The organism is Thermostichus vulcanus str. 'Rupite', assembly GCF_022848905.1.
GTDB classification, from domain to species: domain Bacteria; phylum Cyanobacteriota; class Cyanobacteriia; order Thermostichales; family Thermostichaceae; genus Thermostichus; species Thermostichus vulcanus_A.
This window is the reverse complement of sequence record NZ_JAFIRA010000025.1, coordinates 1-50,100: the sequence shown is the minus strand read 5'-3', so window position 1 is coordinate 50,100 and position 50,100 is coordinate 1. Positions and strand designations below refer to the sequence as shown.

At 55.4% G+C, this 50,100-nt stretch carries 45 protein-coding genes, 1 tRNA gene and 1 pseudogene; 27 read left to right on the top strand and 20 right to left on the bottom strand.

Features of this window, described 5'->3' with window-relative positions; all coding sequences use genetic code 11:
• Window positions 1–134: 134 nt before the first annotated feature.
• The 8 genes from cas1e to JX360_RS10425 form a co-directional block, all read right to left on the bottom strand.
• Window positions 135–1,064, bottom strand: a complete 930-nt coding sequence (gene cas1e, locus JX360_RS10460; protein WP_244350607.1) for a type I-E CRISPR-associated endonuclease Cas1e — start codon at window positions 1,062–1,064, stop codon at window positions 135–137.
• 33 nt (window positions 1,065–1,097) lie between these two features.
• Complete coding sequence (gene cas6e / locus JX360_RS10455; RefSeq protein WP_244350606.1) at window positions 1,098–1,715, bottom strand: type I-E CRISPR-associated protein Cas6/Cse3/CasE; 618 nt, start codon at window positions 1,713–1,715, stop codon at window positions 1,098–1,100.
• Window positions 1,697–2,344: a type I-E CRISPR-associated protein Cas5/CasD gene (gene cas5e, locus JX360_RS10450; protein WP_244350605.1), complete on the bottom strand. Its 648-nt coding sequence runs from the start codon at window positions 2,342–2,344 to the stop codon at window positions 1,697–1,699. The genes cas6e and cas5e overlap by 19 nt, the downstream gene beginning before the upstream one ends.
• A gap of 1 nt (window position 2,345) precedes the next feature.
• Entirely contained in the window at window positions 2,346–3,479 is a 1,134-nt protein-coding gene (gene cas7e / locus JX360_RS10445; RefSeq protein WP_244350604.1) for a type I-E CRISPR-associated protein Cas7/Cse4/CasC, read from the bottom strand.
• Between the two features lie 103 nt (window positions 3,480–3,582).
• On the bottom strand, window positions 3,583–4,119 hold the full coding sequence (casB, locus tag JX360_RS10440) for a type I-E CRISPR-associated protein Cse2/CasB (RefSeq protein ID WP_244350603.1): 537 nt from the start codon (window positions 4,117–4,119) through the stop codon (window positions 3,583–3,585).
• Between the two features lie 11 nt (window positions 4,120–4,130).
• Window positions 4,131–5,693, bottom strand: coding sequence for a type I-E CRISPR-associated protein Cse1/CasA (gene casA / locus JX360_RS10435; protein WP_244350602.1), 1,563 nt, complete (start codon window positions 5,691–5,693; stop codon window positions 4,131–4,133).
• A gap of 16 nt (window positions 5,694–5,709) precedes the next feature.
• Complete coding sequence (cas3, locus tag JX360_RS10430) at window positions 5,710–8,433, bottom strand: CRISPR-associated helicase Cas3' (protein ID WP_244350601.1); 2,724 nt, start codon at window positions 8,431–8,433, stop codon at window positions 5,710–5,712.
• Complete coding sequence (locus JX360_RS10425) at window positions 8,430–9,404, bottom strand: helix-turn-helix transcriptional regulator (protein WP_425244388.1); 975 nt, start codon at window positions 9,402–9,404, stop codon at window positions 8,430–8,432. The genes cas3 and JX360_RS10425 overlap by 4 nt, the downstream gene beginning before the upstream one ends.
• Window positions 9,405–9,732: 328 nt before the next feature.
• Between JX360_RS10425 and JX360_RS10420 the strand changes: the two genes are divergently transcribed.
• Genes JX360_RS10420 through JX360_RS10410 form a run of 3 tightly spaced genes read left to right on the top strand, consistent with a single transcriptional unit; the run spans window position 9,733 to window position 11,921 of the window.
• On the top strand, window positions 9,733–10,857 hold the full coding sequence (locus JX360_RS10420) for a ring-opening amidohydrolase (protein WP_244350599.1): 1,125 nt from the start codon (window positions 9,733–9,735) through the stop codon (window positions 10,855–10,857).
• Window positions 10,858–10,911: 54 nt separating this feature from the next.
• The gene (locus JX360_RS10415) at window positions 10,912–11,340 is read left to right on the top strand and encodes a GlcG/HbpS family heme-binding protein (RefSeq protein WP_244350598.1); all 429 of its coding nucleotides are present in this window, start codon (window positions 10,912–10,914) and stop codon (window positions 11,338–11,340) included.
• A 5-nt stretch (window positions 11,341–11,345) separates the two neighbouring features.
• The gene (locus tag JX360_RS10410) at window positions 11,346–11,921 is read left to right on the top strand and encodes an orotate phosphoribosyltransferase (RefSeq protein ID WP_244350597.1); all 576 of its coding nucleotides are present in this window, start codon (window positions 11,346–11,348) and stop codon (window positions 11,919–11,921) included.
• Window positions 11,922–12,002: 81 nt separating this feature from the next.
• Here JX360_RS10410 and JX360_RS10405 read toward each other — a convergent pair whose 3' ends face one another.
• The 3 genes from JX360_RS10405 to JX360_RS10395 form a co-directional block, all read right to left on the bottom strand.
• The gene (locus JX360_RS10405; protein ID WP_244350596.1) at window positions 12,003–13,064 is read right to left on the bottom strand and encodes an isopenicillin N synthase family dioxygenase; all 1,062 of its coding nucleotides are present in this window, start codon (window positions 13,062–13,064) and stop codon (window positions 12,003–12,005) included.
• 141 nt (window positions 13,065–13,205) lie between these two features.
• Entirely contained in the window at window positions 13,206–13,976 is a 771-nt protein-coding gene (locus JX360_RS10400; protein WP_244350595.1) for an SDR family NAD(P)-dependent oxidoreductase, read from the bottom strand.
• Between the two features lie 90 nt (window positions 13,977–14,066).
• Window positions 14,067–15,113 carry a 2,5-dihydroxypyridine 5,6-dioxygenase NicX family protein gene (locus tag JX360_RS10395; RefSeq protein WP_244350594.1) on the bottom strand — a complete coding sequence of 349 codons (1,047 nt, stop codon included), beginning with the start codon at window positions 15,111–15,113 and terminating at the stop codon, window positions 14,067–14,069.
• Window positions 15,114–15,252: 139 nt separating this feature from the next.
• Here JX360_RS10395 and JX360_RS10390 point away from each other — a divergent pair, with 139 nt between their 5' ends.
• The 6 genes from JX360_RS10390 (at window position 15,253) to JX360_RS10365 (ending at window position 21,363) form a co-directional block, all read left to right on the top strand.
• Complete coding sequence (locus JX360_RS10390) at window positions 15,253–16,290, top strand: ABC transporter substrate-binding protein (RefSeq protein WP_244350593.1); 1,038 nt, start codon at window positions 15,253–15,255, stop codon at window positions 16,288–16,290.
• On the top strand, window positions 16,287–17,813 hold the full coding sequence (locus JX360_RS10385) for an amidohydrolase family protein (RefSeq protein WP_244350592.1): 1,527 nt from the start codon (window positions 16,287–16,289) through the stop codon (window positions 17,811–17,813). Before JX360_RS10390 ends, JX360_RS10385 begins: the two co-directional genes overlap by 4 nt.
• Window positions 17,810–18,631, top strand: coding sequence for an ABC transporter ATP-binding protein (locus JX360_RS10380; RefSeq protein ID WP_244350591.1), 822 nt, complete (start codon window positions 17,810–17,812; stop codon window positions 18,629–18,631). Before JX360_RS10385 ends, JX360_RS10380 begins: the two co-directional genes overlap by 4 nt.
• Before the next feature lie 99 nt (window positions 18,632–18,730).
• Window positions 18,731–19,543 carry an ABC transporter permease gene (locus tag JX360_RS10375; RefSeq protein ID WP_244350590.1) on the top strand — a complete coding sequence of 271 codons (813 nt, stop codon included), beginning with the start codon at window positions 18,731–18,733 and terminating at the stop codon, window positions 19,541–19,543.
• Entirely contained in the window at window positions 19,540–20,352 is an 813-nt protein-coding gene (locus JX360_RS10370) for an ABC transporter permease (RefSeq protein WP_244350589.1), read from the top strand. Before JX360_RS10375 ends, JX360_RS10370 begins: the two co-directional genes overlap by 4 nt.
• 324 nt (window positions 20,353–20,676) lie before the next feature.
• A complete protein-coding gene (locus JX360_RS10365; RefSeq protein ID WP_244350588.1) occupies window positions 20,677–21,363 on the top strand; it encodes a GntR family transcriptional regulator in 687 nt (228 codons plus the stop codon).
• 101 nt (window positions 21,364–21,464) lie between these two features.
• On the opposite strand, the gene JX360_RS10360 is transcribed toward JX360_RS10365, so the two are convergent.
• Window positions 21,465–22,577 (bottom strand): aromatic ring-hydroxylating oxygenase subunit alpha, encoded by a 1,113-nt coding sequence (locus JX360_RS10360; RefSeq protein WP_244350587.1) that lies wholly within the window; start codon window positions 22,575–22,577, stop codon window positions 21,465–21,467.
• Between the two features lie 240 nt (window positions 22,578–22,817).
• On the opposite strand from JX360_RS10360, the gene JX360_RS10355 reads away from it, so the two are divergent.
• Complete coding sequence (locus JX360_RS10355) at window positions 22,818–23,354, top strand: hypothetical protein (RefSeq protein ID WP_244350586.1); 537 nt, start codon at window positions 22,818–22,820, stop codon at window positions 23,352–23,354.
• On the opposite strand, the gene JX360_RS10350 is transcribed toward JX360_RS10355, so the two are convergent.
• Window positions 23,351–24,337, bottom strand: a complete 987-nt coding sequence (locus JX360_RS10350) for an ABC transporter permease (RefSeq protein ID WP_244350585.1) — start codon at window positions 24,335–24,337, stop codon at window positions 23,351–23,353. The two genes, JX360_RS10355 and JX360_RS10350, sit on opposite strands and share 4 nt — an antisense overlap.
• Window positions 24,338–24,508: 171 nt before the next feature.
• On the opposite strand from JX360_RS10350, the gene JX360_RS10345 reads away from it, so the two are divergent.
• From JX360_RS10345 to JX360_RS10335, 3 genes are all read left to right on the top strand, one after another.
• Window positions 24,509–24,580 (top strand) — tRNA-Cys (locus JX360_RS10345).
• A gap of 59 nt (window positions 24,581–24,639) precedes the next feature.
• Window positions 24,640–25,800 carry a pyridoxal-phosphate-dependent aminotransferase family protein gene (locus JX360_RS10340; RefSeq protein WP_244350584.1) on the top strand — a complete coding sequence of 387 codons (1,161 nt, stop codon included), beginning with the start codon at window positions 24,640–24,642 and terminating at the stop codon, window positions 25,798–25,800.
• A 139-nt stretch (window positions 25,801–25,939) separates the two neighbouring features.
• Window positions 25,940–26,608, top strand: coding sequence for a PHP domain-containing protein (locus JX360_RS10335; protein WP_244350583.1), 669 nt, complete (start codon window positions 25,940–25,942; stop codon window positions 26,606–26,608).
• Between the two features lie 24 nt (window positions 26,609–26,632).
• On the opposite strand, the gene JX360_RS10330 is transcribed toward JX360_RS10335, so the two are convergent.
• The 5 genes from JX360_RS10330 to cphA all read right to left on the bottom strand — a co-directional run bounded on the left by JX360_RS10330 (window position 26,633) and on the right by cphA (window position 32,644).
• Window positions 26,633–27,955 (bottom strand): dihydroorotase, encoded by a 1,323-nt coding sequence (locus JX360_RS10330; protein ID WP_244350582.1) that lies wholly within the window; start codon window positions 27,953–27,955, stop codon window positions 26,633–26,635.
• Between the two features lie 58 nt (window positions 27,956–28,013).
• Window positions 28,014–28,406 carry a cupin domain-containing protein gene (locus JX360_RS10325; protein ID WP_244350581.1) on the bottom strand — a complete coding sequence of 131 codons (393 nt, stop codon included), beginning with the start codon at window positions 28,404–28,406 and terminating at the stop codon, window positions 28,014–28,016.
• A 68-nt stretch (window positions 28,407–28,474) separates the two neighbouring features.
• The gene (locus tag JX360_RS10320; RefSeq protein ID WP_244350580.1) at window positions 28,475–29,317 is read right to left on the bottom strand and encodes a prepilin peptidase; all 843 of its coding nucleotides are present in this window, start codon (window positions 29,315–29,317) and stop codon (window positions 28,475–28,477) included.
• Window positions 29,318–29,400: 83 nt separating this feature from the next.
• Complete coding sequence (locus JX360_RS10315; RefSeq protein WP_244350579.1) at window positions 29,401–29,601, bottom strand: hypothetical protein; 201 nt, start codon at window positions 29,599–29,601, stop codon at window positions 29,401–29,403.
• Between the two features lie 310 nt (window positions 29,602–29,911).
• Window positions 29,912–32,644 carry a cyanophycin synthetase gene (cphA, locus tag JX360_RS10310; RefSeq protein ID WP_244350578.1) on the bottom strand — a complete coding sequence of 911 codons (2,733 nt, stop codon included), beginning with the start codon at window positions 32,642–32,644 and terminating at the stop codon, window positions 29,912–29,914.
• 258 nt (window positions 32,645–32,902) lie between these two features.
• On the opposite strand from cphA, the gene JX360_RS10305 reads away from it, so the two are divergent.
• The 4 genes from JX360_RS10305 to cbiE all read left to right on the top strand — a co-directional run bounded on the left by JX360_RS10305 (window position 32,903) and on the right by cbiE (window position 37,700).
• Window positions 32,903–35,155 (top strand): ComEC/Rec2 family competence protein, encoded by a 2,253-nt coding sequence (locus JX360_RS10305; RefSeq protein WP_244350577.1) that lies wholly within the window; start codon window positions 32,903–32,905, stop codon window positions 35,153–35,155.
• Between the two features lie 148 nt (window positions 35,156–35,303).
• Window positions 35,304–35,927 carry a precorrin-8X methylmutase gene (locus tag JX360_RS10300; RefSeq protein WP_244350576.1) on the top strand — a complete coding sequence of 208 codons (624 nt, stop codon included), beginning with the start codon at window positions 35,304–35,306 and terminating at the stop codon, window positions 35,925–35,927.
• 39 nt (window positions 35,928–35,966) lie between these two features.
• On the top strand, window positions 35,967–36,431 hold the full coding sequence (locus JX360_RS10295; protein WP_244350575.1) for a hypothetical protein: 465 nt from the start codon (window positions 35,967–35,969) through the stop codon (window positions 36,429–36,431).
• Window positions 36,432–37,700: a precorrin-6y C5,15-methyltransferase (decarboxylating) subunit CbiE gene (gene cbiE, locus JX360_RS10290; protein ID WP_244350574.1), complete on the top strand. Its 1,269-nt coding sequence runs from the start codon at window positions 36,432–36,434 to the stop codon at window positions 37,698–37,700.
• Between the two features lie 36 nt (window positions 37,701–37,736).
• Here the strand turns inward: cbiE and JX360_RS10285 are convergent, their stop codons facing one another.
• On the bottom strand, window positions 37,737–38,333 hold the full coding sequence (locus JX360_RS10285; protein WP_235279420.1) for a LabA-like NYN domain-containing protein: 597 nt from the start codon (window positions 38,331–38,333) through the stop codon (window positions 37,737–37,739).
• Window positions 38,334–38,520: 187 nt separating this feature from the next.
• Here JX360_RS10285 and sfsA point away from each other — a divergent pair, with 187 nt between their 5' ends.
• The 8 genes from sfsA to JX360_RS10245 all read left to right on the top strand — a co-directional run bounded on the left by sfsA (window position 38,521) and on the right by JX360_RS10245 (window position 46,847).
• The gene (gene sfsA / locus JX360_RS10280; protein WP_244350608.1) at window positions 38,521–39,252 is read left to right on the top strand and encodes a DNA/RNA nuclease SfsA; all 732 of its coding nucleotides are present in this window, start codon (window positions 38,521–38,523) and stop codon (window positions 39,250–39,252) included.
• Window positions 39,253–39,341: 89 nt separating this feature from the next.
• Entirely contained in the window at window positions 39,342–40,601 is a 1,260-nt protein-coding gene (locus JX360_RS10275) for a GTP cyclohydrolase II (RefSeq protein ID WP_244350573.1), read from the top strand.
• A 9-nt stretch (window positions 40,602–40,610) separates the two neighbouring features.
• Window positions 40,611–41,390 carry an exodeoxyribonuclease III gene (gene xth, locus JX360_RS10270; RefSeq protein WP_244350572.1) on the top strand — a complete coding sequence of 260 codons (780 nt, stop codon included), beginning with the start codon at window positions 40,611–40,613 and terminating at the stop codon, window positions 41,388–41,390.
• A gap of 256 nt (window positions 41,391–41,646) precedes the next feature.
• On the top strand, window positions 41,647–44,280 hold the full coding sequence (gene acnB / locus JX360_RS10265) for a bifunctional aconitate hydratase 2/2-methylisocitrate dehydratase (RefSeq protein ID WP_244350571.1): 2,634 nt from the start codon (window positions 41,647–41,649) through the stop codon (window positions 44,278–44,280).
• Window positions 44,281–44,468: 188 nt separating this feature from the next.
• On the top strand, window positions 44,469–45,161 hold the full coding sequence (locus tag JX360_RS10260) for a hypothetical protein (protein WP_244350570.1): 693 nt from the start codon (window positions 44,469–44,471) through the stop codon (window positions 45,159–45,161).
• Window positions 45,162–45,253: 92 nt separating this feature from the next.
• Window positions 45,254–45,709 carry an FKBP-type peptidyl-prolyl cis-trans isomerase gene (locus tag JX360_RS10255; protein WP_244350569.1) on the top strand — a complete coding sequence of 152 codons (456 nt, stop codon included), beginning with the start codon at window positions 45,254–45,256 and terminating at the stop codon, window positions 45,707–45,709.
• 65 nt (window positions 45,710–45,774) lie between these two features.
• A complete protein-coding gene (locus JX360_RS10250; RefSeq protein WP_244350568.1) occupies window positions 45,775–46,374 on the top strand; it encodes a 5-formyltetrahydrofolate cyclo-ligase in 600 nt (199 codons plus the stop codon).
• 38 nt (window positions 46,375–46,412) lie between these two features.
• On the top strand, window positions 46,413–46,847 hold the full coding sequence (locus tag JX360_RS10245; RefSeq protein WP_244350567.1) for an FxLYD domain-containing protein: 435 nt from the start codon (window positions 46,413–46,415) through the stop codon (window positions 46,845–46,847).
• Window positions 46,848–46,865: 18 nt separating this feature from the next.
• On the opposite strand, the gene JX360_RS10240 is transcribed toward JX360_RS10245, so the two are convergent.
• Window positions 46,866–48,140: an amidohydrolase family protein gene (locus JX360_RS10240; protein WP_244350566.1), complete on the bottom strand. Its 1,275-nt coding sequence runs from the start codon at window positions 48,138–48,140 to the stop codon at window positions 46,866–46,868.
• 154 nt (window positions 48,141–48,294) lie between these two features.
• On the opposite strand from JX360_RS10240, the pseudogene JX360_RS10235 reads away from it, so the two are divergent.
• Window positions 48,295–49,133 (top strand): annotated as a pseudogene (locus tag JX360_RS10235) (IS630 family transposase).
• A 169-nt stretch (window positions 49,134–49,302) separates the two neighbouring features.
• Window positions 49,303–50,100, top strand: a 798-nt coding sequence (locus tag JX360_RS10230; protein ID WP_244350565.1) for an RNA-guided endonuclease InsQ/TnpB family protein, incomplete at its 3' end; no start/stop codon positions are given.

Here is a 50,100-nt window from a genome sequence, read left to right as displayed (position 1 = left end):
GTTCTAACTCTACAAACTCTTGGATTTTGACTCCAGCAAGACCCAATAACTTATCAAGAGGAACCAATGTTCGTCATGGAACTCAGTATCTCATTATACTATCGACACCAAAATGTCAGGAGAGCCGACCACCATCAACCGGATCCCCCTTCCTGCATATCCTCGCCATAGCTTTGGCCCCCATCAACAGAGCCTCGTTTGTCATCCCACAAGCGACCTACTGGATCTGCCTCTTCTTTGATATTCTTTAGGCCCAAGATAGTATCCACATCCTCCACAATCCTTTGCATCAATTGCTGTTCGATAAATTTTTCTCGGCACAACTGCCGAGTTCTCGACTCAACATTCATTGGCGATTCAGATGCTGCCTCAAAAGCTGCTGGAATTGTTGTCTCTGTCTTGTAGAGATCTGCAACATCGTAGACAAAGGATAACGGTTTGCCTGTATGAATAAATCCTAAAGCCGTTGAATAGCCCACCGCATGCAACGCAGCCTGACAGACTGAATACAGACACGCATTAGCCGCAGACAAAGCCCGATTGATGGGATCAGAATCCTCCCATTTACTTAGCTTATAATCTCGCCCTTTCCACTCCACACCGGTCTCTTTGCGTAGACGGCTATAGGTCGTGCGTACCCGCACCCCCTCCAGCCCCCGGATCTGTTGAAGCGTCAAGCCCTCCTCCAGAGGCTCGGCAAACCGAAACAGATACATCCGCCGCACCACAGCCAAATGTTGAACCGGATCCGCCCACAATTTCGCCTGGTGATAAAGTCGTTCCACACTGCTGGAGGGATGGGATCCCTTGGCATAAAACCGTAGTCCATCTTCACCAACCCACTGTACCGAACAAGAACTATCCGCCAGATTCTTGATCGCGGCATGGGTGATCACACTGCCAGGGCCAAGCATTAATGTCGTCAAACTGGCACAAGGAATCACATAGCGCCCCTGCTCCTGCAAAACCGCAATTGCTTTGGCATCCTGTTCAATGCGGCATCGCTCCACATAGACATAGCTAATACTGTCCCGAATCTTCGGGATACTGCGTAATGAAGACATGGTCAATCTCCAGACTAAGGTTGGCCGAGTTCTCTACATCCGTGCTAGGGACAATAACCCACAGCCATACGACCGTCCCCGCCCAATTCCCTGTTGCACCGCCTTAACAAGAGCCGTTGGTTCCACCACTTGCAAGACCCCTTCAAACAAAACAGTATGGATCCGAATGGGAGCTTGATCATTTTTTTTCTTTGCAAACACATTGGCCGATGGGATCGCATCCACTGACATCAAAGAAAAGCCATAGTTCTTCCCCTTGCGAGCTAGCCAAGCCAATTGATCCTCGCGCCGATAGAAACCCACTATTTTATGGGTTTGCTTATCTCTTTTGCTGGGATTTGCCCTCAGCCGAAACTGAAATAACTGTCCTTCTCTCCATCTAGCAGGGTTCAAGTCAAACCGCTTAACCTTTACATTGCACTCAAGATATCTGTCGGGCAGACAAGACCAATCTGGCTCAATGGCAGATTGCACCAAAACTTTGTAGCTATCAGGCTCCTGACGATAGAGAATATGCCAGTCTGAGCGAGGAGTTTCTGTGGGCTGATCTGGAAACCCATTCATAATTCGTTGGTGGAAAGCATGAGCATTACTTAAATCTCGATAAACCTGCGGCAGTCGCTCATTGAGAATTAGCTGGGAAAGGTACATATCACCTCCGGCACATTAAAGTATTGAGTTGTCACCGCACGACGACCAAAGCGGCGATTCTGCCAATCCAACGGCACATCCTGACGAATATCGGTGCCATCCTGCACTTCCATCACAAAACGGAGCTGAGAGGGAGGATCTTTACGTCCGCGATGCTCATAGGCTCGGTGGCACAAGGCATCTAGTAAAGGTAAATCAACCACTCCCACCCGAATGGGATGACTGGGAATGAAACTTTTTCGGCCTAAGAATAGCTGCCAGCGGGGTTGTTCTAGAGCTTGATCCAACTGCTGTAACAAGCCTAGCTCACCCTCTAGGCCCACCAGATAATCTGCATCCGCTACGTAATAGCGTTCGCTTAAGGTAGTACTGGCTTTATTCTTGTCCCGGATGTTGTCTTGGATGGTGTGGTAGTCCCGTTGCAGGATCCCTTCTTTGTTGACCCGCACCCCCATCTTGAGGGCAGCCAAGTCAGCCACAGGATCCCAGCGGGGCCGACCGAGAGCAGCACAGAGGATCCCTATCACCGCAGATTTAGTGGGTTCGCGGCGGCTATCCCGGTGCCCAAACTGACTGTGGTCACCCCAGCTCATCATCGGTGCCCGCAGCCGCATCAAGAGAGTTGGCATTTTATTTCCCTCCATTGATGAGAGCTGCTTCCAGAGCTTCTTTTAGCAGCGCATCTACCGATTCCTTTAGCACAGGGGCAAGGCTTTCAAGCTGTTTTGCCAGCGTTGTACGGGTGACGATGCCCTTATATTTCACACCCATTTCACCATACATTTTGGTCAGGTCAGTCCAGTGAACATCAAGCGCCTTAACTGCATTTTCAAGCAAGCTTTTGCCTCCCTTAGGTGCAACCGGCTCTTCAAAAGCATCCACTAAAGAGATGGGCTGTCCTTGCCGCACCACCGCCATGACTGCTGCCGGTCGTGTGTGAGCCGCAAAGCCATTTTGATGCCCAGATGGAATGGCATGAATAAACGCCTCGGCAAAGGCTTTCACAATGGATCCCAGATGCTCGGTTCCGCCCAAATTGCGAGCCAATTGCTCAGTATCGAGGGTAGCGAAGCGGTAATAGGTGGAGCTGTTGTAGCCAGTTTCTCCCATATGGTCAGCTCCGGTATCTTCACTGCTGCCCAGATCATCCACAGCCGTAAAGAAATCGAACTCCTGTTGCAAGGTGTTGACGCTAATGGCATGGGCCATTTGCACAGCAGCATCCACATTCACCGTGGGCAATGAAGCCATCATGCGGCCAAAGAGGGCGACATCACCGGGTTTACCCGTTTCGATTAAAGCCTTTTGGATAGTCTTTGCAATCTCCGTGGGAAACTCTGGCTTATCCCCGGATAGGCCAGGTTCGATAGCGGTCCAGTTTTTGGTCAAGATGTTGGCCATTGCATCAAGTTCTGTTCTTCCCAAAAACACAATCGTTTTGGCTTCTTGTTTATCGTTGAACTCGAGCTTGAGTCCTTCCTGCAAAGCGAGTCGAGCAGCGATCTCAGCCTGTTCAGCAGGGATCCCTGCCTTAACTAGGTTAGATTTCAACTGTGGGATCCAGTTGCGAGACCGATCGGCAAATTGGGCAGGGTCGAGGTCAGCATAGTCTTGATAAAACTTTCTCACCGCCCGCTTTTGACACTGGCTAGAGATGCGGGCACGCGGACGACCACCAAAAACGGTGGATTTAGGCATACCATTTTCATCCCGGTTCAAATTGGCGGGGGGGAAGCTTTGGATCAAATGGAGTTCGAGTTGCATGGTAATTTCCTCAAATTGGGTTAGGTGAATAAAGCCAGACTCATCTTCATTGCTCTTGCCCTGTTCATATCCTTTCAGGCATGGCTGGTAAATCTCAACAGTTTCATGGTTTAACCTCGTTAAGCGGTGTTGCCCCCCAAAATGTCTTAGCCCACTGGTCTTGGATAAATTGATCGGGATGATCCCAGAAACAGAGATCGGCAATGAGTTGGGGATAGTAGACGGGGATTTTCTTGTCCTTTTTACTTTTGATCAACCGTACCAACGCTGTGATTGGCGATTGAATATCGACCAAATCTGTATCCAGCAGGGATCGAAATCGTCGCTCTACTCCCTTGGATGCACTGCTGTTGTGTAAATCCAAGCAACTTTGGGCAAAACTGCGGGGGGTAGGCTCTTTTTCTTGAGCGTGGTAGGTAGATAAACACGCCACAAAGATCCAAATATCCTGTTGCCACTCGTGGATGCCTGCCAAATAGGGCAGTGTAAAGGGATAAACTTTACGAAGATGGTGGTGTTCACCGGAGAGTGCCCGTTTGAAGGTTGCTCTGGCACCAGTATCATTTTTGATGCGATCGCGAATCGCCTGTAGGAATTTTGTTTCTCGCTCTAGTCGAGGTGGGGTCTGGGTTGTGGTCATGAACCAAGCTCCTATTGGGCAACGGCTTGTTTTTTCTTGGTGTTTTTCTTGGCGGCAGCTTTTGCTTTTTTGGCCTCCTTCTCCTCTGGGCTGGCTCGCAAATCTGCAAGTTTCCACTCCAGGGTGCGGAGAGCAACGGCTCTAGCCTTGTAGTTGCGAATGGACTCAATCGACTCGGTAAAGGCTCCCCGAGCGGCGGTTTGGACGGTTTGAGTCCAGGCGGGAAGTTCCTTAAACCCATAACGGATGATGCCATCAGCTCCCGTCTGCTTATCCTGGGGCAGGGCGTTAAGCAGCTCAGGAAAAGCACGATCTAACCTGGCCCAGTAGCGGGATTCCCCATCCAAGGCATTGGCAAGACTACCAGGATCCCCGTTCTTGAGAGCCTCTGCCAGGGCAAAGTAGGGGCTACCTCGAGAGGAGCGGAAGATTTGTTGGTGGTCTTCGGCGATTGTGATCGCAATCTTCAATGTTTGAGCCAAGTCCCCATCAGTCACATACTGAATCGGGGCCGAAAAATGCTCCCAACTCCAGCCCAGGGGCTTAGCCTTATCAGCGCTGAGGCCAGAGACTTGGAAAGTTACGACATCATCAACTAGGTCTTCAGATTTCAGGTCAGCCAGCCAATCGACAATGCGGGGCCGATGTTGCTTTTCTGCCGTCAACAGAAAGCTATCAGCATCGCGCCAAAGCTGTTTACTCAGGGACAGGCGCACGGGCTTATCGTCCCGGTAGGCGACTCCACATTCCCACTGTTGGGGAGATACTTTATCCGGCAGGGAGTGACCCATCGTAATTGCCAACTGGCTCACCTGATCACCCTCTGGAAAGAGTCGCAACCGCCGCCAGGGAAAGGTGAGGTAGCTGATATAGCCTTCTGGTATTGTCTTCTTCGGTTTGCCACCATAGCTTGTTTCCCAGGCAGGTAAATCCTCTCCTGAAACCACACTGGGCACCTCAGAAGCTGGGTCATAGCACATCAAGTTCAGCAGAAGGGTCTGCTTCAAAGTGCTGCCCCGCACCAGCACATTGGCAACATTGATAGTGGGAGTATTGACGGCTGAACGATTGCCGCTGGTTTGCCCAACATAGAACGCTCTCAGGCTAGTGATATCCACGCCTTGGAGTCGCACTAGTAAACGAGCCGCTTGGGCCAGCGAAAGGCTGTAGCCACTCCACTCGTGTTCATGGGAGAACACCTCAGAAGTGCTCATGGTATGGATGGCATAGATAGGAACTGCTTTCTCCAGAGGCAAGTCGGGATCCTGCATAAAAGGGTGCTCAGGATGGAGCAAGTCGAAGCGATCCCGTTGGAGTCCCAGATATGTGATCGCTTTCTGTCCGTTGTCCTCAAAGATTTCTTCCCAGTGGTCAGCATTGCGTGGCCCTTGATAGGCCCGATGGAGAATTGCCAGTAGAAAGCGGTAGAGAGCCAATGTAGTCGGTGGATTATCCGCCTGGAGCTCCCGCAGGGTTTCCCAGGTTTGGAAGAGCTGAGTCAGGGATACCTCCTGGATTTGGAAGTCCTGGGTAATCACTGGGATCCAGGGCTGGTTCAGCAAATTAAATGACATCTGTCAATCGTCTCCTTCAATCGTTCACGTCTTTCTCGATCACAACCCCCAACAAGGGATCCAGCGTCAGCCGCCAATCCCCCACCCTTGCCATGCCCTGGTCATCAACCTCCACACAACGGCAATTCCGTAGCAATGCCGATGTCCAATTGTTCGGGTTCTCTTGGGCCGACAAGCTTTGGACGACCTCTCGTTTGGAGATGCGAGTGCTGTGGGCCAGCAGTTTGCGGATCAAAGCCAGATCGGGACGGGCATTAAGGTTGACCTGTTCTTGGGATCCTGGAAACACCAATCCAGCCGCAGTGCGCTGCAAAAAGATGGTAGCCACAGAGGGATCCCCCAGCCGGGTAGCGGCGGCAATTGCGCTTTCGTCGTCCTCCTTTTTCAGATAGGTGAACTGGTCTGGCTGGATATCTCCATGGGGCGGTGGGATCTTCACCCGATTGGCTTGGGCTTGTTTTGCTTCAGCCTCTTCGGTCTTGTACTTCTCCAGGGAGTTTGCCCAATCCTCGGCATGAACCGGCTCTAAATCTTCAGGGATAGGCATATCCAGGTCATACACCGACTCGATCAACGCATCCATCTCTTCAGGCAGTTGCACCTGGGGACGCTGCCGCAGAGTAAGCCAGCTTCTGAGCAAAATATGACGGTCGTAGATACAGCCACTCTCTTGAAAGTCAGCCTTGCCCTGGTCATTGAAAGAGGGATCCACAATCCACAAATGAGGAGACTCCAACCCTGGAGGCCGCTTATCCCGAACGTGGCGATGCAGCCGCCCAGAGCGTTGAAGCAACAGATCAATGGGAGCCAAATCGCTAATCATTAGATCAAAGTCCACATCCAGGCTTTGCTCGATGACCTGGGTAGCCACCAGCACAAAGCGTTGGGGCCGATGCTCATCCCCTTTGCCAAATAGCCGCAAACAATCGGCCTCAATCCTCTCCCGGTCTTTGAATAGAAAGCGACCATGGAAGAGTCCAAGTTCTTCCGAGGAAAAGAACGCTTGCAACCGTTGGTACACTGCCTGGGCGCGGTTCACCGTAGAGCAAATGACGGCTACACAGCCGCCGGAGTCCTTGAGCACCTGAGAGAGAGCTACAGGCCAGTTATCATCTTGAATCCAGTGAATGCCCAACTGCCGACACACATGATCCGAGGCAGAAAAGGATCGGGCTACGGCTGTCCCATTGGCAAAGGCCGTCATGCGAGGGTAGGGAGCCTCTGGTAAAGGCGGAACGGGTTGGTTACACCCAGTCGCGTAGGCGGTCAATAAGCGCTGGCGGGTACTGGCGGGCAACGTGGCCGAGAGGGCAATCACCGGAGAACCTAGCACCGCGGCCCATTCTAGAAACCGCTCTAGGAGCGTGCTGGTGTACAAGTCGTAGGCGTGAATCTCATCCAGGATGATCGTGCGCCCTGCTAAGCCAAAGAGCCGGACAAATTGATGGCGCGATCGCACCACCCCCATCAAACCTTGATCCAATGTCCCCACCCCATAGGGACTCAACAGCGTGCGCTTGCGAGCCGTATGCCATTCACTGGCAAAAACCCCTCGCCCCTCCTCGTCGTAAACCTGATCCAGTCGACAGACGGTTTCTTGATAGTCCCCTTTCAGAGCAGCGGCTCCGTGGCTGAGGGTGAGATTCACCACCTCATCGGCATAACGTTTTTGCAGAAACGCTCTGACTCGCTCAAACATGGCGTTGCTAGTTGCTTGAGTCGGTAAGCCGATATAGAAGCCCCCCGCACCCGTTTGGTGTTGTAGATGATCCGCCAGGTAGAGCGCCGCTTCGGTTTTGCCCTCCCCCATCGAGGCTTCCACCATTACCAGACAGGGAGGTATTAGGCTCTCAGTGAGCTGTACTGCCGCAGATTGCAGAGGCCGAAGCTTGGTAATGAAATCAAAAAGTTTGGAGAAGGGGAGCGGATGCCCGGTGGTGGGGCGTTGCCAGCCCTGGGTCTTGAGAGCGTGCTTTGCTTTGTCAGCCAGCCCTGTCTGATAAGTCTCAAACGGTTCATCGTTGGCGTAGGGAAAACTATCAGAATTGGAGGCTATCCAGTCAGATACCGTCGTTAACCCTGCCAAAATCATGGCGGCGGCGTTGTCACACTGACTGGGTAAATCCTCAGCAGTGAGTTGCACAAAGGACTGAAGTTGCTGAAAGATTCTGAGGCTGTGCTGTCGCCAGACGCTACGCTCATCGGTACCTGCGATCGCGCTATCCAGCTCATCAATCTCTGGCTGAGCAGGGAAGAACCCATGGTGCCCACCAACGATAGTGCCCAGTTTCCGTGCCAATCGCTTGGCTTGACGCTTAGACAACTCTCGACCAACTCCAAGGGTCACCAGAAAATCGGGCAATGTGGCCGCAGTCACCAATCCGTGAGGGGCATTTTGGGATCTGCGACGTTCCGAGGGCAAGGAAGCCCATCCGTCATACAGACCTGCCCCCACCAAGGCTTTTCCCACATCACTGACCTGAAACTGAAAGGCAGGACTGACCTTGCCTAGGTCATGGCTCCCCGCCATGAACCCGCAGAAGCGCACTAGAGACTCGCCATCAGGTAATCCTAAGCCTTCGGCAAGATGCTGGCGGGCAATGGGGCTGAGGTGCGATCGCACAATCTCCATTGCCACTGCTGCGGTATCCGCTAAGTGACAAATCACCGGATGGTACTTGGGCTGACCGTTTTCAAACTCTGCCTTGCCCGTCTTCGCCCAAAATCTTGGCTGGTTCATTGCCCTTCCTCCCGCTGATACTGAGCCTGCATTCCTTCAACCTCATCCCGCACCATCGCTACTAATTGCGGTGGCCCCAGCACCCTCGCCCCCTTGCCATAAAACAACACCCACCGCTTCACCTCATTGAGCCCCCGCACCACCAGGTGTAACCTCAGGGATCCATCGGGATGTTCCTCAATCTGTTGAGTAGGATGCCAGCGCCGCTCCCGAATGTAGGGAGCCGTAGCCGGATTAAACTCAATCACCACCTCCTGAGGGATCCCGCCCACCTCATGTTGAAAGGCCGACTCCAAATGCGCCTCCCGGTCAAAGTTGGGATTCACCTCAAATCGCTCCTCCAACAGCTTGATCTCCCGGATCCGGTCGATCCGAAACCAGCGGGGCTCTCCCCTCAAGTGACACCAGCCCGTCACATAGGGATTACTGCGCGAGAAATGCAACACATAGGGATCCAGCTCCCGCTCAGAGATGGGCTTACCCGGAGTGGCATAGCGTATCCACACCCGCCGCTGCTGCTGACACGCCTGCTCCAACACCTGCCAGATGTGAGGATCCAGATCCAACTCGGCTCCCACCCGAAACAGGATGCGCTCCTGGGCCAACTGTTGCAGATCCACCCAAGCTTGCTCCGGGATCCGCTCCGCCAACTGGTCAATGGCCGACTGAAGCTGAGAACGATAGGCCGAACCGGCATAGGCTTCCAGCATCCTGGCTCCCAGCGTCAGGGCAAACAGCTCCCCTTGTGTCAGCCGAATTGACGGCAACCGCCAGTCCGGATCCGTGTAGTGATACCCTACTTTCCGGTTCGTTTGAATCGGCGCTTGAAAGCGGTCTTTCAAGAAATCAATATCCGCCCGCACCGTCCGTTCGCTGACCTCCAAAGCCTGAGCCAGCATAGTGGCCGTCTGCTTTTGCCCAGAGCGGAGAAGCATATCCAGTTTCAAAACTCGTTCTAACTGGCGTAGCATTGCTTACTTTAATGAAGATGAGTGCATTCTAGACAACTCACCCGGCAAAAATGCTTCCGACTTCTCAAAGATTTGCCAAAGATTGAATTTTTTTGCTGACTTCTATTTTGCGAAAGCCGAAGAGTCCCATCCTCTGGCTCCAATTCCCAGAAGGGTGGAATAATCGTCCTCCCATCTAATGATTGCGGGCCTTGGCTTAGTGAGCAGTCAAGGGGGGCTTTCCCCCAAAGGCTATTGTCGGGAACTCGCAGCAGGTCTCAAAAAATTCTCAAAAAATCATATATTCTATAAAGTCGAAGATCCCCATCCTGAACGGAGTGGAAAGCTTATGGTGCCGATCGGAGAGCCAGATTGGATCGATGTCGAGGTGTTTCGCCTGCCGATGTCCTCGCCTGATGATGTAACAGGTCTCCAAGCACTGCTTCAGGAAGGCCAACTCAAAGCCGAGGAGATCCAAGCTATCATTGCCCAGACGGAAGGCACAGGCTATGCCCGGGGTTACGCCGCTCTGTGTATGCAGCTGGTGTTGGCACAGTCTCTAGGGATCTCTACAGAAGAGGTGTTTGAGCGGATCCCGTTGATGATGATCGGTCTTTGTGGCGGTCTGATGAGTCCCCACTACACTATCTTTACTAGGCGGACTGTCTTACCTCCTCAGGATCCCCCTTCTGGGAAGAGGCTAGCCATTGGGGTGGCCAATACTCCCAAACTGTTGCCCGAGGACTATGGCCGCACCACTCAGGTGGAAAAAGTCGCGATGGCCGTACAGGAGGCCATCCAGAAGGCGGGTATTTCAGATTTGGAGGATGTGCATTGTGTGGAAGTCAAATGTCCGGCCATGACACCCGCCCGGATGGCAGATGCTCAAGCGCGGGGACAATCTTTGGTCAGCACTAACCTTGGGCAAGCCTCCTCCTTTTCCAAGGCCGCCTGTGCCTTGGGGGTGGGGGTGGCCTTGGGAGAAATCCCCGCCGAGCGCATCAGTGATGCCGCCATCAACCGCGATTTTAACCTCTACACCACCCGAGGTTCAGTATCGGCAGGCGGGGAGCAGTCGGCTTGTCGAGTCCTTGTGATCGGCAATTCGTCTCACTCCATTAGTCCCTATCGCATCGGACATGGGGTCATGCAAGATCAGCTCGATACGTCCGGGATCCACACTGCTCTGAAAGGAGCTGGGCTAGAGACCTTTCCGCTGACACCAGAGGAGCAGAAGCGCATTGCTCAGGTGTTCGTCAATTGTGGGGCCGATGCAGTCACGTCAGTGCGGGGCCGACGGCACACCATCCACAGCGACTTTTTAGCAGGCTATGCGGGCATCATGGCTAAAGCAGTGGCCAATGCGGTGGTGGCCTCCGTTGTAGGGGATCCCATGATTCTCGCCTCAGCAGGATTTGAACATCAGGGCCCACCAGGGAGTAATCTGGTGGCGGCTATCGCACGGGTGCACTGAAGACAATCGAGATGCAAAGAAAGTGAACGATGAAACATTTGGGGTGAGGGGGAGATGTATCTTTGCCAAAAGACGGAGCTGACCTGTGAGGGGGCCCTAGTAGTACTCAACGGGGCCATCGCCAAAGCCAAAGCCATGGGGGTACCCCAATGTATTGCCGTGGTGGATCCGGCGGGCAATCTACTAGCCTATGCGCGTATGGATGGGGCCAAGGTACTGAGCCAGCTATCCTCAACCCAAAAGGCGGTAACAGCAGCCTCATCACGGGGGGCAACGGGGTTGGTGCCTGCTGATCTGGAGCTGAAGCTGGGCTTGGTAACTGGTGGACAACTAACCAACTTGAAGGGTGGGTTGCCCATTGTGGTTCAGGGGCAGGTGATTGGCGCCGTCGGGGTGGGATCCGGCACTGGCGATCAAGATGTCGAGGTAGGGCAGGCTGGGATTGATGCTTTGATGCAGGCGCTTAAACATCAGGAGAACTAGAGATCTTGTCTGTCTTGTCTGACACAGCAGCGTTATTGGCGTGGGTAGAGCGTTCGGGGGCCCTGCAAAAGGGGCACTTCAAGCTGGCCAGCGGCCTTCATGCTAGCCGCTTTTTTCGCTGCATCAAGCTGTTTCAGGATCCCAACGCCTGTGAGGCCCTTTTTGTAGAGCTGGCTTGTCGGTTCCAGGCTCAAAGCCCTGATGTGGTGATGGGAGCCAATGAAGCAGGCAGTATTTTGGCCTTTGAGCTCGCCAGACGGTTAGGGGCTGAAGTCGCTATTGCCCGCCAAAGCCAAGACGAGCAGCGTTACCGGCTGATCGAGGGATTTGAACTAGTCCCTGGCGCTCGAGTTCTAGTAGTCGATGACATTACCACAACAGGGGGAACTGCCAAGCAATTGGTAGAGATTGTGCGGCAAGCTAATGGGATCCCTGTGGGAGTGGGGTTAGTCGCCACCAAGGGGATCTTTGCCATCGACCTAGGATGCCCCACAGAGGTGCTCCTTGAGCTTCAGGGCATGGATGCCGTGGATCCTCAGGATTGTCCCCTCTGTCAACAAGGGATCCCGTTGAGTGGGTAGATATAGAAGGTGTACAGTGTTGTTTCAAGATCGCTTGAAAGTGAACTGATCACGGGAACCCCATCCGTGAAGATCAGGGGCTTAGACCAAGCTGGTGGATTCCTTTTGAAAGCCCTCCTCTCCTTGCCAGCCTGAGGTGTAAACCCCCAAGATGTAGTCCCCCACATGGGTGGCGGGGTAGCGAGCGGGAACCGTTGCCGACTGGCAGGTGGGAATACACTCCACCACAGCGTCGTAGTCAGGATTGACGAAAAAGGGTACCGAGATGCGATTTTGGTTGGCTCGGTTAATGACGCGATGAGGGGTTGAAGTAAACCGGTCGTTTGTCCAGCGGGCCATCATATCCCCAATGTTGATCAAATAGGTGTCTGGAATGGGGGGAGCACTGACCCATTCCCCCGAGCGATGCCCCACCTCGAGGCCACCGGTTTCGTCCTGCATCAGAATGGTGAAGGCACCTGTATCGGAATGGGGATGCACCCCAAAGTAGTCTCCCAACGTTTCCGGGGGCTGGGGCGGGTAGTGCATCAGACTGAGCTGAGTGAGGGGTTTTTGAAAAAAGGGTCGAAAGAAATAGCGGTCTACCCCTAACGCCAAGGCAAACCCCTGGGCAATACGATCAGCCAGCTCGTGCATGGCAGCTTGGTAAGTCAATAGGGTTTCACGAAATCCTGGCAGGTTCTCGGGCCACTTGTTGGGGGCATGCAAAGGTTTGCCCGCCCTCACATCGGGATCCTCAGGCCCCAGATCCAGTTGCATCTTGAAGCCCTCAAAAAAGTCCCCTTTGCCATTGGCATAGCCTTTACTTTGTAGAGCCAGATAACCCCGGTAATGATCGCGGGTGGCGGGAATCTTCAGCTTCTCTTCCAGGGGGAGAGCAAAAAACCGCTTGGCTTCGACAAATACCTGCTCCCGCAAATCTTGAGGAACCCCGTGATTGACCACATAGAAAAAACCAATCTCCTGGCAGGCTCGACCGATAGCCTGGGCAACGGCCTGTCCCGAGTCCGGCTCATCCGTAAATCCCAACGCTCCAATATCAATGACTGGAATCTCTGGAGCTTGTAACGTTGCGTCAGGGTCGCGCCCACCCCACCCCTGGCGAGGTTGAGGCCGTGAATGGGGATCTTGAACGGCAACCATGCCACCTCCTACCGCCTCAGACAAGTTACACAAACCACAAAATCGCATAACATATACGATTTATTGCCTTGACCATAAACAACCTCCTTGAGTAGGACTGTATTGGCAGCTACCGATACGGGATCTTGCAGGATCTACAACTCACAACAGCCCCAAGCCCTGGCCCCCGTCCACCGACAACACAGCTCCGGTGGTGTAGGTCGAGGCCTCACTGAGCAAAAAAAGGACTGTTGAGGCGACATCATCAGCTGAGCCAGCCCGAGGTAGGGGCAACTTGCCCAAGAAGTGCTCCTTCACGACTGGGTCTAAATCTGCGTTGATCGGGGTCTCAATGAAGCCAGGGCAAATGCAGTTGATCCGAATCCCCTGTTTGCCATAGTCGATTGCCATTTGACGGGTGAGGTTGACCACTCCCGCCTTAGCTGCACAGTAGGCGGCCTTCTGGGGCATGGCGTAAAGGCCGAGAGTGCCAGCAATGGTGACGATGGCCCCGCCCCCTCGCCTGATTAGCGCTGGGATCCCCGCTTTGCAGGTAAGAAACACCCCCGTCAAATCCACCCGCAGCGTCTCCTGCCACAGATCAAAGGATGTTTCCAAAACGCTACCCATGGGGCTGATGCCTGCCGCACAGACGATCCAGTCGAGACCCCCAAAGGTATCTTCTAGCTGAGCGACAGCACCTTCCACCTGCTCCGGGATCCCCACATCCATCGGCAACGGGATCCCATGTCCCCCGGCATCCTGCAATCGGTGAAGGGTCTGCTGGATCCCTTGGGTTGAGCGCCCGGCCACCCCCACCTTGACTCCACGAGCGGCTAAGCGCAGGGCCACAGCTTGACCAATGCCAGAACTAGCACCCGTGACCAGAACTACTTTGTGGGAAAAGCACTCAGGATCTACCGACATTGACATGGCACTCCCAGATATTGGCTGGAGATCATCTGAATCCTTTGTACTTATCGTCTCAGTACCACCTACCGAAACCACCTTCTAAACCACCTTTTAGTGTCCTGGCACTCCCATCTCACGGCAGAGGGCAGCCAGGTCAGGATGGACGAAAAGGCCATTCTTGGCCAACGGGATCCCGTCCACCCAACTGCTCACCTGCAGGGCAGTAACATCAAAATGCCCCGCTGCGGGACGATCGACCCAAGCGCCCCAACCACAGTTAAAACAGCCAAAAGCTCTCTCGTCTTCAGTGATACGGCCCGTAGGTTGCATGATACCAGGGTTGAAACCGTAGGAGGTATGGGCAATTTTATAGAGGGTGGGATCTGCCAGTTTATCGATCCACTTCTGGAGAAGCTGCGCTTCCCGTCCTCCCTCGATCTGAGTGATAGTACCCGCCTCTACCGTGAGAATAACCCTATCAGTTAAGATGCCCACCTCCTCAGGAGGATAGAGGATGCCGTCCGCCACAAAACGACCCTGCATGGTTTGTGCCACTGGCGACCACGACACCTGCCCAGCCAACATGATGGGAATGTGCTTGGGGTTGGCCTTCATCCTAAACGCACCGATGGGAACTCCCTCGTTGCTGAAATGGAGGTCTGTGCCCAATTCTGTGGTGAGGTGAAAGTCACGGCTGTTGGTGAGTAGATCGATTAAGCAGTCCCCAAAGGTCTCTAGAAGCGGCACCTTCACCCGCCCAAAACAGCGCACAAGGCCGTCCACATCCATATCCCCAAAGGCGCAGTATTGCACTCCCGCAGCCACTGCCCGCTGCCAAGCGTGGGTGTACATAATGTAGGCGTGACTGTATTCGATCCAAATATCGGCAGAGGCTAGGGCCGCTGCTACGGAAGCAGGAGGCTCCGATTGGGGCTTGGCGGCGGTGGGATAGGTCATAACCACTGGGATCCCACCAGCGGCAAAACAAGCCTGAGCTGTAGCCTGCACTACGCGAGCATCACTGAGGGTATCGGCAGTGATTAAGACCTCTTGGCCGGGTTGAATCTCCAGCACTTCTTCAGCAAGGCGACGGGCCGCAGCCGCTAGCTCAAAAGCGTAGTACTCCGACCGCGATTCGGTCATCAGCGACAGCTTCATGGTGCTCCTGGCCACATTCAGAGGCCTGATATTATTTCATATATTATTTGGGCCACTTTCTGGCTAAAGGGTAACCGCAGATACGAAAGGTTCTTAATCTTCTTGGGAGAGTCATACTCAACCGTTGATCCTGAAACCTATGTTCAAGCGTCGGCAGTTTCTTCAAGGGGGCATGTTTGCAGGGGGCGCTGTGTTGTCACTGTCGTCAGCTTCTCGGCTCCTGTCCCGAACCGCCCAGGCCCAGAGTTTCGAGTCGGTAGATTTTCAGTTGGGCTGGGTCAAGAGCGTCCAGTTTGGGGGGCACTTTGCCGCCATCGAAAACGGCTATTTTGCCGAGGAAGGCATCGAAGCCGATTTCAAAACCGGCGGCCCCAATATTGATCCCATCAGTCTGGTGGCCAGTGGTCAGGTGATGCTGGGGGATGCCGGCAGCAACGACATCATCATTGCCCGGGCCCAGGGCACCCCCATTAAGGCGTTTGCCTGCATTTTTCAAAAAACCCCATTTGCCCTGATGAGTCTGAAGAAGTCCCCCATTCTCTCTGTGCCTGAAATGGCAGGCAAGACCATTGCCATTCCGGATTTTTCGCGTCCCCCGATCATTGCCCTGTTGCAGAAAAACGGTCTGTCGGAGTCAGATGTCACTTTCGTGCCGGTGGGGACAGATCCGGCTATCTTGGCCACCGGGCAGGTGGATGGCTACTTCGGCTATGCCACCAACCAGGGCATCATTCTGCAGGAACGGGGGGTCGAGATTGAGATCGCCTACACCTATGATCTTGGCCTTGTGGAGTATGGCAACGCCTTCTTCACCACCGACAAGGTGCTAGAAACCCAGTCGGATCTGTTGGTGCGTTGGTTACGGGCGGATATCAAAGGTTGGCAGTTTGCCGTGGAGAACCCCGAGGAGACAGCTCGGTTGATGGTAGATACCTATGGGCAGCGGGGGCTGGATCTAGAGGCTCAAATTGCTGAAGCCAAGGCTCAAGTGGAGCTGATCGCCGGTGGGTTGGCGGAAGAACGGGGCCTGTGCTGGATCAGCGAGGAGGTGTTCGCCCAGAGCATTGACCTGCTAGCCAACGACTTTGCGGCCATCGAGAGTGCTCTCGAGCCGTCGGATGTGATGACGGCAGCGATTTTGGAGGCCGCCTATCAAGGAGCCACCCGCATCTCATGAGTGAGTCAGTTGTCAGTAGTATCGCTGTGGAGCGGGTTTTAACCCACCCTGGGGTGCAGCCCGCCCGTCATTCGCTGCGATTGAGCTGGTGGCATGGCCAGATTACAGCCTTGGATTCGGCCCTTGATGATTCTCCAGCTGTATCTAATCCTCTCGCTGGGTCGGCCACGTCGCTGCTGGCTATGCCTCCCTTAGCCAATGCCCACGATCATGGGCGGGGGTTGCCTACGCTAGCTTTTGGGGCAGTGGATCAGGCTTTAGAGCTTTGGATCCCAGCATTACGAGCCCAACCTCAGGTGGATCCCTATCTGCTGACTGCCTACGCCTTAGCTAAGCTGGCCCGCAGTGGCGTTGGCTCGGTGGTGCACTGCCACAATCCCCAAGGTTCGGATCCCGAGTCCCTGATGCAAGAGGCTAACTCGGCTTGTCGAGCTGCCCAGGAGGTTGGCCTACGGATGGCCTTTGTAGTACCCCTGAGCGACCGCAATCGTCTGGCCTATGGTGGGGATGGGCAGGTATTGGCAGGCCTGAGTGCCCAGCAGCAACAGGCCATTCGCAATATTTGGGATCAACCTCCGTTGCCTGTGGCAGAACAAGTGGCCTTGGTGCCTGCTATTGCTGCTCGCTGCGAGAGCGAACGGGTGTCGGTGCAATTTGGCCCAATTGGCCCCCAATGGTGTTCGGAGCCCTTGCTCGAGGCGGTAGCTGCCGCTTCAGCCGCCCAAAATCGTCGGGTACATATGCACCTGTTTGAGACCCGCTACCAACGAGAGTGGGCAGATGCCACCTATCCCCAGGGGTTGCTCTGCTATCTGGACAAGATTGGATTGCTCTCCCCAAGGTTGACGGTGGCCCATGGAGTTTGGCTGCGGCCCGATGAGTGGCACCTCTTGGCGGAACGAGGGGTGATCGTATCGGTGAACACCAGTTCGAATTTGCGCTTACGCTCCGGTCTGGCACCACTAGCCCCCATGCTCAAGGCTGGGATCCCGGTGGCGCTGGGGATGGACGGTATGTCGCTGGATGACGACGAGGACGCCCTGCGGGAGCTGCGGCTGACCTATGCCCTCCATGCGGGGGTGGGGCTGGATGTGGCGGTGACTCCAGCCCAGATCTTTGCTGCCTCGATGCGTCATGGGACCAGGGCAGTCACAGGCTTGACCACGGCAGGAACTCTGGAGGTGGGATCCCCGGCAGATGTGCTCTTTTTGAACTATGGATCCCTATCGGAAGATGTGTTGCCAGATATCTGTGATGAGACAGACCTGGTATTGGGGAGAGCCCGAGCTGAGCATGTGGTCGGTTTGATCATTGGGGGGCAGCCAGTCGTGCAACAGGGCCGGGTGGTTGGGGTGGATGAAGCGGCCATCCGCACGGAGCTCATCGCCCAAGCCCAAGCTGCCTCAGCTCAGGTTTATGCCCTGCAACCCTTGGTGCGTTCCTTTCAAGACCAGATTCGCCGCTTCTACGCCCAAGGCCAGCATACTCAGAGGCCGGCGGTGGCTCAGGAGGTGACCCAATGAGGGAACCTCATCTCGAGGCGCGGCAGGTCAGCCATCAATTTCGTCTTAAACCTCAGTCCATTACGGTTTTGGATCAGGTAGATCTACAGTTGCAGCGAGGGCAGTTCGGGGCGTTGATCGGCCCCAGCGGCTGCGGCAAATCCACCCTACTGCGCTTGATCGCCGATATCCTGCAACCCACTGCTGGCACCTTAACCATCGGCGGGGATCCCCCCAGCCGCGTCCGCAAGCGACATGCCATCGGCTTTGTCTTTCAGGAGGCCACCCTGCTGCCCTGGCGAACCGTGATAGACAATGTGCGGTTGCCCATCCAGATCGCTCGCAAATCTGGTTTACCCTCGGCAGCATCGCCCCAGGAGCTGATCCGGCTGGTGGGGCTGGAGGGGTTTGAGCAGGCTCTGCCCAGCCAACTGTCGGGAGGGATGCGCCAACGGGTTTCCATTGCCCGAGCTTTGGTGTTGCAGCCGGAGGTGTTGCTGCTGGATGAACCCTTTGGGGCCCTGGATGAGATCACCCGCCAGCGCATGAACCTAGAATTGTTGCGCATCTGGTCGGAGGCGGGTATCACCACTCTGTTGGTCACCCACAGCATTGCAGAAGCAGTGTTGATGGCCGATCAGATCTTTGTCATGTCAGCGCGTCCTGGACGCATCATCGAGCAAGTTCCGGTTCCACTGGCTCGTCCTCGTCACCTGGGTTTGATGCGGGAGCAGGTTTTTTTTGAAACCGAGAACCGTGTCCGTGATGCCCTATTCACTCAAGAGATAGCTCAAGAGCCCCCTAGTCTGCAGCCGAGAGCCTTACCAACTCAAGTATGAAGATATCCCAATCCTTTGAATTTGAAAGTTATCCGTGAAGACTATCTGAAGGTTGCTCGTCCTCCAAACGACCTGGAGAGTTATCGAGGATATTTCCCTATGTCCCTCAGTCTCAACTCCTGTTTGCTCCTCCACCAGCTCCTGCAAGGGGTCAGCTCACGGCTCTGGCAAGGGATCCGAGCTTATCGCTGGTCTCTGATGATTGGCCTAGGATCCCTGCTGCTCTGGCAAGCGATGGGGATGTGGGGTTGGTTGCCCATTACGGTGCCCACCCCCTGGCAAGTGGCTCTGGCTCTGAGACGATGGCATGAGGTGCTCTGGTTTCATGCGCAGGCCACAGGAGTGGCCGCGTTAGTAGGCTATGCCGCCGCCTGTGGACTGGCCTTGGGGTTGGGAATGCTGGCGGTGTTTGTGCCCCCCGCCGAAGGGCTCCTCTACAACCTGGCAGTGATCGTCTACAGCGTGCCCCTCATCGCCCTTACCCCACTGTTGGTCATCTGGCTGGGTACGGGCTCCTCAGTACGGGTGGTGATTGCAGCTATTGCCTCTTTTTTCCCGATTATGGTGGGAGCTATTCAGGGTTTCAAGGCCACCGATGAACAAGCCCAGGAGCTCTTTCAGTTGCTCTCTGCCGATCGCTGGCAGATGTTTTGCCATCTGCAATGGCCAGCAGCTCTGCCCTATCTTTTTGCAGGGCTGAAGGCAGCAGCAGCCAGTGCGGTCCTGGGGGCGATTATCTCAGAGTGGACGGGGGCTGACCGGGGGTTGGGCATGATGATGACCTTCGCCCTATTTTCCTTCGATGTGCCGCAGGTGTGGCTGACCATGCTCACCAGTGCCGCTATGGCAGTGGGCAGCTTTGCCGTGGTGTCGTTTGCCGAGCAGGTTTGCATGGGCAGGAGGCAAGCATGACAGCAAATGTCCAACCCACTCTCCGGTCAATCGTGAGATCACCTGCTTGGAGACACTGGATCCGACCCACCTTTGGGTCTTTAGCTTGGAGCGTACTGGGTGCAGTATTTTTTATCGCCCTCTGGCAGGGGATCATCCTCGCCTTTGGGATCCCGCCTTACCTAATGGCTTCTCCTCAGATGACCTGGAATGCCCTTCTGCGGGAGAAACAAGTGTTATGGCGCAATACGGGGGTCACCCTCTGGGAGATGGTGGCAGGTCTGGGAGTGGGATCCACCTTTGCCCTAGTGCTAGCGGGGCTGTGTACCCGTTCAGTGGCGGCAGAGCGCACCATCATGCCCTTTGCCATCACCTTGCGCAGCATTCCCGTTGTGGCCATAGCCCCCCTGATTACCCTGCTGGTGGGCCGCGGTCTGGGCACCAGCATTGTGGTGGCCACCATCGTCTGCTTTTTTCCCATGCTGGTGAATGCGGTGCAAGGGTTCAAAAGCACCCAACGAACGGTGCAGGAGTTATTTCATGTGTGTGGAGCGGATCCCTGGCAAATCTTTTGGTGGGCGCGGGTACCCTTTGCTCTGCCCCATCTGTTTACAGGCTTGCGGGCGGCGGCACCGGCAGCCATTTTGGGGGCCATGCTGGCGGAGTGGCTGACAGGCACCCAAGGGCTGGGCTACATGATCATTAATGCAGCTTCCCGTCGAGATCAAGGGCTCCTATGGGCGGTTGTGATCCTGAGCACACTCCTGGCACTGGGGGTGTTTTGGTTAGTGGCGACTCTGGAGCGATGGCTAACCCACTGGGCCAAGTGACCTCCTTGATGAACCGACGACGAAGAGATTTCTTGTCAAAGCCTGGCCATAGTTGTGAAGCCAATGCCTGACACAATGAAGTTGAAAGGTGCTCATTATCAAGCAAGCCTCAGCTTCAGCTAAATCCTTACTTTCCAGAAAATATTTAACCACTTTCTGTATATGATATAAGGATATAAGTTGCTCCTCATGGCCATTGATGGTTTTGTCAATACGCAATGTTTGAGGCATTGTCCCTTAGCTTGTGTAGAATCCGCCTTAAAGAGATACAGGTTCAGGTAGACAAAGGTAGACAACTAGAAAAGTGTGATTGAGGTCAACGGTTTGTCTGGCAAACTTTCCCTTGAGCATCCTGGATTTTCACTACGGACAGCCCAGGAAAATGTCACTTTATTCCTGCGGCATGCTATTGTTTCAGGGCAGCTGCCCCCTGGCACTCGCCTGATTCAGGCAGAACTAGCCTCTACTCTCAACATTAGTGTCACCCCAATTCGAGAGGCCTTACGAGAACTGGGAGCGATTGGGTTGGTAGATTTGGATCCCTTTCGAGGTGCTGTGGTTCATACCCCCACCCTGACTGAACTTGAGGAGATTTTCGAAATCCGGGCAGCTCTGTTGCCTCTTAACATCCGACAAGGGGTTTATCGTATTGAAGACAGCATGCTTGATAAGGCGGAAGAGATTCTTGACGAGATGGAAGGTGAGTCGGATCCGGCCACCTGGATCGATCTCAACCGAAAGTTTCACGAACTGCTTTACAAAGCTCACTCCAACACTAGGCTTTTCCAGATACTGCAGCAACTGGCCGACTTGGCCGATCTCTACATCAATCTTTCATTTTCTAAAAAGCCTCTGCAACGACAGTCGTCTGAGCGAGAACATCGTCAGATCCTCAGTGCGTATCGTCGTCGAAATCCTGAGCAGGCTGCTGCCATTGCTGTTGCTCACATCAACTCAACTTTAGAGGCTGCTCGGGAGGCACTGAGTGAACTGCCAAACACCAACCTCTAAGTAGTAGTAGGGCGCTGGTTTCCAATCCCAGAAGCCGCAAGCCTTCTTACGGATATTGATGGCAGTGTTCACAAGACAGCTTCCGCAGTTTTCGCTTCGGTCTACTCTTGCATCTGACGACGATACTCCCGCCCAAAGGCTTGGATCAACCCCTCCGCATGGGAGAGGGGGCCGGCTTCGTAGGCACGGGATCCCACCCCTTGTTGGGTCAGCTCACAGAGGTGCCAGTCCTGTCGGTTGGTGCGATCCCACAGTTCGATCACTTCACTCGGATCAAAGTCTGCTTGCGTCAATGTTTCCGGCTCAAACAGCCAATCACAGACAACGCGCGTCCGGGCGGATCCCTGCGGCCAAAGGGTGTGGGTCATGACATAATCCGGCTGCAAGCTCAAAAACAGGTTGGGCATGAGGGTGTAGTAGTAGGCCCGCCGTTGGTTTTCATCCCCCACAGTGGAGATTAGGGGTAAGGTGCGTTGGCCGTTCATACTCAGGCTGGTAACCCCTGGGTTGAGCAACATATACCCCCCCAAAAAAGGGCCTTCCATTAGGTCATTCCGGCCACTGCGGGCTGGGGAAAGACGGGCCAGTTCTGGGTGAATGAGGGGGCAATGGTAACACTCGGAATAGTTTTCGAACAGCAACTTCCAATTGGCCTGAATGTCGTATTCGATGCGATATCCCCGTCGCAAAGCTGACAAGTTCCATTCCCGAAAACGCCCTTGCAAGGGGGCAAAAACCTCGGCAAAGGGTTGGGGATTGCGGCTGAGATTCACCCAGACAAAGCCTTCCCACTCCACCAGGGCAGCTGGGTGGAGAGGATAGTCTTCCCGACGAAAATCTTCCACCTCCTGCATTTGCGGGGCCGCCAGCAGCTGTCCATCCAACCCATACCGCCAGGCATGATAGGGGCACGGGATCCCATCCGAAAAATGCCCTTGCGATTCGCTACAAAGGCGCGTTCCACGGTGGCGGCAGTGATTAAAAAAGGCATGGGCCTGAGCTTGGGGATCCCGGACTAAAATTAGACTTTCACCCAGCACCTGCACCTGCAGAAAGTCTCCCGGTTGAGCAAAATCGGCGCTGCGCCCCACACAAAACCACTGGCGATAAAAAATTTGCTCAATCTCCGCCTCAAAGCGGCTGGGAGAGACATAGTAATGACCGGGTAGGGTGCGGGCACCCGCTTGAACGGTGGCGGGATAGAAGGCAGTCATGGTGGGATGTCACAGGGAGGTGTCAAAAAGGAAGGCTGGATCCCGGCAAAAAGGGGAAAGACCTGCTGTCCAACCAACTTAACTCAGGGATCCCGTCGGGTATGAACGAACCGGCTTGAGATCCTTGCTCAGTTCTCTAGCTGGGTTGATCCGGGGTCAGCCTGGCCATAAACCCTCACCCTGCCGCAACGGGTCTACTCAGGTTGGCTAAGCTAGCGAAGAAAATGTTCTCCCGAGGTCATGCGCTTCCCCCTCTCCCCGCTTATTCGCTTTGCCCTGCAAGCGCTCTATTGGGCTTTGGTGCTGCCGCTGCCCCTATTGCTCTCCCGACAGGCGGATCCGGTTTGGGTGGGATCCCTGCTGGTGACCCTGGGGATGGGGTGGGGATTGCTCCTGGGATCCCTGAGTCAGCAGGTGATTGTGGATGCTCAGGGCATGCGAGCCACCTATCCCGGTTGGGTGCCTGCTTTTTTGCGGCAAGAATGGCAAGTTCAGTGGGTAGACGTGGAACGGATGGAGCCAAGATCCACCAGTCAGGGGGGTGTGGTTTACTATTTGGTTACCCAAGCTGGGGATCGGGTACTGCTGCCGATGCGGGTGGCTCATTTTAAGCAGCTGTTGGCTGAGGTGCAGAAATACACTGGCCTGAATATGGGTACTTTAAGGCCCTATGTTCAACCCTGGATGTATGGGCTGCTGGGCCTGTTTGCGCTGCTGTTGCTGGCTTGGGATGGGGTGATCGGGATCCTGATTTGGAACAGTCCTTCTCCCCGCTAACGGCCCCGAGAACGAATCGAGCTGTGCCAGAAGGTGAGGCGTCGTTCAATTCTCAGGATCAACCCGTAGGCCAGAGTGCTAATCACCGTCGCATAGATAATGGCCGCCCAGACAATATCGAAATTAAACCGGGCCGCCTCGATCTTGATGCGAAAGCCCAGACCAACTCCCGGTGCTGCAAAAAATTCCCCCACAATCGCCCCAATCATCGCCAAGGTAATCGCCAATTTGAGGGCATTAAAGATGTAGGGTAGCGACTGTGGTAGCCGCACCTGCCGAAACACCTGCCAAGCACTGGCCCCATAGGAGCGCATCAAATCCAATTGGCTGGGATCCACCGCTCGCAACCCCCGCACTGTGTTGATCACCACCGGAAACAGCACCACCACCGTCACCACCGCCGCCTTGGAGGGCCAATCAATGCCAAATGCTCCCACCATCACCGGTGCCAAGGCTGGAATCGGAATGCTCGACAAGGCCGCCAAGTAGGGTAAGAGCCCCTGTTCGATCTTCTGAAAGCGGGCCAGCAGCACCCCCAACAACAGGCCGGATCCGACTCCGCAGCCAAACCCTACCAAAGCCTGCCGCACAAAGGTTTGCACCACATCCCGCATCAGGGCTGCCCGTGCCATCCAAACCGCTCGAATCACCCGTGTGGGCGTTGGCATCAATCCCGGCGGCACCCGGTACCCCAACAGCAACGTTTGGGTCAGCATCAAGCCCAACAGCAAAATGAGCAGTGGCGGCCCCCAGCCACGCCCGCGACGGGCCAAGCCCCAACACCCCATTCCCCCCACTGAAGTGGCCAGCAAGACCCACGGCAAAAACCAGCCCGATTCTGGCGTAGTGGCTGTATCCATCTCGCCGCTGGTGCGGAGCAAGATTAAGCCCAATCCCAAGAGACCGCAGCCATAGAGGATCCCGTCTTTCCAGATGGGGGCGATTGTGGGCAGGGTAGGTTGCGGGGAGGCAGCAGTTTGCATAACAGGAAGATCAGCAATAACTTTGATGACTCATCCTAGTCAACAGCTCCTGAAGGAGAGAATCCCCTGCTACCCTTCGCGGCTGGGCTATTGAAATGGGCTATTGAGAAAAGAGGTATTGGAACAGGGATCCCTTTTTCAGCTAGAATGTCTTCTCTGGTTGAGTGGCAGGGTGGCGTAGCCAAGTGGTAAGGCAGAGGTCTGCAAAACCTCTATTCGCCAGTTCGAATCTGGCCGCCACCTTTTAACCACCTTATAAACCTAAGTGAAACCTAAGTGGGCAGATCCCAATCGGGGCGAGCATGAAAGACAAGTTGATGTTGATGATCCCAGGCCCGACCCCCGTTCCGGAGAGCGCCCTTTTGGCTATGGCGCGTGGCCCGATCGAGCACCGCAGCAAGGATTTCACCGCCATCTTGGAAGAAGTCACCGACGGGTTGCGCTGGCTACACCAGACCACCTCCGATGTCTTTGTCTTCTCCGCCAGCGGTACCGGGGCGATGGAAGCCGGGATCCTCAACACCCTGAGCCCTGGGGAGCGGGTCTTGGTGGGGGTGAATGGCAAGTTTGGCGAGCGCTGGGCGGAGATGTCCGAGCAATTTGGCCTCAACTGCGAGCGCATTGAAACCCCCTGGGGGATCCCTTACCCCGTGGAGATTTTCCAGGAAAAGCTAGCTGCCGACCACGAGAAAACCATCAAAGCCGTTATCCTTACCCATTCCGAAACCTCCAGCGGGGTCGCCAACGATGTGCAGGCGATTGCCGCCGCTGCCCGTGCCCATGGAGAAGCGCTGGTGATCGTGGATGGGGTGACCAGTGTTGGGGCGATGCCGGTGCTGATGGATGAATGGGGCTTGGACGTGGTGGCCTCCGGATCCCAGAAGGGCTACATGATCCCGCCCGGTTTGGGGTTTGTGGCCGTTAGCGAACGGGCAATGGCAGCCTCACAGCGCTCCACCTTTCCCAAGTACTACTGGAGCTTTGAGCTGGCCCAAAAATCCCTCAAACAAGGCACAACCCCCTTCACGCCAGCGGTAAACCTGTTTTACGCCCTACAAATGACCCTGCAAATGATGCGGGCTGAGGGCCTAGAGGCGATCTACCAGCGTCATGCCAAGCTGGCTCAAGCCACCCGTGCTGGGGTTAAAGCACTGGGGTTAAAGCTCCTGGTTGAGCCGGAATCTGCCGCTAGCCCTGCTGTGACGGCTGTCATGGCCCCCGAGGGAATTAATGCCGATATGATCCGCAGCGTCTTGAAGAAGCAATTTGACTTGGCCACGGCTGCTGGACAAGACCACCTCAAGGGCAAGATCTTCCGAATTGGACATTTGGGCTTCATCAGTGACCGTGATGTGTTGATGACGATGGCCACCCTAGAGGCTGCCTTGCACACCGTAGGCTATAGCGAATTCACCCCTGGAGCAGGGACACGTGCAGCGGCTGATGTTCTGGCCCACAGCTAAGCCCTTAGACATTGAAAATGGGTAGCCTTTGACACATGGCACGGAACGATCCGCGTCGCTAAAATGGGGAGACATGCTTAATAAAACTTCAGAGGCTTGCTTCTGAGGATTTGCACCTGTTCTCTACCCAAGGGTAGTCATGGTTGTCAGTTTGGAACGGGATCCCCGTGTGGGTGCTGCGGCTGCGGAGTTGCGGCGGGTGTTGCAGGGGATTGGCCCTCTCTCCTGTCCTTTGCATTACAACTTTCACCTCCACACCCACTGTTCGGATGGTCAGATGGATCCCTTAGACCTAGCGGAGCAAGCCCGCCAACAGGGGCTGAAAGGATTGGCCATTACCGACCACCATACCCTCAAAGGCTACGAGCAAGCTCGGTCTTACCTGAATCAACCTGGGGATCCCATCCTTTGGCCTGGAATTGAGATCACCACAGAATTGCTGGGTTGTGAAGTACATATTCTCGGCTATGGGTTCGACCCCACGGACTCTACCCTGGATCCCTTTACTCGAGGGGAACGGATCCCGGAACTGCCTACTGGTGAGGCCATTCAAGCGATTCAAGCAGCTGGAGGCTTGGCGGTCTTGGCCCACCCCTTCCGCTATCTTGTGCCTGCGGAGGAAGTGGTTGCGGCGGCGGCGGAGCTGGGGGTGGATGGCCTAGAGGTGTACTATGCCTATAAAAACCCAGCGGTTTGGGTCCCTAGCCCGGAAGTGACCGACTTGGCAGAGCGGATGGCAGCCAGCTACGGCCTTCTGAAAACCTGCGGTACCGACTCCCACGGCCCTAGTATTTTGAGGCGGATTTGAGCGGGGCAGTGCCCATCTGATGATCTAGCGCTGAAACTGTAAGGCCCGACCCCGCACCATCGGATCCACCTTCCCTTCACGAAAGGCAATCTGTCCACCCACCACCGTCACCTGCGGCCAACCCACCAGTTCCCACCCCTCAAAAGGACTCCAGCCACACTTGGACAAGACCTCCTCCCGCCGCACTGGTTGGGGGGTATGCAGATCCACCAGCACCAAATCCGCATCGTACCCCACCTGCAAGCGCCCCTTATTGGGGATCCCGTATAAACGGGCCGGTGCTTCACACATCCACTGCACCACCTGGGCCAGGGTACACCGACCCTGTTGAGCTGCCGTCAGCATCAGGGGCAAAGCGGTTTCTACACCCGGCATGCCTGAGGGGGATTGCGGGTAGGGTTGGGCTTTTTCCTCTAGGGTGTGGGGGGCATGATCGGTGGCGATGCAGTCCAAAATGCCATCTCGTAAACCCTGCCACAGTTGTTCATTGTTGCTGGGATCCCGTAGGGGTGGGTTCATCTGGACAAGAGAGCCGAGGCGGGCATAGTCGGCGGTGCTGAGGAGAAGGTGTTGCGGTGTGACTTCCGCCGTTACCCAAGTGGGTTTGTGCTGCCGTAATAACTCCACTTCTAGACCAGTGGACAGATGCAAAATATGCAGGCGATGCTGGTAGCGAGTGGATAAATCCAATGCCCGTTGGCTGGCGATCAGTGCCGATTCTTCATCCTGAATTTGGGAGTGAATGGCTACATCCGTCTGTCCGGCAAAAATGGCCTGACGGGCGCGAATCCGGGTGAGATCTTCGGCATGAACCGCAATTAAAAACTTTGGATCCGTTTCAGCGAAAATACGCTCGAGGGCCGCCTGATCATCCACAAGCAAAGGGCCGTGCATGGATCCCATAAAGATCTTGATCCCACAGGCTCCCTGCACCGTTTGCAGATCCTTTAGGTTATCGACGGTAGCCCCGATAAAAAAGCCGTAATTGACTACGCATTTGCTGGCAGCACGGGCCAATTTGTCATCAAGAGCCGCTTGGTTAATCGTCAAGGGATCCGTATTGGGCATCTCCAAAAAGCTGGTTACCCCACCGCGGGCACAGGCCCAGGAGCCCGTTTGCAGATCTTCTTTGTGTTCTCGACCTGGCTCCCGAAAATGCACCTGTGGGTCAATCACCCCTGGCATCAGCGTTTTGCCCTCTGCCTCAATGACCTGTGTTATTCCTTCTGGGGCAATCGAACGATCCATTTGGGCGATGATCCCCTGCCGCACCCAGACATCTCCCCGCCAGGGATCCCCTTCTGGCACGAGAAGTTCTGCATTACGAATCAACAGATCGTCTGACAAAGCCCTATCCTCGTCTCCAGAGCGGTTTCAACATACCACCCACCTTACCCGAGAAATTTTAAGAAGTTGGCCAGTAATCCGGCACCCGCACCGCTTCATCCGCCCCAGGCCAAGGGGGCATCGTGACAATGATGAACTGCAAGGGATCCCTTCCCGTATTGCGAAATTGAAAGTGGGTACCCAAAGGAATGGACAGACTAAGCCCTGGCTGTAACGTCACAATCTGCTGCTGTTCCCCCTGTTGCCGCCACAGTTCCCCCTGTCCCGATAGCACGTACCACACCTCCTCAACGGTGCGATGGGTTACAGCCAAAGAAACGGCCCCGACCGGCAAGCAACAATGCACCATACTGCCCCCCTCAACCTGCACCAAAAAGCGAATTTCCGATTGGTCAGGAGCAATGGCATCCACAGATTCAGGAAGGGTTCGGGTTTGGAAAGGTTCTGTCATGGGTTTTGATCTTGATCCTCTTGGCTGAGTACAACCTGTAATCCGGTTGCCGTTGAAGAATTCCTTGTCTATTCCAGCAGCCCTGACCAGCGCAGGTAACCTTCCACCAACTGGGATCCCGCCAAGGCTGCCACGACCCCACCCATGGCCAGGTAGGGACCAAACGGGATCGGCTTACCCAAACGAGCCTGCCCCCGCTGCATCGCCAGACCACTACCCAACAACCCCAACAGGCAGCCCCCGAGCAGGGTCACCACCACCCCCGGCCACCCCAACCACATGCCGATCAAAGCCATCAGCTTACCATCCCCCAAGCCCATCGCTTCCCGCTTCAGCACCCAACGGGCCAAGAGACCAATGCCTTCTAGCAGCCAAATCCCCAGCACTGCCCCCGCAATCCCCTCCAACAGCGACATCCCTATAGCCGCCCCCGATCCGGATCCCTCTAGCCAAGGCAAAGCCAAGCGAGCCACAAGGCCCATTAGCAATCCCGAGCGGGTCAGTTCCTCCAACAGCAAAAAAGTATCCAAATCAATCAGGGCCAAAGCCAGTAACCAACTGAACAAAACACAGGTGAGGATCCCTTGGGGAGAAAATCCTAAAACCCCGATACTGAGGGCAAATAACCCCATCGTCAGCGCTTCCACCGCTGGATAGCGCCAGCTAATGGACACCCCACAGTGACGGCAGCGCCCCCGCAACAAAAACCAACCCAAAATGGGGATATTCTCGGTTGGCCCCAGGGGAGTTTTGCAAGCAGGGCAATGGGATCCCGGATGAATCAACGACATCCCCTTCGGCAGGCGGTAAACCACCACATTCAAAAAACTGCCGACACAAGCCCCCAACAGCAACATCGCCACCCAACCCAGCAGGCGAAACTCCCAGGAGGTAAGGAGAAGGTTGAGCATCAGCAGCTATCCGAAGAACGAGCGGATCTGTCCTGCATCCTATCCGGATCAGGAGCCCGTCAGAGAGAACCAGCAGAGGAGCCTCAGGCCACCTGTTCCAACTGCTGAATGGGGATAAAGGTTTCCTGGGGCAACAGGACAGGAAAATCTGAAAAGATCAAGTCTCCCCGCAGCGTACGGCGATGGATAACGACTCCCCGCGGCGTTTGCTCCAGCACATCCGGTCGATATTGCAGATGGAATTGATAAATCTGGCGAGCTGCTTGAACCAAAGCGCTGTCCATGAGCCGTTTCCCTACCTTGCGAAGCTCACTATTACCCTACCGACATTCCGAAGGCCCCTCTGGATCCGTAACGTTCTATCCGCAGCCCTTAGACAATTTTAGAAACGCTTAAGGTTCCTTAAAAACTAGGAAGTCCTGATGGCAAAACCGCAAGCCCCAGGCCCACCCCTTGGCGAGACGACCGAGACAGAATTCTCCAAACCGGCCCACCCGTCGGAAAGCCTGAACCCAGAATATCGCCAATACGGGCTTGTGGGTCATCTTTACCCAGTCTTAACTTTTTCCGCAGGGCTGAGCATCAGCGGCCTTCTTACTCTGGGGATCCCGTGGGAGCGATGCCATCGACCTCTGAGGGTTTGCTGCTGTGGAGATGAGGCACAAAGTCTGGCCCCATGCTGTAGGAGGAGCCGCGGTAACTGGGTTTGGGGTTGAGCTTGTCCTGAAAGCGACCAATGATCTGGATAGTGCGCTGCACATCCGCTGGAAAAATCACCACCAGATCTCCCGGCTCCGCCTTATCTAGAGCCGTTTCAATGGCAGTTGCCTCATCCAAGAGCTCCTGCAAACTGCCCCCTGCTTTTTCCTGCTCCCAACCCTCTCGGATCAGGGCCGCCACTTCCCCCGGCTCCCGTCCACGACGGTCATCGTCTTCTTTAACGATCGCTCGGTCAAACATCCGTGCCGCCAAGACCCCCAGCTCCCGCAGGTCGCTATTGCGCCGATCCCCAGGCCCACCGATAACGCCTATTTTTTGCTGACAATCCCAGCGCTCCAGGGTGGTTTGAATGGCCTCGTATCCTGCCGCATTGTGGGCATAATCCACCAAGACCTGATAGCCACCGACATCGAACAGGTTCAAGCGGCCGGGGGTTTGGGCCACAGAACTGGTGAAGGTGCCCAGCGCCATGCGAATGTCGTCGATGGAAACCCCATGCAGGAAGGCTGCCAGGGTGGCCGCCAGAGCATTTTGAATCATAAAGCTGGCTTTGCCGGAGAGGGTGAGGGGAATGTTGGTGACATCCTCAATGCGCAACTTCCAGCCCCGCTTCAAAATTGAGATGTAGCCCTCTTCGTAAACGGCTGCCGTACCGCCGCTGGAAATGTGCTTTTGAATGAGGGGGTTTTCCGGGTTCATGCTGAAGTAGGCCACCGTCGCCTTCACGTTTTCGGCCATGCTCGCCACCAAGCCATCATCAGCGTTGAGGACGGCATAGCCCTGCTTGTGCACCGCCTCCACCAAGACCGATTTGACGCGGGCCATTTCCTCCAGGGTGTCGATATCGCCAATACCCAAGTGATCGGAAGTAACATTCAGCACTACCCCAATATCACATTCGGGGAAGCCCAGCCCCTCCCGCAAAATGCCCCCCCGTGCCGTTTCCAACACCGCCACCTCCACCGTGGGATCCCGGAGCACCAGACGAGCACTGTAGGGCCCTGTCATGTCCCCTTTGGCAATTTGATGGTTTTGGATGTAAACCCCATCGGTGGTGGTAAAGCCAACCCGCTTGCCAATGCCCTTGAGGATGTGGGCGATCAAACGGGTGGTGGTGGTTTTGCCGTTGGTGCCGGTGACCGCCAGGATCGGGATGCGGGTATGGCTGCCGGGGGGGAAAAGCATATCGATGATCGGCTCCGCCACGTTGCGCGGGATCCCTTCACTGGGGGCTAGGTGCATGCGCAAGCCTGGAGAGGCATTCACTTCCACAATGCCGCCGCCGGTTTCGTTCACGGGCTGGGTAATATCCGGGCAGATCAGGTCAATCCCGGCCACATCCAGGCCGACAATTTGGGCGGCTCGCTCGGCAATAAAGAGATTGTAGGGGTGGATAATATCGGTGCAATCGACGGCAATGCCACCGGTACTGAGGTTGGCGGTGGATTTGAGGGTGCAGTGTTCCCCTCGGGGCAGCACCGTATCTAAAGTGTAGCCCTTGCCCTCCAGCACTCGAAGGGTCATGTCATCGACGCTGATTAAGGTCAAGACATTTTCATGGCCGAAGCCCCGGCGGGGATCTTTATTCACTTCATCGATCAGTTCTCGAATGGTGGAGCGGCCATCTCCGACGACGTAGGCCGGGATCCGTTTGGCGACCGCCACCAGTTTGTTGTTGATCACCAACAGACGGTAATCATCCCCCACCAGGTGCTTTTCCACCAACACCACATCGGAGTATTGGCTGGCAGCATCGTAGGCGGTTTCGGCAGCTTCGAGACTGGTGATATTGACGGTGATCCCTTTGCCATGGTTGGCATTCAGGGGCTTGATCACCACCGGATAGCCCCCCACATCTTCGATGGTGGCTTCCAGTTCGCTGCGACGACGCACCGTATACCCCTTCGGCACCGGGATCCCCATGTCCTGCAGGAGTTCTTTGGTGGCTCGCTTGTCTGCCGCTAAGTCAGCGGCAATGATGCTGGTTCTTTCGGTGGTGGTGGCTTCTATGCGCTTTTGATACACCCCGTAGCCCAGTTGCACCAGGGATCCCTGATTCAGGCGCAGATGGGGGATCCCCCGCAGCGTCGCTTCATCCAGCAAAGATTGGGTACTGGGGCCAAAGCGGACAGCCTCCCGAATTTCCCGCAGCTCTTGAATATCCAGTTCCAGATCACGGCGATAGTCCTCGCCATCCACCAACGCCTGACAGAGATACACCGCTGCCTTGGCGGCAAACCGCCCAGCTTCCGCCTCTTGATACTCAAACACGACGTTGTAGATGCCGGGAACCGAGGTTTCGCGGGTGCGGCCAAAATCCACTTTCATCCCGGCCATCGTCTGCAGTTCCAGAGCTACATGCTCGATCACATGCCCCATCCAGGTACCCTCTTCCACCCGTTGCAAAAAGCCACCATAGCAGCCGCGGGAGCAGTGATGTTCCCATAAACCCGGCAACAACGCTTCCAACCCCTCTTTGAACCCCGGGATCTTGTTGGTGGGCCGCTCCTGTAGATCTTCTAGATCAAGCCGCATTTGAATCAGTTTGTGACGACGGATGCTCCAGTAGTTGGGGCCACTGAGAACGCGGATGGATTGAATGCGCATAAAGTCGGGGAGAACAGATTGGAAAAGACAAAGGACGCACTGAGGGTGGGATCCCCTTCAGGACGCACTCTGCCCTAATCTACACTCCCTTTGAGCCAGCCGAGAAAGAGTATTTTTCAATACGCTTTGCCAGGATGCCGGGTAGGAATCAAGCAGGAATCTTGAGAAGGACTTAGCAAACTTGGGTCAGGTTAAGGCTAGCGAAAGGATCCCGTTTGACCACGACGGTACAGTGGGGGGCAAACAGGCTTTGGGGACATGGACAGCACCTATTTGCTGGGATTGGGTTGGATTTTGGGTCTACTGATGCGGGCCTGGCCACAGGGGGCTGGCTGGGGTTGGGGAGTGCCGTTGGGGTTGGGTTTGCTGGGATCCCTGCTGTGCCGGCGGCGACCGCGCCTGCTGCGCACCTGGCTAGTCATGGGGTTGGTGGGCTGGGCTGCTTGGGGTTACTTGGGCTGGCGACAACCTTTCCCTAGCCCAACGGATATTAGTCTGCTGGCACCCCAACAAGGGATCAGTATTATTGGTGAGATCACCTCCGAGCCCCGGCTGACTCGCAGCGAACGGCTGCAATTTTGGCTACAGGCTGAGCAGGTTTTGCACGCGGATCAAACGGCTCGTCTGGTTTCTGGCAAGCTCTATGTTACTACCGACCCGGCTATCACTCAAAAGCAAGATTTACACCCCAGCCAACGGGTACGGCTGACGGGATCCCTTTATTTACCCAGTCCCGCTTTGAATCCCGGTGCCTTCGATTTTCAAGCTTATTTACAGCGACAGGGAGCCTTTGCCGGGCTGAGTGCTCAGGAAGTGGTGCCGCAGGCAGGAGGGCGGAGCTGGGGGGGGTGGACGTTGCGCCGCCGCATTCGCCAGGCGTTTATCCGGGGCTTGGGGGAACGAGAAGGCAATTTACTGGCCTCGCTGGTGTTGGGATCCCGTGCTGCTCAGCTGGACTTTGACCTGCAGGATGCCTTCCGAGAAATCGGTATGGCCCATGCTTTGGCAGCCTCTGGGTTTCATGTGTCGCTATTGGTGGGGGTCGTCTTTGTGCTGACTCGCCCATTGGCGGTGCGAGCTCAACAGGTGATCATCCTGGCAGTACTGGCTTTGTACCTCACCCTGACCGGATTTAGCCCCTCCGTCTTGCGGGCCGCGCTGATGGGTGTGGCAGCAATGGCGGTGCTGACGGAGCCTCGTCTACAGGGCAAGGTGAAACTGAATCCCTTGGGCACGTTGCTGTTGGCGGCGGTGGTGCTGTTGGTTTATCAACCCAATTGGATTACGGATCTCGGCTTTCAACTGAGCTTTACCGCCACGTTGGGGTTGTTGGTGGGCACCGCTCCAATTGTCTTGCGGCTCAGTTTTCTCCCCCCTACCATTGCGGCTGCTCTGGCCATTCCGCTGGCGGCTTTAATGTGGACCTTGCCGCTGCAAATTGTAACCTTCGGGCGCATTCCCACCTATTCCCTATTGGCCAACCCACTCCTGACAGCTCTGTTGCTACCCTTGCTGGTGGCTGGGTTTGCGGTGGCCTTTGTGGCCTTGCTATCACCAGGGCTGGGATCCCTGTTGGTGCAACCGCTGACGCTGCTGCTGACCCCCCTGATCAATTGGGTGGGGTGGATCGCCAGTTGGCCCTTCAGCTCCTATTACACAGGGGCCATTTCTCTCCTGCAGTGTCTGTTGCTATACGGCGCTCTGGTGGCGGTTACCTTTTGGCCCCGTTGGCAACGGGCTTTGCGTTGGCAGGGCACGGCTTTGGTCATGATCGGGATCCTAATCGGGCCGGGGTTGTGGCCGGGGCCACCCGTACAAATCACCGCTTTGGCTAGCGGGCGGACTCCCATTTTGGCCATTCATGCAGAAGGCCGCCATCTGCTTATGAATAGCGGGGATCCCCGCTTGGCTGAACGGACGGTGCTGCCCTATTTGCGTCAGCGGGGGATTCACCACTTGGACGGGGCGGTTTCCATGACCTCCGCCGGATCCGCCAATGGGGGTTGGGCAACTTTGTTGCCTGCCCTTGCCATCCGCCAGTTTTGGGATGGGGGAGGGGTCAATGCCGCTTCTGAAAGTTACCTGCGTTCTTTAAGTGCGGTGCAATCGGCGGGGATCCCCTATCAGGTGTTGCGACCGGGGGATCGGATCCCGGTTGGGGAGCGGCTATCGCTCCAGGCGGTGCATACCAACCCCCTGGTGCTGACTTTGGAGACGGAGGGATCCCGTTGGTTGCTCTTGGGTTCAGCAGGGACAAATGTACAGGCGGAGGTCACCGGATCCCCTTTGTTGCCCCCGCAAATTGATTGGTTGTGGTGGGATGGAGGAGCCGTGGTGTTGGATCTGTTGGAGCGCTTTCAGGTGCAGGCGGGCATCACCTCTGGCCCTAGCAATGAGACCGTTGCTGCCTGGTTCCGGCAAAGACAGCGGCCTCTCTACGTGGCGGATCGCTCCGGGGCGGTCAGTTGGTCGCGGCGGGGAGTGCAGACTCTTAGATCAAGCTTGGACTGAAGCGAGTCTCAGGAAGCTTGAGCTGGGAGAGCCTGCTGCTGCTTTTCTGGTGTGAGTTAGCCATCTATTCATGATGCAAAACATGTCAGCATGACAGTGCCACCGGATCTCCTCTCACAACAACTGTGAATATCTTGTGAATGTCTTAATGAATGAAGCCTGGGTTGACCCAATTACAGCAGCCAGCTTTCGCCAAATTGACCATGAAATTGGCCCGCACCCGTGGCAAGGGATCCAGTACGAAGTGGTACGACGAGCCATTCATGCAACTGCCGACTTTGAATTGCGGGATCGCTTTGTTTTCAGCCCAAACGCCGTTGAACAAGCGCTGGTCGCCCTGCGGGAGAAACGGCCTGTTATTGTTGATGTCAGCATGGTGGCTGCTGGGATCCACCCTCGACTGGTGGCCGCTGGGATCCCGTTGCATTGTGCCCTGGACTGGGTAGAAGAACCCCGCTTACCTGGGCAAACCCGCACTGCCAACGGAATGCTGAACTTAGCGCAACTCTACCCAGAAGCCCTATTTGTGATCGGCAATGCTCCCACCGCCCTGCTGGCCTTGGTGGATGAGATTCGGGCTGAGCGAGTCCAGCCCTGTGTGGTGATCGGGGTGCCAGTGGGGTTTGTGGCGGTGGAAGAGGCAAAGCAGGCCTTGGCCCAAACGAATGTTCCCCAAATTCGGGTGGACGGGCGTAAAGGGGGATCCCCAGTGGCTGCGGCGATTGTCAATGCCCTGCTGATAGCAGCCCAACGGGATCCCATCCCAAACTAACTAGAATTGGGGGTAAGTCTTCAGGGACAGGCGCACCTCATGACCCCGGAACAAGAGGAATGGCTGATCCGCAATCTTCAGCAGCAACAGGAGCAACTGCAGGAGATGCGGGCCGAGAATCGGCAACGGCAAGAGGAATTCCATCTGCAACTCCAGCAGACCCCAGCACAGGTTGAGAACCCAACGCGGGAGCTGGGGGAAGGATTGGCAGCCCAAATCGCGGATATGTGGAGTGAACATCGGCACTCTGCCGAACGGTTTGAGGCCCAAATGGCCGAGATGCGAGCCAAACGCCAGGCTTCCGAAGCTCAATTCCAAATGCAGGCCGGGTTTGCAGAACTGCGAGAAGCCCAAGCCCTGATGATGCAGCAGTTTCGGGAACGGGATGGCCGTCTGATCGAGGCTCAACTGGGGTTTATGCGGGAAATGCAGCGGGAAATGGCCGAGCTGCGTCTGGATTTTCTCAATCCTATACGCCATTACCATCCACCCATTGAGCGTTGAATGGTTACAGTGAATCCATCTGGCCAGCACCCAAAGCTAGCGGTGGTGGGGGTAGCCTTGGATGGTTCCGTTGCCTCTTGGGGGATCCCACCTCTATCCGAGGCGCAAACCTTGATCGGGGTGCCCAGTCTCCTGACCCACTTTGCCGATCATCCGGCTCGCAAGGTGCCTTTGACCGGAGCTGTGGAGAGCTGGATCCCGCTCCTGAAACAGGAACTGGCCCAAGGATCTCTGGTGCTGTTAGCCAGCGGGGATCCCCTCTTTTTTGGCATTGGGCGACTGTTGACTGAGCATTTTCCCCCCGAGCAATTGGCCTTTTACCCTCAGGTCAGCTCGGTACAGTTGGCCCTGAATCGATTGCAGATCCCTTGGCAGGAGGCAACGATTCTCAGTGTGCACGGGCGAGGGTTGGAGCAGCTGGAATCCATCCTCAAACAGGGATCCTCCCCGGTTGTGGTGCTGACGGATCCACAGCATTCTCCCTACCTACTGGCGCAATTGATCCGGGATTTACGCTTGCCCACCCACTATCAAGCCTGGGTCTGTAGTCAACTGGGATCCCCTCAGGAACAGATAGTTCCCCTGGAGGAGGGCCAAGCTCAAACCTTCCCCAGTCCCAATCTGATGGTGCTGCGGCGGGTGGAACGGGAGCCAGATCCCAGTCACTGGCCGCTGGTGGGGATCCCGGACGATCAGTTTCATACCTTTCCGGATCAACCGGGCCTAATCACCAAACAAGCGATTCGTCTGCTCACCTTGGGATCCCTGCAACTGCCCCAAACAGGAGTGGTGTGGGACATTGGCGCAGGCACAGGTTCAGTGGCTATCGAAATGGCGCGATTATCGGCAGGGCTGCAGGTGTACGCGATTGAGCGCAACGCCATGGGGGTTCGCTTGATCGAGCGCAATATTGAGCGCTTTGGTCTTGAAAATGTCCAGGTGATTGCCGGTGCGGCCCCGGAGGTGTTGGAGTCCTTGCCGGATCCGGATCGCGTTTTGCTAGGGGGGGGAGGAAAAGCGATGGGATCCCTACTGCCCCTGTTGCAAGCCCGGCTACGGCCCCAAGGGGTTTTGGTGGCCAACTTCGCCACGCTGGAAACCTGTAGCGAGACTCTGCAATGGCTACGCTCTCAGGGCTGGCAAGTCAGGGTAGAGCACATTCAGATCTCCCGTTCAATCCCCCTGGCGGAGGGTACCCGTTTTGCTCCCTTGAACCCGGTTTACTTGCTGCAAGGGATCCCTTCATCACAAAACATGAGGAAGCCCTAGAGATCTCCCCCCTTTCTTGCTACGACTCAAAGGATTTCATCCTTCGTCCTCTTCGTCGGTGGTGAACCCCGGTCGGTACAGGTAAGAAGGGCGATTGGTCTTCTTAATTTGATCTTTTAGGGATTCCAAATCGATGTAGCGATCCGCCAGGTTGATCAATTGATCACTGGTCATAGAGCGTAGGCTAACCACCTCGACCCGTACTCCCTGGTAGCTCACCGCGTTGACCGCATAAGCCAAATCGCCATCGCCGCTCACCAGCACGGCGGTCTCATACCAACGCACCAAAGACAGCATATCGACGGCAATTTCTACATCCAGATTGGCCTTTTTGGAGCCATCGGGCAATTGAGTTAGGTCTTTGGTGACAACGCGGTAGCCATTCCGGCGCATCCAGAGCAAAAACCCCTGTTGCTTCTCATTATTGCGATCGACACCGGTGTAAAAGAATGAACGCAAGAGGGGGGAACGGCCACTCAACGTCTTGAGCAGGCGCGTGTAGTCGATCTCAATGCCAAGTTGCAGGGCCGCATAGAACAGGTTAGATCCATCGATGAATATGGCTACACGTCCACGGTTGTCCTGCAAGGGATCCGCAGACTGAAAGCCGGGATCAGGCTCAAGACGCAGCATTCGGGGTTTCTTCTCCAGGGTTTCACAAAGGGGCAGAAAAAAGAGCTATTAAATGAGGATTAAGCGCAAATACAGTGGGCCTCAGACCCTGAGACACGTTTCTCACCCTAGCGCAGGACGAGGAATCCGAGAGAAGATCTCCAGAAATCCTATAGAAAAAATACCTACTGGAGGATGGCCTTTGCCAATGCAGTCTGGGGCTCCCCAAGCCCCCTACCGCTTCCCGACAGCGCTACACTCGGGGGTGTTACTGAGCCGCTACAAACGATTTTTTGCCGATATAGAGCTGGCGAACGGCGAACGGGTCACCGCCCATTGTCCAAATACGGGGCCGATGAGTGGGGTGTGTCAGGTAGGGGCGCCGGTGTACCTTTCCCATCACAGCGATCCAAAGCGGAAGCTGGCCTACACCTGGGAAATGATCCAGGTTGATGGGGTGTGGGTCGGGATCAACACGGGTTTACCCAACCGGCTGGTGGCATGGGGGTTGGAGCAGGGGTGGTTCCCACAATTGACGGGCTTTTCTCGGTGGCAACGGGAGGTAACCTATGGCAAGAGCAAAATCGACTTTCTGCTGACAGGAGAATCTGGCTTGGCCTATCTGGAGATTAAAAATACCACCTGGGCCACGGGATCCCGGGCTCTATTCCCAGATACGGTGACCACCCGCGGTCAAAAACATCTGCAGGAGCTGATGGAGGTGCGCCGACAGGGACACCGTGCCCTTTTGATTTACCTGATCAACCGTAGTGATTGCAGCGAATTTGCCCCTGGTGCCGAACGGGATCCCCGCTACGCCCAGTTGTTTTGGCAGGCGGTAGAGGCCGGGGTGGAGATGTTGCCCTACCGCTTCGAGATCGCACCGGAAGGGATCCGTCCCCTCGGGTTGGCCAAACTGGTGAATCCAGCAGTGGATTAGGCTGCCGAAAGACAATGGGGCTGTCTTGAAATGGCTGCAGAAAAGGGCTGGGGATCGCCTAAAATGCTGTTTTCCCCAACGTTTGGGCTATGGCCGAACCTTCCTCCCGTCCCCGTCACATTGTCCTTACCTCCCATCCCTCCCCTCATGGCGCACAAACCCAGCCGATCCGCTGGGGATCCCTCGATCCGCTACAGCGTGGCCCCGTGGTGGGTACCCTGACCAATCCTGCCCATCGCAACGTCATTGGAACCCATGCGGGGGCCTATGCGCTTTACCGAGCCTTGGCGGTGGCCAGTGGATCTTTGCAACCGGATCACCGGGCGGATCTGACCAATACTGCCCCTGTGGTGTCGATTGGCCCCTATGCCAGTTGGGGAGATGCGGATCGGATTGTGTCTTTGGATCCCTGGGGAGCGATTGTTGGGGAAGTCTTTGCCCCCTTTTATGCCCAGGGTTACGATATTCGGCCTACCATTGCCATCACCCGTGCCCACATCAACATGCCGGAGCTGCAGGAGGCGGTGAGCAAAGGGCGGTTACAGGTGGATGGCCGAATCTTGAAGGACAATGGCGACCTGGTGGTGACCAAAGCGGCGATTGAACCGGTCTGGTATTTGCCGGGGATTGCCAAACGGCTTCAGGTGAGCGAAAGTCTGCTGCGACGGACTCTTTTTGAGCAAACGGGAGGGATGTTTCCAGAATTGGTGACCCGCTCAGATTTATCGGTGTTTTTGCCGCCCATTGGTGGTCAGACGGTGTATATCGTCGGGCAAGTGGCCGCTATCACCGATCCGGCTCTGCCCCTGGCGGTGCGGGTACACGATGAATGCAATGGATCGGATGTGTTTGGTTCCGATATTTGTACCTGCCGTCCCTATCTGGTTCATGGCATCGAGGAATGCATTAGAACGGCACAGGCGGGTGGAGCTGGGGTGATTGTGTACCTGCGCAAGGAGGGCCGTGCGCTGGGAGAAGTGACCAAGTTTCTGGTCTATAACGCCCGCAAACGCCAGGAGGGAGGGGATCGGGCCGATGCCTATTTTGCCCGTACCGAATGCGTGGCGGGAGTGCAGGATATGCGCTTTCAGGAGTTGATGCCGGATGTGCTCCACTGGCTGGGCATCACCCGGATCGATCGCCTGATTTCCATGAGCGACCTAAAGTATCGGGCCATCACCAGCTCTGGCATTGAGGTGATCCAGAGGGTGCCTATCCCAGAAGACTTGATCCCAGCAGATGCTCGCGTGGAGATCGAAGCCAAGAAAGCGGCTGGCTACTATACCGAAGGTGAGGTGCCGGATGCAGAACGACTGGCCCAAACCCAAGGACGAGCATGGGTGGAGTGAGCGGGATCCATGCAAATTGCCACCTGGAATGTCAACTCCATTCGTACCCGTCTGTCCCAGGTTTTGGCCTGGTTGGACAGGCAGGGATCCCTGGATGTGCTCTGCTTACAGGAAACCAAGGTGGTGGATGAAGAATTTCCGCGAGAGGCTTTCCAGGAACGGGGTTATTGGGTAGAGGTTTACGGCCAAAAGTCCTACAACGGCGTGGCGCTGATCAGCCGGGATCCCTTGGAAAAGGTGGAACGGGGGTTTGCGCCGCTGCTGGGTTCAGTAGAAGATTGGGATGAGCAAAAGCGGGTGATCAGCGCTGTCTATCAAGGGATCCGCATTCTTAACTTGTATGTGCCGAATGGCTCTGAGGTGGGATCAGAAAAATATGCCTACAAATTGCGTTGGTTAGCCCTACTCAAACAGTATCTAACGGTGGCACTACAGCAAAAAGAGCCAATCCTCATGTGCGGTGATTTCAACATTGCCCTCGAAGATCGAGATATTTATGATCCCAAAAAAGCGGGAGAAATCATGGCTTCAGAACCGGAGCGACAGGCGCTACGAGAGATTTTGGCTTTGGGGTTTCAAGATGCCTTTCGCAAGTTTACGGCGGAACCCGGTCATTTTAGCTGGTGGGATTATCGCTCCGGTGGGTTCCAACGTAACCGCGGTTGGCGCATCGATCACCAGTATCTTTCTCCCGATCTGTACGAAAAGGCCACGGCCTGTTGGATCGATATTGAGCCGCGGCGAGCTGAAAAACCCAGTGATCATACCCCTGTCATCGTGACTTTGTAGCTGCTGAACAGGAAGTTTTATGCACAGGCTTTGTTAATGGCTCGCAAGAGAAGTCTGCGTTGGTGGCGTAGGCGCAGCGTTGGGTAGCAATAACTGGCTCAGCGGTCAGTGGCAGAAGTCTGTGGGGAAGTCTGTCACGCAGTTATCCAACACAAGACTGACAAGCTAGGTTCACCCCAAACACCTCGGATCCCCGCTCCAGACGTAAAATGGGGATCCTTATCGTATTTCATCCCGATTTGCGGAGGGGATACCTATGCTGGCCGACTATCGCACCCATGCTGCTGCCCGTGAGGCGCAAGGGATCCCGCCATTACCTCTTAATGCAACTCAGACCAGCCAATTGTGCGATTGGCTCAAAGCTCCACCTGCCGGGGAGGAGGCTTTTTTGTTGCATCTGCTTACGGAGCGGATCCCGCCGGGGGTGGATGAAGCAGCCTATGTGAAGGCCAGCTTTTTGGCCTCCTTGGTCAAGGGAGAGGTCACGTCTCCCTTGATCACCCCGCTGCGGGCAGTGGAGATTTTGGGCACAATGCTGGGGGGCTACAACGTCCAGATCTTGGTGGAGCTGTTGGCGGATGAACGAGCAGAGATTGCCGCTGCTGCTGCCAAGGCCCTCAGCCATACGCTGCTGATTTTCGATGCCTTTCACGATGTGTTGGGGCTGAGCCAAGCCGGCAATGTCTATGCTCAGCAGGTGATTGAGTCCTGGGCCCATGGGGAATGGTTTACTGCCAAAGCTCCCTTGGCTGAAGCGATCACCGTGACGATCTTTAAAGTGGCAGGGGAGATCAACACCGACGATCTCTCGCCCGCCTCTCATGCCACCACCCGCCCGGATATCCCCCTGCATGCCTTGGCCATGCTGGAGTCGCGCGCACCGGGATCCCTGGCAACCATTGCCGAACTGAAGCGAAAGGGGTATCCTGTCGCCTTTGTGGGGGACGTAGTGGGGACGGGATCCTCCCGTAAATCCGCCATTAACTCGGTGCTTTGGCATATCGGCCATGACATTCCCCATGTCCCCAATAAGCGGGCTGGAGGGGTGATCCTGGGGGGGACAATCGCACCCATTTTCTTCAACACTGCTGAAGATGCCGGGGCGCTACCCATTCAATGCGATGTGTCCGGGTTGGAAACCGGCATGGTGGTCACCATCCATCCCTACCAGGGTGTGATCACCTCTGAGTCAGGCCAGACCCTCTCCACCTTCCACCTCAAGCCAGAAACCCTCACCGACGAAGTGCGGGCCGGGGGTCGGATCCCGCTGTTGATTGGCCGTGCCCTCACCGACAAAACCCGCCAAGCCTTGGGTTGGGATCCCTCCCCGCTGTTTATCCGGCCCAAGCCACCCCAAGAAACCGGTAAAGGCTATACCCTGGCCCAAAAAATTGTCGGCAAAGCCTGTGGCCTAGCGGGGGTGCGTCCAGGTACGAGCTGTGAACCCTTGATGACGACAGTGGGATCCCAGGACACCACTGGGCCGATGACGCGGGACGAGCTGAAAGAGCTGGCCTGTCTGGGCTTTAACGCCGATTTGGTGCTGCAGAGCTTCTGCCATACGGCAGCCTATCCTAAGCCGGTTGATATCAAAACCCACAAAGAACTGCCGGACTTTTTTGCCTCACGGGGGGGAGTGGTTCTGCGTCCTGGGGATGGCATCATCCACTCCTGGTTGAACCGGATGCTGCTGCCGGATACGGTTGGCACCGGGGGGGACTCTCACACCCGTTTCCCTTTGGGGATTTCCTTTCCAGCCGGATCTGGCCTAGTGGCCTTTGCGGCGGCACTAGGGGTGATGCCCTTGGATATGCCGGAATCCGTTTTGGTACGGTTTAAGGGCCAGTTACAGCCAGGGATCACCCTGCGGGATATTGTCCACGCCATTCCCTATGTAGCCATTCAAAAGGGCCTGTTGACCGTCGAGAAAAAGGGCAAAAAGAACGTTTTTGCCGGACGGATCATGGAAATTGAGGGCTTACCCGATTTGAAAGTGGAACAGGCCTTTGAGTTTACCGATGCTTCGGCGGAGCGCAACTGTGCCGGTTGTACCATCAAGCTCAGCATTGAAACGGTTGCAGAATATCTGCGTTCCAACGTTGTGTTGCTGAAAAACATGATTGCGCGCGGCTATCAGGATGCAAGAACCCTGCTGCGGCGCATCGTCAAAATGGAAGAGTGGCTGGCCAATCCAAGCTTAATGGAGGCGGATCCAGATGCCGAATATGCTGAGGTTATTGAGATTGATTTGAATACCATCACTGAGCCGATTGTTTGTGCCCCCAATGACCCGGATAAGGTGATGACCCTGAGCGAGGTTTATGCACAAAATGCAGCGGGTAACCCCGACACCCCCATCAAGATTGATGAAGTGTTTATCGGCTCTTGTATGACCAATATTGGTCACTATCGAGCTGCTGCCAAGATTTTGGAAGGTCAAGGTCGGGCCAAAGTGCGTCAATTTTGGATCTGCCCCCCAACTCGTATGGATGAATCCCAACTGCGGGCAGAAGGAGTGTATGGCACCTTTGCAGCCGTGGGTGCTCGCACGGAAATGCCTGGCTGTAGCCTGTGTATGGGCAACCAAGCCCGTGTGGAAGATGGTGCCACGGTGATGTCCACCTCCACTCGTAACTTCAACAATCGCATGGGCAAAGATGCACGAGTTTACCTCGGATCTGCGGAACTTGCGGCGGCTTGTGCCCTGCTAGGACGGATCCCAACCCCTACAGAGTATCAAGATATTGTTTCCAACAAACTTCAGCCTTTTGCTGGGGAACTGTACCGCTATCTCAACTTTAATGAGATCCCCAACTTTGAGGATGAGGGTCGGGTGATTCCGTTGGATCAAATGCCCAAAATTGAGGATTTGTTAGGGATCCCGTCTTGAGAGCTAGGGTTCCTAGGCTACTTGGCTCTGACCTCAACACATCCACCTATCCCTTCTACGATAAAGCTGTGGGCATTAGGAGCCTAACTTGCCAAGTCAGGAACTGTACAATTTCAGGGATCCCAGCGGGCCGAAGGAGCCGGGATCCTATACTGGAGTAGAGAAGCCCTGTGGATGGATGCCTGCTGATGCTGACCCCGCCCGGATTGATGTTGCCTTTGATCCCGCTGGAGATTTTGCTCTCCACCAAGGGATTGATGTTTTTGTTGCTCTCGGCCTACGGCGGGGCGATGTGGACTTTTTTAAGTGGAGCACCCCGGGTACACACGATCATCGTGCCGGATCTGGAGCAAGCCAGAGGCTTTTATGAGAAGGTACTGAAGTTACCGGAAGCAGAGCTACCGCTGCAGTACTATTACGGCTACGAGCAGAGCATGGTGAGTTCCAGCCTGGGATCCGTCTATTTCCCAGGGGATATTGGTCTTAGCCCTCGCTTTGATTCCCAAGCTCGCCCAACTGCCGCTCCTCCCCGAGTGGATACTCCCGGCCTTTGGTATCAACTCTCCGACAATGCACAATTGCACGTGATCCCTGGGGTTACGGAGACCTATGCCTCTACACCTGCAACTTCTGCCACGACTGCTTATGGCGCTTACGGAAGCAGCTCCTACGGCACGGGATACCCTGGTTCTTCCTCTACTTCTGCAGGTGGCGGAGTGCGCTATCGGCACACCAGCCATGAGCGAGAATCCTTGAAAGCTCTCTTGAAGCGCATCAACAAGCAAGGGATCCGCAACAGCGTTCGTTCCGAGAAGCCATTTGTGTTTTGGGTGCGGGATGAACAGGGACAGATCATTGAATTTGCTGAGATGAAGGGTTAATGGGCCGGTGGGATCCCTTAGGATCCTAGGAAATACCCATGCAACCGGAAAAATACTCTGGAAAAATCACGTGGGCTTTGGGGTGCTGTTTTATGAAGCGGATACTGGTACTGATGTTGGGCTTGCTCCTGTTGTGGGGATGGGGCAACCCGGTTATGGCTTTTTCACGAGCCAAGGATAATCCCGTTGTGAATGTACAGTCGAGCGATTTCATCACCACCGATTCTGGGTTGCAATACTACGACATCACCCAGGGCAGCGGGCCTTCTCCTGAACCGGGGCAAACAGTGGTGGTGAACTACGTAGGCAAGCTACAGGATGGCACCGTGTTTGATAGCTCCTACCAACGCAATCAGCCCTTCGCCTTCACCTATGGAGTGGGCCAAGTGATCCCCGGTTGGGAGGAAGGTCTGGCCACCATGCAAGTGGGGGGCAAGCGGCAGTTGCGTATTCCGCCCGAGTTGGCCTATGGCAGCCGTGGGGCCGGTGGTGTGATCCCGCCCAATGCCACCTTGGATTTTGAGGTGGAATTGCTGGGCATTCAGTAGCTGATGAGCCGCCATATTTTACTCGTTCATACTTTTTTTCATACTTGTGGTTCAAGCGTAGGCCTGTGCAGGGAGCCCCTTCTCCAGCCGTACAACCCAATCTAGGTGAGCCTATTTCGGAGAAAGCTCGACTCAGGCAACACTTTCGCCAGGTGCGGCAGGGGTTGGATACGGGCATTCTTAGTCAGAAGATCTCTGCTCACTTGGCCCGTAACCCGTACCTTTTAGAGGCGAAAACGATCCTGGCCTATGTGGCCTTTGGTTCGGAGGTGGATTTGGGATCCCTGTTTGCGGCCTTGCCGGAGAAGCGCTGGGGGATCCCCCGTTGTTTGCCGCACCGGCAGATGCAGTGGCACCGTTACAACCCCGAAGCGCTGGTTCGCAATCGCTTTGGCCTACTCGAACCTGCCCCTAGCAGTGAAGTGCTGGATCCCGATGCTGCCGATTTGATTTTGGTGCCGGCCCTTGCCTGTGACCGAGTGGGGGGCCGCTTGGGCTATGGCGGTGGCTATTACGACCGCTTTTTGCAGAACCGGCTCACCCCGAAGTGGGGCATTGTGCCGCAAGCCTGCCTGCTAGAGGATCCCTTGCCTCAGGATGACTGGGATCAGCGCCTAGACGGGATCCAAACCGAGAACAGGTTCTACAGGACGGGGATCCCCTAGACTAGGGAGGGTGGGCATTCAAGGAAAAAGGAAAAACGATGAGCCAATTTTGGAACCGGGCCAAACGGGTGATGCTCGGCTGTTGTATGGGGTTGGCCTTTCTACTGATGGGCTTTGGGGCGACTTCTCTACAATTGAAGGATCTCCACATTACCCCCTGCCCTGATACTGCCGAATACTCGAACATGGTCACCAGCACCGCCAACCCAATGGCAGCCAAGTGTCTGTTTATCGAAGGTACGGTGGTGAATCGCTCCAAAAATACCTTGGTCAATGCGGATGTCTTTGGCCGTCTTTACGATGCCAACGGCAATGATGTGATGCCAGAACGGACGCGGCTGGGGGCGATTGAAGAAGTTCCTCCCGGTGAAACTCCCTTCTCGATTCGGATTTCGGTGCCGGTCACCAACCCGCTGCCCTTGACGATGGAACAATTCAAAGCCAGCGGCTTTACGGGTACAGTGCGTCGGTAAAGATCAAAAGATCAAAGGTCAGAGTTTGCGGGTGAAGTCCACTTCGCTAGGGCGATTGGGCAGGTTGAGCTGACTGACGACGGGCGGGGTTTGAGCGATGAGCTGGCCGCGGCGGAACACGTACAAACAGGCCGGTTTGAGGCGAATCGCTTCCACAGGATCCGCCGCCTGCAACACCACCACATCCGCATAACAACCCGGTTGCAAGCCATACCCCTCCAGCCCGAGAATGCGGGCGGGATTTTCGGTTACCGCCAAGAAGCACTGACGCATCTGCTCATAGCCGGTGAGTTGGGCGGCATGGATCCCCATGTGGGCCACCTCCAGCATGTTGCCACTGCCGAGGGGATACCAGGGATCCATTACACAATCATGGCCAAAGGCCACTGTTAGCCCTGCCGCCATCAATTCCGGCACCCGTGTGAGGCCCCGCCGCTTTGGATAGGTATCGTGGCGACCTTGAATGACCATGTTGATCAACGGGTTGGAGATCACCCCCAGTTCTGCCTCCGCCATCAGTGGGATCAGCTTGCTGACGTAGTAGTTGTCCATCGAGTGCATCGAGGTGAGGTGGGATCCGGCCACTCGCCCCTGCAAGCCCAGCCGCTGGGTTTCGTAGGCCAAGGTTTCCACATGGCGGGACAGCGGATCATCCGTCTCATCACAGTGCAAATCCACCCGCAGGCCCCGTGCGGCAGCGATCTCACACAAGGCCCGCACCGAAGCCGCCCCCTCCGCCATCGTCCGCTCAAAGTGAGGGATGCCACCCACCACATCCACCCCCAAATCGAGGGCCTTCTCCAGTAGATCCACAGCCCCCGGCGAGCGATAATAGCCATCCTGGGGAAAAGCCACCAACTGCAAATCCAGGTAGGGGGCCACTTTGTGTTTGACCTCTAAGAGAGCCCGCACCGCCAATAGGCTGGGATCACAGATATCCACATGGGTGCGAATCGCCAAAATACCCCGTGCCACCGCCCAGTCGCAATAGGCCAAGGCCCGTTCGATCACCGCTTCCGGCGTGAGCAGAGGTTTGAGTTCCCCCCACAGAGCGATCCCTTCCAGCAGCGTGCCCGATTGGTTGACCCGCGGGATCCCGTAGCTGAGGGTGGCATCCATATGAAAATGGGCATCCACAAACGGGGGGGATACCAACCGACCACTGACATCGATTTCCTGCGCTGCGGTGGCTGGTAGGTTCGTTTCCAGGGCAACGATTCGGCCCGCTTCAATGCCAATATCCAAGCCCTTGCGACCATCCGGCAAATTGGCCCGGCGCAAAATCAGATCCATAATCCTCCTGCGGTGCACACGATCGGGATCCCTTCCTAGAACACTATCAAGAGCTCTATCCAGAACATGACCGGGAAACTATAGTCAATTCAGTTGGGAGTGAGACAGCATTGAGGGTAAGATGGCGTGGATAGAACCTGTTGGAGGGAGCCTCATGAGCTACAGCTTAGACTTGAGGGAGAGAGTTGTAAAGTATGTTGAGGAAGGGGGCAGTCCAACGAAAGCTGCCCAGCTCTACGATGTCAGTCGTGCAACTATTTATCGCTGGCTAGGCCGAGAAGACCTCAGCCCAACCGTGGTCAAAAGACGGGAGCGAAAAATGAGCTGGGCTGCCCTAAAAGAACATGTGGAGCAGTACCCAGAAGCTAAGTTAAAGGACAGAGCTGAGAAGTTCGGCGTTCAACCGAGTGCTATTCATTATGCTCTCAGGCAGATGAAAATAACGCGAAAAAAAAAGAATTAAGGTATCGAGAACGAGACCGGCAAGAGAGAATCAAATACTACAGAGTCTTGCGGGAGCTCATACAGAAATATGGCAGTGATAGCTTAGTTTATATTGACGAGACGGGGTTTGATGAGATACGTACATGTGTTTATGCTTGGGCAAAGAGAGGGAAAAAAGTTTATGGAGAGAAGCGAGGGAAGAGAGAGAGCCTAGTGGCGGGTAGGAGGAAAAAGAAGAAGGACTTGATAGCACCTATGCTTTTTCAAGGCAGCTTAAATGCAGAAGGATTTGAAGGGTGGCTGGAGCGATACTTAATACCGAGCTTGGAGAGGCCATCTGTTTTAATTATGGATAATGCACCGATTCATCGTAAGGGTAGGATAAAGGAGTTGGTGGAAGCTGGGGGACATGAAGTCGTCTTTCTGCCCAGGTACTCCCCAGACCTAAATGACATAGAGCATGATTTTAGTGCTCTCAAGAGGGCAAGGATGTATGCTGACATTGGAACCTCTATTGATGAAGTGATTCGGAACTACTGTGCTTGCTAGTGTCTCATTCTTATTTGAATTGACTATATCTCAGCATTGTCAGCCAAAAGCTCCTTCTCAGGACTTATCAAAAACATGGCGCGGGAAGATCCACTCCTCTAGGAGTGGGATGCGCCTTGCGCCTCTTTCCTGATGGCTGTTTTGTGCTTCAGAGGTTAGCCTAAGACCGATGAGAGTGTTGGAATTTAAGGCCAGGGTTGTACCCGCTCAAGCCGCCGCCATCAATGAGGCTATTCGGACTGCACAGTTTGTGCGGAACAAATGTTTGCGTCTGTGGATGGATGAGAAAGGCAAGAATAAGTACGACCTCAACAAATACTGCAAAGTGCTGGCTCGTGAGTTTGAGTGGGCAAAAAAGCTCAACTCTCAAGCAAGACAAGCCAGTGCTGAGCAGGCATGGTCAGCAATTTCCAACTTCTATGCGACAAGTCGCCGCTGGCGCGAACGCAACTGCACAAAAGGTATCCGACCCGTTGGGTATCCCAAGTTTAAGAAACATGCTCGGTCTGTGGAGTACAAAACCTCAGGCTGGAAGTTGCTTGGGTTGAAGCGCATCCAGTTCACGGATGGCTTCCAGATTGGCGTAGTGCGGCTGATTGGTACCTACGATTTGGGGTTCTACCAACCTGAGCAAATCAAACGGGTACGAATCGTCAGGCGTGCTGATGGTTACTATGTCCAATTTGTTGTCTCGGTTGATGAATCGATTGCTTTAGACACCCGTCAGCCTACAGGTCAAGCTGTGGGGTTAGATGTAGGACTAGAGCACTTCTACACCGATAGCAACGGTCATCATGAGCCTATACAGCAGTTCTACAAGAAGAGTCAGGTTAGGCGGAGACGCTTGCAACGACGCTTAAGCAGAAAGGCTAAAGGCTCCAAGAATCGGGTGAAAGCCCGTCAACGTTTAGCTAGACATGAACTGAAGGTCAGCAGGCAGCGTAAAGAGCACGCTAAGCGACTGGCG

What these genes read in the sequence shown, in the direction of transcription:
- cas1e (WP_244350607.1), bottom strand. Translation starts at nt 1,064, where the DNA reads ATGTCTTCATTACGCAGTATCCCGAAGATTCGGGACAGTATTAGCTAT.
- cas6e (WP_244350606.1), bottom strand. Translation starts at nt 1,715, where the DNA reads ATGTACCTTTCCCAGCTAATTCTCAATGAGCGACTGCCGCAGGTTTAT.
- cas5e (WP_244350605.1), bottom strand. Translation starts at nt 2,344, where the DNA reads ATGCCAACTCTCTTGATGCGGCTGCGGGCACCGATGATGAGCTGGGGT.
- cas7e (WP_244350604.1), bottom strand. Translation starts at nt 3,479, where the DNA reads ATGCAACTCGAACTCCATTTGATCCAAAGCTTCCCCCCCGCCAATTTG.
- casB (WP_244350603.1), bottom strand. Translation starts at nt 4,119, where the DNA reads ATGACCACAACCCAGACCCCACCTCGACTAGAGCGAGAAACAAAATTC.
- casA (WP_244350602.1), bottom strand. Translation starts at nt 5,693, where the DNA reads ATGTCATTTAATTTGCTGAACCAGCCCTGGATCCCAGTGATTACCCAG.
- cas3 (WP_244350601.1), bottom strand. Translation starts at nt 8,433, where the DNA reads ATGAACCAGCCAAGATTTTGGGCGAAGACGGGCAAGGCAGAGTTTGAA.
- JX360_RS10425 (WP_425244388.1), bottom strand. Translation starts at nt 9,404, where the DNA reads ATGCTACGCCAGTTAGAACGAGTTTTGAAACTGGATATGCTTCTCCGC.
- JX360_RS10420 (WP_244350599.1), top strand. Translation starts at nt 9,733, where the DNA reads ATGGTGCCGATCGGAGAGCCAGATTGGATCGATGTCGAGGTGTTTCGC.
- JX360_RS10415 (WP_244350598.1), top strand. Translation starts at nt 10,912, where the DNA reads ATGTATCTTTGCCAAAAGACGGAGCTGACCTGTGAGGGGGCCCTAGTA.
- JX360_RS10405 (WP_244350596.1), bottom strand. Translation starts at nt 13,064, where the DNA reads ATGGTTGCCGTTCAAGATCCCCATTCACGGCCTCAACCTCGCCAGGGG.
- JX360_RS10400 (WP_244350595.1), bottom strand. Translation starts at nt 13,976, where the DNA reads ATGTCAATGTCGGTAGATCCTGAGTGCTTTTCCCACAAAGTAGTTCTG.
- JX360_RS10395 (WP_244350594.1), bottom strand. Translation starts at nt 15,113, where the DNA reads ATGAAGCTGTCGCTGATGACCGAATCGCGGTCGGAGTACTACGCTTTT.
- JX360_RS10390 (WP_244350593.1), top strand. Translation starts at nt 15,253, where the DNA reads ATGTTCAAGCGTCGGCAGTTTCTTCAAGGGGGCATGTTTGCAGGGGGC.
- JX360_RS10385 (WP_244350592.1), top strand. Translation starts at nt 16,287, where the DNA reads ATGAGTGAGTCAGTTGTCAGTAGTATCGCTGTGGAGCGGGTTTTAACC.
- JX360_RS10380 (WP_244350591.1), top strand. Translation starts at nt 17,810, where the DNA reads ATGAGGGAACCTCATCTCGAGGCGCGGCAGGTCAGCCATCAATTTCGT.
- JX360_RS10375 (WP_244350590.1), top strand. Translation starts at nt 18,731, where the DNA reads ATGTCCCTCAGTCTCAACTCCTGTTTGCTCCTCCACCAGCTCCTGCAA.
- JX360_RS10370 (WP_244350589.1), top strand. Translation starts at nt 19,540, where the DNA reads ATGACAGCAAATGTCCAACCCACTCTCCGGTCAATCGTGAGATCACCT.
- JX360_RS10360 (WP_244350587.1), bottom strand. Translation starts at nt 22,577, where the DNA reads ATGACTGCCTTCTATCCCGCCACCGTTCAAGCGGGTGCCCGCACCCTA.
- JX360_RS10355 (WP_244350586.1), top strand. Translation starts at nt 22,818, where the DNA reads ATGCGCTTCCCCCTCTCCCCGCTTATTCGCTTTGCCCTGCAAGCGCTC.
- JX360_RS10350 (WP_244350585.1), bottom strand. Translation starts at nt 24,337, where the DNA reads ATGCAAACTGCTGCCTCCCCGCAACCTACCCTGCCCACAATCGCCCCC.
- JX360_RS10340 (WP_244350584.1), top strand. Translation starts at nt 24,640, where the DNA reads ATGAAAGACAAGTTGATGTTGATGATCCCAGGCCCGACCCCCGTTCCG.
- JX360_RS10335 (WP_244350583.1), top strand. Translation starts at nt 25,940, where the DNA reads ATGGTTGTCAGTTTGGAACGGGATCCCCGTGTGGGTGCTGCGGCTGCG.
- JX360_RS10325 (WP_244350581.1), bottom strand. Translation starts at nt 28,406, where the DNA reads ATGACAGAACCTTTCCAAACCCGAACCCTTCCTGAATCTGTGGATGCC.
- JX360_RS10320 (WP_244350580.1), bottom strand. Translation starts at nt 29,317, where the DNA reads ATGCTCAACCTTCTCCTTACCTCCTGGGAGTTTCGCCTGCTGGGTTGG.
- JX360_RS10315 (WP_244350579.1), bottom strand. Translation starts at nt 29,601, where the DNA reads ATGGACAGCGCTTTGGTTCAAGCAGCTCGCCAGATTTATCAATTCCAT.
- cphA (WP_244350578.1), bottom strand. Translation starts at nt 32,644, where the DNA reads ATGCGCATTCAATCCATCCGCGTTCTCAGTGGCCCCAACTACTGGAGC.
- JX360_RS10305 (WP_244350577.1), top strand. Translation starts at nt 32,903, where the DNA reads ATGGACAGCACCTATTTGCTGGGATTGGGTTGGATTTTGGGTCTACTG.
- JX360_RS10300 (WP_244350576.1), top strand. Translation starts at nt 35,304, where the DNA reads ATGAATGAAGCCTGGGTTGACCCAATTACAGCAGCCAGCTTTCGCCAA.
- JX360_RS10295 (WP_244350575.1), top strand. Translation starts at nt 35,967, where the DNA reads ATGACCCCGGAACAAGAGGAATGGCTGATCCGCAATCTTCAGCAGCAA.
- cbiE (WP_244350574.1), top strand. Translation starts at nt 36,432, where the DNA reads ATGGTTACAGTGAATCCATCTGGCCAGCACCCAAAGCTAGCGGTGGTG.
- JX360_RS10285 (WP_235279420.1), bottom strand. Translation starts at nt 38,333, where the DNA reads ATGCTGCGTCTTGAGCCTGATCCCGGCTTTCAGTCTGCGGATCCCTTG.
- sfsA (WP_244350608.1), top strand. Translation starts at nt 38,521, where the DNA reads ATGCAGTCTGGGGCTCCCCAAGCCCCCTACCGCTTCCCGACAGCGCTA.
- JX360_RS10275 (WP_244350573.1), top strand. Translation starts at nt 39,342, where the DNA reads ATGGCCGAACCTTCCTCCCGTCCCCGTCACATTGTCCTTACCTCCCAT.
- xth (WP_244350572.1), top strand. Translation starts at nt 40,611, where the DNA reads ATGCAAATTGCCACCTGGAATGTCAACTCCATTCGTACCCGTCTGTCC.
- acnB (WP_244350571.1), top strand. Translation starts at nt 41,647, where the DNA reads ATGCTGGCCGACTATCGCACCCATGCTGCTGCCCGTGAGGCGCAAGGG.
- JX360_RS10260 (WP_244350570.1), top strand. Translation starts at nt 44,469, where the DNA reads ATGCTGACCCCGCCCGGATTGATGTTGCCTTTGATCCCGCTGGAGATT.
- JX360_RS10255 (WP_244350569.1), top strand. Translation starts at nt 45,254, where the DNA reads ATGAAGCGGATACTGGTACTGATGTTGGGCTTGCTCCTGTTGTGGGGA.
- JX360_RS10245 (WP_244350567.1), top strand. Translation starts at nt 46,413, where the DNA reads ATGAGCCAATTTTGGAACCGGGCCAAACGGGTGATGCTCGGCTGTTGT.
- JX360_RS10240 (WP_244350566.1), bottom strand. Translation starts at nt 48,140, where the DNA reads ATGGATCTGATTTTGCGCCGGGCCAATTTGCCGGATGGTCGCAAGGGC.